Genomic DNA, 49,352 nt, shown 5'->3' with positions numbered 1-49,352 from the left:
CTATGCCTGCCATAGTGAACGTAGCTCGTTGCCAGGTTCTCCGGTTCCCTTTCTCTGGGAGCCTTTTTTTATTAAATCCTCGGTGCCTGATTCACGGAAACAAGCTTTGAATACACAAAGGTAATAATTAACAAATAAATAAAACACATTGACAACGCTTACATTGTTTGCGATAATAGAAATACATTATAGAAAGCACATTAGGATTGTTATTGTGTTAAACAAGCGAGACCTATTTGCACATCGTTGCGGATAGGTCTTTTCTGTATTTAAAAGGAGTGGTTTTATGAAAGTATTTGCTCCCGTCGCGGGGATCGCAGAAAGTTTAGACTTTGTTACTGATCCAGTTTTTTCAAAACGGATGCTTGGCGATGGGATTGCGATTCTGCCTGAGAATAATCAAATATTCAGTCCTGTTGCTGGAAAAATAGTCATGCTGTTTGAAACGAAACATGCTTTAGGTATTCAATCAGAGGAAGGTTCTGAATTTTTACTCCACATTGGAATCGATACCGTGGAACTGCAGGGTAAACCCTTTCACGAAGCAGTAAAGCTTGGCGATTTTGTGCAATGTGGAGATCTGTTAATGATCGTCGATTTTTCATATATTGAGGAAATGAATTATGATCCGACTTTGATGTTGATCGCAACCAATCGAAAGATCCAGCTGCTTTGCGATCAGGGTCCAGTTCAAACTAATGAACCTGTATTTTCAGTGTTATAGCGAAAGAGGTGAGGGATTATGATTGCGGTTAAAATATTTAACAACAATAGCATTCTTTCCAAAAATGATAAAGGTGAGGAAATCATTCTTGTCGGTGGTGGAATTGGTTTTGGCATTCGCAAAAATGACGTAATTGATGAACGAAAGATTGAAAAAGTATTCTGCCTGGAAAAAGAGACGAATTATAAGTTTCAATCTATTGTTAAAAATACGCCATTGCCGTACATTTTAGCTGCAGATCAGATTATTACCGAGATTAAGAAGAAATCGACAAAGAAAATCAACGACTTTATTTACGTCACATTGACGGATCATCTATATACCACAAGCGAACGTGTTAAAGCTGGCGTGGAGTTTGATCCTGCATTGCTTATCAATGTAAAAAATTTATATCGTGAAGAGTACAAGCTGGGTTTGGCTGCTGTTCATGCCTTGCGTATCCGGCTGCGGATCAAGATTCCGGATTCAGAAGCCAATTTCATCGCACTGCACATCATCAATGCTGAGATGAATTGTCAGATGCCACAAATTTATGAGATTACCACGATGATGACAGAGATTGCCCGTGGTGTTGCTCAGACGCTGAACATTGATCAAGATACTGTTGCTTTTGATCGGTTCATGACACACTGTCGGTTCTTAATACAGCGGGTATTCTGCAATGATGAAAGTGAGCCGTCCAGTTTGTTATTCGATAACGTTTTGGTGAATATGGAAAAATCTCATGAATCAGAACGACGTTGTGCAGAACAAATCATAACGATGATTGAAAATCGTTGCCAATATGAAATCAACGAAGACGAAAAAATGTATCTGATGATTCATTTAATCCGTCTCAACAACAGCAGGGATCAGAATAGACATTAGTTTATTTTTGATACATGGATCAGATTAGCGCGAATCGAATGGACAGCTGACTGCAGAAGGCTGTCTGAATCCAGCAGTTAGATAGTCGTAAAGGAGGAACTAAGATGTCAAAGTATACGGCACTATCTGAACAGCTTTTGGAAAACATCGGGGGCAGAAGGAACATCACGTATGTTACGCACTGTGCAACCCGGCTGCGCGTCAGTTATCAAAACAAAGATCTCATCCAAATGGAAAAGTTGGAAAACCTCCCAAATTCCTCAGGGCTGATTGTCCGGGCAGGAACAATTCAGGTGATCATTGGCCCAGATGTTCATGATGCGTACAATGAGTTTTTGGAGGTCAGTGGCTGGACCGGAACAGAGGAACCCGAAGACCAGTCAGATGAAGAGAGAACAGAAATTTCTGAGGAAAAACGTGATTTTCAATATTATCTGTTAAAATTCAGCAACTTTATCGCACCGATATTCATGCCGATCATTCCAGCTCTGATTACTGGTGGAATGATTCTGGCGATTAAAAATTTACTGGTCAATTATTTCGGCGTTTCCGTTGACAGCGGGACTGCTCAATGGATGCTGAATATCTTTGACGCCGCTTTTAAATTCCTGCCTGTCTATATCGGATATACGATGGCACAGCAGCTGAAAATGCAGCCGATCCTGGGTGCAATGCTTGGCGCTGTTTTAATCGCACCGACCTTTGAAGGCGGACTGATCCCCGATATTTTTGGAATCCCTGTTCCGCAGGTTAGCTACCGATCGACGATTTTGCCGGTGATTCTGGGCGTCGTTCTGATGTATTATGTCGATAAAGGCCTGAAGAAGATTCTGCCTAAGACTCTGTCCTATTTCTTAAAACCACTGTTAACGATGATCCTTGTCACGCCTGTCGTTTTAATTCTTTTGGCTCCGGCTGGAAATTTGTTAAGCGGGTATGTCGCGGATTTTGTCTTATGGGTATCCAATACGCTGGGAATGATCGCGCTGCCATTGTTGTCGATGATCTATCCCTATATGGTTATGTTCGGCCTGGATAAAGGACTGCATCCGATTGCTCTGGAACTGCTTGATAAACTCGGATACAATCCGGTGACGATTGTCATTGGCTTTATTTCCAATATCTGCGTTGGCGCTACAACGTTGGCGCTGGCTACGACCATGAAGGACAAAGCACAGAAAGCGACGGCTGTTTCTTCCGGAGTGACAGCCTTGTGTGGGGTTACAGAACCCGCATTCTATGGTCAGCTGATCTCGCATCCAAAATGTATGATCGGCCATGCCATAGGCGCAGCCTGCGCGGGACTTTTCGCAGGATTCTTCCAGCTGAAAACATTTGTTCACGGCGGGTGTCCGGGATGGCTGACCTTGTTGTTCTTCGTCGATCAAAATGGGAATATTAATTACGTTTTGATCGCAATCGTTACCGCATTGATCGGGATGGCCGTGTCTTTCCTTGCGACGCGGATCGTTCTGAAAAAGGAAAGCATGCCAAGAAATGGTACGACAGGAACAAGGTAACGGATTTTCGATAAGCGAAAGGCAATTCTTTAATCAAAATGGATTATGTTTAAAGCGATGGATCAATACAAAGGAGGATAATCAATGAAAAAGATGAAAGACGGCGATCAGATGTTGTGGGGATCAGCGACAGCGGCCTATCAATGCGAAGGCGCATGGCAGGAGGATGGCAAAGGTCCAAGTATTTGGGATGATTTTGTTCACAGCGATAAAAACACAAAGGGGATCACAGCGGATACAGCCTGCGATTTCTATCATCATTTCGAGGAAGATATCCGCATGCTGGCGGAAGGCGGGCAAAATACGTTTCGCTTTTCAATCAGCTGGGCGCGGATTTTTCCCCGGGATGATGGTATCGTTAATCAGGCGGGCGTCACTTTCTACCAACGCGTTCTGGATATCTGCGAGAAGTACCGGGTTGTGCCGAACGTGACTCTGCTTCACTATGATCTGCCAAGCTATATTGGGGCGGAAGGCTGGGAAAAACGGGAAACCATGGCGAAATTCGCAGCTTATTGCAAGCGGTGTTTCGAAATTTTCGGTGATCGGATTCCATATTATGCAACGATCAATGAACCGAACCATAATTCTTATTGTTCCTATCTGGTCGGGAATTACCCGCCGAATCATGTCGGGGATGTTCAGAATCTTGTTAAGGTCTGTTATCACAACATGGTTGCCAATGCAATGGCGGTCCGGGAATTCCGTAAACTGAATCTTAAAGCTAAAATTGGGATTGTAAATTCCGGAGCGAGCCGAGCCGATATCTTGAAAGATACGCCGGAATACCAGGAAGCGAAGCGGTATGCCAATATGTTGTTTCACGGCTGGCTGATTGGCGCTGCCGTCTTGGGGAAGTTTCCGGAAGGATTAGGCGAAACGCTGCGCAAGTTAGGGGTTGATCTGTCCTTTGTCAGGCAGGAAGACCTGGACTTAATCAAGGAATATACCGTTGACTGGATCGGCGATAATATCTACGCGAGAAAGCTGGTAAAACCGTATGAATTTGGCGAAACACAAATGGTTGTCAACAATGATCCACGGCAGAGTCAGGCCCTGGAAGGGGTGACGGTCAAAGGTTTATTTCAACCGGATATTGATCCGACAACCCGCAAAAATCCCTGGGGCCGCGAGATTTATCCAAAATGCGGATATGACGCATTAATTCGTTTACGCGATGAGTATAACAACGTTCCGGTTTTCGTTACGGAAAACGGTCATGGGATGTTTGAAGAACAAAGTGAATCAGGAGAAATCAATGATTCGGAACGGATTGCTTTCCTTGAAGAGTATCTCGATTATTTTGCCAGAGCGAAAGAAGAAGGCTGTAACCTTCAAGGTTATTATGTCTGGAGTACAATGGATCTTTACAGCTGGATCAACGGGTATGAGAAACGTTATGGATTAGTCCATGTTGACTATGCGAATCATTGCCAGCGTATACCGAAGAAGAGCTATTACTGGTATCGGGATTACATCGCATTCCAGAAGAAAAAATAAGGAGCGTTCGGAAATCAGAAAGGGAGATAGGAAGGATGAGAAGCCATGGGCTTCAGATTATCGTCAGAGTATTGTAAAGGACCTCGTTGAAAATTAAAAGTCGAATTGTACAACATCTTGTCCAATAAAGTCAGGTAAAAGAAATAAGTAAAGAAAGTCCATGCGCTCCTCCCTGTGCATGGACTTTTTGCTGATGTGCGAAAATTTTGAAATTGGACGCTTTGCATAGGGATTGTTAATTTAATGACAAAGGTCAGGAATTAGTAGTAATAAAGCGGAAAATTTCTTTCCTGATCGCAGCGACGTCAAGCTTGCGGCTCAATTTGTGAAGAAATATAATTGAAAATAAGGAGGATGAACAATGAGAACAAGAATCTACAATAAATGCACTGACGCAGAAATTACGGAATATTTGAAAAACGGCGGGGATACGCTGTTTATGAGCGTCGGGGTGACTGAACTTCACGGTCAGCTTCCGGTGGACTGTGAATCCATTCTGGCAGAAGCCGCCGCTATCATGATGGCGGAGAAGGCTGACGGTTTGGCGGTAATTAATCTTCCATTTTTTCATGCCGGGGCAACCGCGATCGGACAAAGTACGGTGAATATCTCCATTAAAGCGGGATATGATTACCTGAAAACTCTGGTTTATGCCTTTTATAAACTGGGATTCAAGCGGATCTTTTTCCTGAGCATGCATGGACCGGCCTATCTGACGATCAATTCCGTCTGCATGGATTTTTTTCATGAAACACAGAATCCAATATGTCATCTGGAGCTGGGCCACGTCATGGAAATCGCAAGGGAAAACGGTTGGGAATGCGGCGAGGATCGCATGGAAACATTCACAGATTTGATGTATGGTGCGTATAAAGCGATGAATCAGCTGGAATTCATTCCGGTTCTGCCTGACTTTGATCGGGAAGCCTTCCTGACTAAACGCCGGGAAGGAAATGCGAAACAATGGTTTAAGAAAGATTTGCATAAACTGAATTCCGGCACCGGCGGATTCGGCTCGTTCTATGCGGAATTAGAAGAACATGGCGGACTGGAGTATTCTGTTACAGAAGAAGAACGCGAACAGCGCGGAGAGAAAGGTTTAAAGCTGCTGCAGGACATGATCGAAAAATTTGATCCCCGGCATTTCAGCACGCTGCTTCAAGCTCTGGATCAGGCGGTGAATGAAGAGATTGTTCCCCGTTATCCGCACTTAAAGATGGATAAGCCGTATAAATAAGAAATACGGAATATTGGGATTCTCATAAAAAAACCTGTTGATTTTGCCTTGTTGAAGGACAGAATCAACAGGTTTTTTACAATGTGTTCAGATAAAGTGTTCCAGAACCGATCAAGCTGCGATGCGAAATCCCCGGTTTCAAAAGGGGAAAGTCGGAAAAAAGCGAACGCCCCACTGGCTGGGAGTGACCTCTTGCATTTTACTGAAAACTCTGCGAATGTGAGTTTGCGGCATCGAGTAATTCCTGCTGCTTTTGACGAAACACGCCGTTGACACCGTCAAAGATAAGCAAACCGGTGATTTTGGAAATCTCTTCCAATGAAGGCTCTGATTCATTCGCATCGAACCACTGCTGATAAACAGCGATCAAACCGGATGCGATGAATTCCAGCACATATTGCGGCAAAACCGTATCGTTGGGGAAGTATTTATCAAATTGAATCAGAAGATGATCTTTGATGACGCCTTTAATTTTATTTAACAAGTGACTATGCCCTGAGGATTGAAGCAGACAATGGAAAAACTCCGCGTCCTGATTGATCATCGCCGTTAATTTCTCGAACAGGGGATACGGATTCAGCCGTTCTGCGGAAAAATCCGTACTGTCCAGAATCTGAATCAGCGATTGGATGATTTCGTTTTCAATATCGTTAAGAACATCGTAAATCGAATCATAATGAGTATAAAAGGTCTTGCGGTTAATCAACGCGGTATCCGCTATTTCTTTAACAGTAATCTGTTCGATTCGTTTAACGCCCATAAGTTGAATGGTTGCGCCGATAATTGCTTTTCGTGTTTTGATCACGCGCTTGTCTTTTGCATTTAAGTTTTTTTCCATATCCTCACCTGATTTGAGCCTAGTATAATCCCCATGTGTTGCTTATGTCAATAAAGAAGCAGGTTTGTTGAATAAAAGCCTTTCTATTTCATTCCAGAGCAGAAAAATTTCTTAATAAAACAACAAATGCTGTGAAATAAGTCACATAAACCACGCTGCACAAGAATCTGACCGTTGTTTCAGATAACGATAGGGCTTATACTTCTATCATCCAATAAGTACCAGGTGTTGCTTATTCTCCAAAATGATAAAAAAACACCATGACTTGTAGTTTATAACGAGGAGGAAGTTCCTATGAGCGAATTTATTCTGATGACTGACAGCACGGCGGATATGCCGGAGTCTTTCTATCGCGAGAATCAGATTCCTGTTTTATCCCTGACTTATACACTTGACGATCATACCTATACGCTGGCGGACAGCCTGCCGATGACGCAATTTTATGACAAGCTCCGGCAGGGCGCAATGCCAGTCACTTCCCAGGTGAATCCTGAAGCGGCCTTGATGGGCTTTCGCGAAGCGGCGCGGCAGGATAAAGACATTCTGTGCGTGTGCTTCTCATCGGCGCTTAGCGGCACGTACAACAGCTGCCGGATCGCGGCACAGATGTTGAGTGAGGAAGGCTTCAGCCGCCGGATCGTCGTGATCGACTCGTTGTGCGCTTCAACGGGAATGGGATTGCTTCTTTATCAGGCCAATCAGATGAAAGTCAGCGGCGCTTCGCTGGATGAAACGGCGGCGTGGATTGAAGCGCATAAGCTGAACGTCTGCCATGTGTTTACCGTGGATGATCTGAATCATCTCTACCGCGGCGGACGGGTGTCGAAGACCGCCGCCATTGTTGGCTCAATGATCAGTATCAAACCGATCCTGCATGTCGACGACGCCGGCACGCTGCAGGTGATCGGAAAAGTCCACGGCCGCAATAAATCATTGAAGACGCTGGTAGATCTGATGGAAGAAAAAATGGGCAGCTGGAAAGACAAAGATGAGATTTTCATGATCTGCCAGGGCGATGTCCAGCCGGAAGCTGAACAGGTTGCGCAGATGGTGAAAGACCGCTTCGGTATTTCCCAGTCGCTGATCAGTTATACCGGACCGGTGATCGGCAGTCATACCGGCGCGGGCGTTATCGGCTTGTTTTTCATGGGTGATCACCGATAATCCTATTGAATAAACGGATAAAAAAGACACGTCTTCTCCTTTTTCAGGCAAGCAGCTGTCAAAGGAAGGGGTTCGTGTCTTTTTGATTTAAGAAAAATTTCCAAGATCAAACAAAGCTGAAAAGGATATCAAAAAAAACAGCTTTCCTGCGGTATTCCGCAGGTAAAGCCGTCTCCTTAAATAAAGATCGCCGATTTCACTTCAGGTATTGCAGCTGACGTGATCCCAGTCATTCTGTCCGTCGACGTCGATCAGCCAGTTCAGTCCCCAATGCCGTTCATAGACGACTTCGCTGTTCAAGCCGGCCGGAGCCGGTTCGCCTTTGATCCGCGCGTCGACGCACGCCCAGTCATAGCGGAAGATTAAATCCGCTTCGTCGAGAATGTCGTCGATCGGCCGCAGCTGCACGTCCTTCATGAATTCGTCAAACGTCGCTTTGGTGCTGACGACTTCGATTGCTTTCTGACAATCGCAGATCTGATCCGGGAAGGCCAGCGAATCGACCAGACCCAGCGCCCAGATCAGCGGCCAGTAGGCTTCGTATTTCCAAACCATGTTGACCCAGTCCTGTTCCGTTGCCGTATCGTTAAAGATCGCTTTTTCTTTCTCCGTCAGAAACAGCCGAACGCCGAAGCGGTCTAACAGTCCAGTCATAAACAATCGCGAGTCCTCAACGTCCTGTTGGTTCTGTAAATCGCAGGCCAGCTGGATCGTGATCAGGCAGCAGATCGCCCGGCGCGCGATTTCCTCGGCGCTGCGCAGGCGGACGTCGTCGGCGGTTTCAATGACTGGCAGATGTTCAATATAAGGCACGCCCTGCTCTTTCAGCAAAGCGATGGATTGTTGCTTTCTCTCTTCAGCGCTTTTCATGGCAGCCTCCTTTTTTTATCTCCTCTATTCTATCACGAACAGGTGATGAAAAGCTGACGTCTTTGTCAACGATTGTTGAAATTCATGAATTTAACTTGAATATCGTTCAAGAAAAGCTTGCGGCAGTCCCGCTCACCCTCTATAATAAGGAGGAAGTAGTCATTCCCAAGCATTTTTTTAAAGAATGATGTACAATAGAAGCACTCTTGGGAAAGCTATATGAAGCGAGGTGTAAGAACATGCAACATGATAAAATTGTGATTAAAGGCGCGCGTGAAAACAACCTTAAGAATATTGATCTGACGATCCCGCGGGATAAGCTGGTCATCATGACAGGTTTGTCCGGATCAGGGAAAACGTCGCTGGCGTTTGATACGATCTATGCGGAAGGACAGCGTCGGTATGTCGAGTCGTTAAGCGCCTATGCGCGGATGTTTTTGGGCGGTGTGGAGAAACCGGACGTCGATTTGATCGAAGGCTTGTCGCCGTCGATTTCGATTGATCAGAAGACCACGAGCAACAACCCGCGTTCGACTGTCGGCACGGTCACGGAAATCTACGATTACCTGCGGCTTTTGTATGCCCGCGTGGGCGTTCCGTATTGCCCGGTTCATAACGAACCGATCGTTTCCCAGACGATCACGCAGATGGTTGACCGGATTATGGAACAGCCGGAAAAGACGCGGCTGGAGATCCTGGCTCCGGTGGCGCATCGGGAAAAGGGAACATTTAAGGATGTCTTTGAGAAACTGTTGAAGGATGGTTATCTGCGGGCCCGCGTCGACGGACAGATGATTCTGCTGGAAGACGTCAAACCATTAGAGAAAAACAAAAAGCATTCGATCGACGTCGTTGTTGACCGGATTGTGAAGAATGACGGTATCCGCTCCCGGCTGCATGATTCACTGGAAACGGCAGTGAAGCTGGCCAATGGCATCGTCGTGGTGCTGGCAGGCGAAGACGAGCTGTTGTTCTCTCAGAATTATTCCTGTCCAAAGTGCGGCTTTTCAGTTCCGCGTCTGGAACCGCGGTTATTTTCGTTTAACTCGCCGCTGGGGGCGTGCGACGAATGCAAGGGTCTGGGCATCACCCAGCGAGTGGACATTGATTATCTGATTCCGGATCGGTCGAAGTCGATCCGCAAGGGCGGCATCGTGTATTACAAAAATATTGTCGACACGGAGAACATTGAATGGCAGACATTCAATACCTTGTGCCGGCATTACCATATCGACCTGGATAAGCCGATCCAGGATTTCACGCCGGAAGAACTGGAAATTGTTTTATACGGTTCCAAAGAACCGATTGCTTACAGCATCGCTTCCCGTTCCGGCAACCGCTTCAGCCGCAACGATTACATTGAAGGCGTCAAGACGTTGATCGAGCGGCGTTTTGTCGAAACGACCTCGACGATGTCGCGCGAATGGTACGCTTCGTTCATGGCGGAGTCGCCGTGTCCGAAGTGCGGCGGCAAGCGGCTGAACGAGATGGCGCTGAGCGTGCGCGTGGGCGGCAAGAACATCTATGAATGGACGACGATGTCGGTCATTCAGGCGCTGGACTTTATGAAAAACCTGCAGCTCGATCCGATGCGGGCGGAGATCGCAAGACTGGTCATCAAAGAAATCGTCAGCCGGCTGACGTTCTTGAAGGACGTGGGTCTGGAATATCTGACGCTGGACCGGCTGGCGGGCACGTTGTCCGGCGGCGAGGCGCAGCGGATCCGGCTGGCGACGCAGATCGGCTCACAGCTGACCGGCGTACTGTACGTGCTGGACGAGCCGTCGATCGGGCTGCATCAGCGTGATAACGCGAGACTGATCAAGACGTTGAAGAATATGCGCGATCTGGGCAACTCGCTGATCGTCGTCGAGCATGACGAGGAAACGATGATGGAATCCGACTGGATCGTCGATATCGGACCGGGTGCGGGCGTGCATGGGGGCGAAGTGATCGCCAGCGGAACGCCGCAGGAAGTCATGCAATGTGAAAACTCGATTACCGGCCAATATCTCAGCGGCCGCAAAAAGATCGACGTTCCGACCAAGCGCCGCAAGGGCAACGGTTTGTTTCTGGAAATCAAGGGCGCGCAGGAGAACAACCTGAAAAATGTGAACGTCAAGTTCCCGTTAGGCACCCTGACCGTCGTCACCGGCGTCAGCGGCAGCGGCAAATCCTCACTGGTCAATGAAATCCTGTGCAAAGCCGTGCAGCATTCGCTCGGCCGCACGCGCATCAAGCCGGGCAAGCACAAAGCGATCCTGGGCTTGGAAAACATCGACAAGGTGATTGAGATTTCGCAGGATCCGATCGGCCGCACCCCGCGTTCCAATCCGGTCACTTACACCGGGGTGTTCGATGATATCCGCGATCTGTTTACCCAGACGCCGGAAGCGAAGCTGCGCGGCTATGACAAGGGGCGCTTTTCCTTCAATGTCCGCGGCGGCCGCTGCGAAGCATGTCAGGGCGACGGTGTGAAGCGCATTTCGATGCACTTTCTGCCGGACGTCTACGTACCGTGCGAGGAATGCCATGGCAAGCGCTACAATGAGGAGACGCTCCAGGTCACCTATAAAGGGAAGAACATCTACGACGTGCTGGAGATGACGGTTGAGGAAGCGATCGAGTTCTTTTCCTCCATCCACCGCATTAAATCCAAGCTTCAGACGCTGCATGACGTCGGCCTGGATTACGTCAAGCTGGGCCAGCCGGCGACGACGTTGTCCGGCGGCGAAGCGCAGCGTGTCAAGCTGGCGAGCGAACTTCAGCGCAAGGCGACGGGCAAGACCGTCTTCATCCTGGATGAACCGACGACCGGCCTGCATACCCACGACGTTAAAAAATTACTTGCGGTCTTACAGCGAATCGTCGATAATGGAGATACGGTCATTGTCATCGAGCACAATCTCGATGTGATTAAATGCGCCGACTACATCATTGATATTGGCCCGGAAGGCGGCGACCAGGGCGGCACGATCATCGCCAAGGGCACGCCGGAACAGATCGTCAAGGTGGAAAAGAGCTATACCGGCCAATATCTGAAATCCATGCTTGAGAAAGGATGAGGCTATGGAATACGAAGGCAAGGTCATGATCAGCGAGCTGCAAAGTTATTTTAAATTTGAACAGCTCTCTGGCAATGAGGAATCATTAAACCGATGGGTGATTGTACCGGATGTCAATCGTCCGGGCTTAGAGCTGGCGGGCTTCTATAAGCATACCGAGCCGCGCCGGATCGTCATCATCGGCGATAAAGAACAAGCGTATATCGACACGCTCTCCGTGGAAATCCAGCGAGAGCGTTTTGAACAGCTGACCGACGGGTATACGCCGACGATCATTCTCACCCATCACCGCGAATGTCCGCCGGTGCTGCTGGAAGTCGCGGGGTACAAGAATTTCCCGATTTTCCGCACGGCGATGACGACCTCGCGGCTGATGGTCGATCTGATCAGCTTTCTGGACGAACGTCTGGCACCGTCCGACAGTATTCATGGTGTCCTGATCAGCGTCTATGGCAAGGGCGTGCTGATCTGCGGCGAAAGCGGCATGGGCAAGAGTGAAACCGCGCTGGAACTGATCCGTAAGGGTCACATTCTCGTCGCGGACGACCGCGTCGACGTGGTCCGCGTCCACAATAGCATCATCGGTCATTCCCCGGAGCTGCTTCAGGGAATGCTGGAAATCCGCGGCATCGGTATCATCGACGTTGCCAAGATGTTCGGCGCGAGCGCGTTATTGCCTTCGGCAACGATCGACCTGGTCGTGTCGCTGGAGAAGTTTGATTCCAGCGCAGAGTATGCGCGGGTGGGAATTGAAACGGAACAGTTCATGCACATTCTGGAGGTCGACGTACCGAAGATCGTGCTGCCGGTTAAAGAAGGCCGGACGATCGCGGTCCTGATCGAATCGGCGGTCACGAATTTCCGCCTGAAAGAAATGGGCTTTGACAGCGCGAAAGCGTTTGAAAACCGGGTGTACGACTACATCGAGCGGCAAAACGCCGCCAATGCCGTACCGCCGGAAACAGAAAAGGAGTAATCGACAATGCAGTTTTTTCCTGATCCGCAGACTTTTATCGCTATCGGAAGTCTGTCAATTAAATGGTACGCAGTGATCATCCTCTGCGGAGCGATCCTGGCGTATTCTTTCTGCGTCAAGGAAATTAAAAAGATGGGGTACAAAGCCGAAACCGCAGAGGACCTGTTCCTCGGCTGTCTGATCTGCGGTCTGATCGGCGCGCGGCTGTGGTACTGCGCGTTCTATAACCTGGAATATTACCTGGCCAATCCAATCCATATTCTCTATACGTTTGAGGGCGGTCTGGCGATCCAGGGCGGATTGTTCGGCGGGGTGCTGTTCGGTCTGTGGTATGCGCACAAGCATAAGATCAATTTCATGCGGATGGCTGACGCGATCGTGCCGAATGTGCTGTTGGCGCAGGGGATCGGCCGCTGGGGCAACTTCATCAATCAGGAGGCGTTCGGCCGCACGGTCAGCGAATCCTTCTACCGGTTTTTCCCGGAGTGGTTTAAAAACCAGATGTATATCCAGGGAGCCTACCGTGAACCGACGTTCTTCTATGAAAGTGTCGGCGATATTCTGGGCTTCATTCTGATCGTGTTTGTCTATAAGAAATATTCCAAACCCAAGCGCGGCGATATGGTCTACGCCTATCTGCTTTGGTATGGGGCGGTGCGGATCGTCGTCGAGGGTCTGCGTACAGACAGTCTGATGTTCGGCCGGCTGCGGATGGCGCAGGTGATCTCGGTCGTCTTCATCATCGTCGGTCTGCTGGGGATGCTCGGCGTCTTCCGCAAGGTCATGAAAAATCCGAAGCCGGTGATTCTGTTCGATCTGGATGGAACGCTGCTGAACACGGAACCGGCGATCTTAAAGAGCTACCGCGAACTGTTTAAAAAGTACAGAACAGAAGAAGAATTCACCCGCGATAAACAGCTGGCAGTGCTGGGGCCTTCGCTGCAGACGATGTTTGCGCAATATTTCCCAGAGCAGGATACCGAGCAGCTGGTCAAAGAATACCGCGAGCACAACCGCGCCGCGCACGCCGATCTGGTTAAGCCGATGGACGGAGCGGTCGAGCTGCTGGAAAGTCTGAAAGCGCAGGGCTATAAGCTGGGCATTGTGTCCACGAAGGTTAAGGAAATGGTTCTGCTGGGGCTGACGTTGAATCACATGGATCATTATTTCGATGTGATCGTCGGTCATGATGATGTGCAAAACGGCAAGCCGGATCCGGAAGGCATTCTGACGGCCTGCCGGCTGGTCAACGAGGGTCACGACAGCGTGATCTACATCGGCGACAGTCCGATGGATATTCAGGCCGCCCGTAATGCCGGCGTCTTCTCGGTCGGTTATCTGTTTAATCTGGAACGCCGGGAACAGCTGGAAAAGGAGAAACCGAACCGGATCATCGACGATCTGCGGCAGGTGGAAGCACTGGTGAAGGAGGATCTTGCATGGACTTACAATATGATGTAATCATCATCGGCGCCGGTCCCGCCGGCATGACCGCGGCGGTGTATGCCAGTCGTGCAGGTCTGAAAACGGCGATGTTGGAAAAAGCGGCGCCCGGCGGCAAGATGATTAAAACCTTTGAAATTCAGAACTGGCCGGGAATCAAGGAGATTAACGGCGCGGAGCTGGCGTATCAGATGTTCGAGCATTCCACCCATTTCGGCGCGGAATATCTCTATGGCGACGTCGAAAAAATCATCGACGGTCCGATCAAGCAGGTGGTCTGCGCGGATGGTCAGATCTATACCGCTCCGGCGGTGATCATCGCCACGGGAACGCGCGAGCGGCTGTTGGGCATTCCAAATGAGAAAGAGCTGACGGGCAAGGGTGTATCCTATTGCGCGGTGTGCGACGGCAGCTTCTTCCGCGATCAGCCGGTGACGGTCATCGGCGGCGGCAATTCCGCGCTTGAGGAATCGTTATATCTGACACAATTTGCCAGCGAGGTTCACATCGTGATCCGCCGGGACGTCTTCCGTGCGGAGCCGATCATCCAGCAGGCGATCGAACAGAATCCGAAAATCGACATCATCCGCAGCCATGTTCCGGTCGAAATTCTGGAACAGGAGGGGAAAGTCGGCGGCATCGTATTGAAAAACGTTCATGACGGGCAGCTGATGAAGCTGGAAACCAAAGCGGTGTTCCCGTACATCGGCGCAGATCCGTGCACGGAATTTGCGCAGGATTTGGGGATTCTGGACGAGCGTGGTTATATCCGGGTCAACAACAATATGGAAACTGCCCGGGCCGGCATTTACGGCGTCGGTGATGTGACGGCCAAGACGCTGCGGCAGGTGGTCACCGCGGCCAACGACGGCGCGATCGCCGCGCAGCAGGCATTCCATCAGATTAAGCAGTAAGCGCATCGACATAATCGTCAAAGCGTAGAGTAAGAAGGAACGCGCAGGGAAACCGGAAATGGAATCCTGCGGATTCATGAAGAAGTAAAAAGGAGGAACGAAAAAGATGACATCAAGAACAATTCGATTTGCCAACGGCTTCAACGGCGAGCTGCTGCTGGACGAGGGCAGCGTCAAGATCGGCCGCGGGGCGGGCGAGGCAGCGCCTTATGACATGCTTTACGGCGCGCTGGCGTCCTGTTTGTACGCGACGTTCTCAGGCATTCTGGAAAAGAAACGGATTGAAATTGAAGGCGCGGAAATCGTGGTCGCAGGCGAAAAGCGCACAGAGGTTCCGACAACCTTAAAAACGGTGCATCTGACCGTAACGATTCACGGAACGGATAAGGAAGACGCGGTCCGCAAATCCTTTGATCTGGCGACGAAATACTGCTCCGTCTACCAGACGATCAGCCACGTGGCGGAAATGAGCTACGAGCTGCATTTCGCCTAAGCGTGACGAATTGAACCTGAACCTTATCCGGTTCAGGTTTTTTTCAATCATCTGCGGTTTTTGATGAAGGGAAAACGGCACGAAGAAAAGAGGAAAATTATGATCTATACTGTCACCTTAAATCCGGCGCTGGATTATTACTGCACCATGGAAACGTTCAAGCTGGGAGCAACGAACCGCTGTGTCACCGAGAGTCTGATCGGCGGGGGCAAGGGTATCAACGTGTCGCTGATGTTGGCGCAGCTGGGCGTGCCAACCACGGCGCTGGGCTTCGCCGCCGGGTTTACCGGCGAGGAATTGATCCGCCAGCTGCGGGATCAGGCCGTCAATGCGGATTTTATCCGCTGTGCGAGGGGGCAGACGCGGATTAACGTCAAAATCAGTGCGGGAGTGGAAACGGAGATCAACGGCCGGGGACCCCAGGTCAGCGCATCGGAAAGAGAAGCGCTGTTAGACAGGATCCGCCGGATTCAGCCCGGGGATACGCTGGTGCTGTCCGGGAATGTGCCGCCCACGCTGCCCGGATCGATTTATCAACAAATTCTGGCACAGGCTGCGGATCCCGCCATTCGCGTCGTTGTGGACGCCGAAGGCGAACTCCTGCGGGATACCTTGCCCTTCCATCCGTTTCTGATCAAGCCCAATCTTGCGGAACTACGCCAGCTCGTTGCCAATCCTCAAGCGCCTATATCGGATCAGATTGAGGAGCTGCGGGATCAGGGCGCCGGGCATATCCTGGTGTCGATGGGGGCGGAAGGCTCAGTCCTCTTTGCGGCCGGGGGCGGCGTCTATCGCCAGCTGCCGCTGGCAGGCCCGACCGTCAGTACCGTCGGGGCCGGCGATTCTATGGTCGCAGGCTTTCTGGCAGCGCTTGAAAATCCTGCCTGCATGCTGGAAGACAGTCTGCGCTGGGCAGCCGCCTGCGGCACCGCGACGGCGTTCAGCCGCGGGATCGCCCGGCGGGAAAGGGTCGAAGCTTTGCGGGATCAGATTCAGATCGAATTCTGAAAAACCGTTTCTATCCTGATGAATTCCGTGCAGATGAGGAATAAGGCTCGTCCTGCGAACGATCCGGATGGGTTCTTCCCTGGTTTTGGTTTCCATTGAAACCCGAACTTTTTCTGATGGAAATTCAGGCGCTGCTTCTTTATAGTGAAATCAGAGCATTGCAGAAAGAAGGTACAAACGAATGAGAAAGCTACTATCCCGTCAGATCGTGACAGAACAGGGCATCGTTGAAGGCAGTTTGACGTTTCAGGGAGATACGATTACCGCCATTCAGCCGGAATCGCTGAATGAAGCGGAAGGAAGTGAAGCCTGGGCGATTTTGCCGGGCATCATCGACATTCACACCCATGGGGGCGGCGGATATCTCACAAATTATCTGGCCAATTCCGGCTCGATTGATGAAATCCGCAAGCTGTCCCGGTTCTATGCTTCCCGCGGCGTCACTTCGTTTATGGCGACGGTATCGCTGTGGTCCGAGGAGAAAATGGGCGCGATCATGTCTGGCATCGCGGATCTGGTCCATCATGAAAAAATGCCGGGCGCACAGATTCTGGGCATCAATCTGGAGGCGCCGTGTTTCAGCTTGAAGAAATCCGGCGCCGGGTTTATGACGCCGCAATGGATGCCGAATCCAAGCCGAGAACTGGCTGAGCGTTTCATCGAAGCCGGGCGCGGTCTGCTGAAATATGTAACGCTGGCCCCGGAGCTGCCGGGGGCGCAGGCGGCGATTGAAACGTATCGGAAAGCGGGAATTCAGGTGGCGGCCGGTCATACCGACGCTTCTTCGAGCCAGATGAAGCAGGGAATTGAATGGGGCGTGCGCAGCGTGAGTCATGCCGGCAACGCGATGTCGATGATCCATCAGCGGGACATCGGGGTGTTGGGCCAGCTGATGCTTCATCCGGAAGTGATGGCCGAGCTGATTTGTGATTTTATCCATCTCAGCCCGGAATTTATCCAGCTGATGCTTCAGGTCAAGGGCAGCGATCACTTGTGCATGATCGCCGACGCCTCGGAGCTGGCTGGCCTGGAGGAGGGCGTCTATGATACTCAGCCCCGGCCGGTGCGGCTGAAGCCGGATTGCCGGGTGGTTGTGGAGGGCAGCGACGTCCTGTGCGGAAGCAGTCTGTTCGTCATCGACGGTCTGCGCAATCTGACCTCCGCTCTGCACTTACCGTTGACGGAAGCGGTGAAAATGTCTTCGCTCAACGCCGCCCGGCATTTCCAGCTGGATTCTCGGATTGGCAGTCTCAAGCCGGGGAAACAGGCGGACTTGATCGTCATTGACAAGGAATTTCACGTCCTGGAGACCATTGTGCAGGGACGGACGGTCTATCGCCAGAATGATAAGATCGAACGCAATCCGGCGATTACAGATCTCAAAATCGGCTGAATGCCAAAATGGCAATAAAGGTCCGGAACACTCGGGGTTGACCGAGGAGTTTCAGATCTTTTTTTGATTTCCTGTCAGCGAAATTCCCTGCATAAACTCCGGGTTCATCCCGTTGTTTTTGTATTTGACAATCAGGCAGTCTTGAAAATGCAGGGAAAAGGAACCTTTTACGCAGGAAAAAAGCCTGGAGAAATTACCGGTTAAACACGAATTCTGTGCGATGGTATTTGCTTCCCAAGCTCTTTACAATGAAGTTATCAGAAGCGTACCGCAGGATCTCTTCACACGATCCCAAAAAGAAAGATGAATTTCTGGAAAGAGAAAGCGAGGTGAAAGTGAATGATTCAGTTATTGCGGATTGACGAACGTCTGATCCATGGGCAGGTCGCTACGGCCTGGACGCGCCAGCTGGGGATCACCGCCGTGGTGGTGGCCAACGATGAGGCGGCAGCCAACGAGCTGGTTACCATGACGCTGCGGATGGCAACACCGCCGGGGATAAAGGTCGCGGTAAAAACCGTCCGGGAAGCGGTCAGCCTGTTCCACGACAAGCGCACGGCAGGGTTAAAGATTCTGATCGTTGTGGACAAGCCGTGCGATGCGCTGAAGCTGGTTCGGCAGGTGCCCGGGATTCCCTGCGTCAATATCGGCAACTTCGGCCGCGTCGGCAACCGCCGGGGACGCCGGGCGCTGACTGACAATTTCTCAGCCAGTGAAGAAGAGCTGGAACAGCTGCGGGAAATCGCCCGATCCGTCCGCTGCGAGGTGCAGGTGCTGCCGTCGCTGCCCAAAAAAGACCTGAAACAATTTCTTTAAGAAAGAGGAGGAAAATCCATGTTACAAAGTGCCTTGATTCTGGCGTTTGTGTACTACATCGTCTACCTGCTGGACTGCAGCATGGCCTGGGACGCTACCTGGCGTCCGCTGTTCGTCGCATTTCTGACCGGACTTGCGTTAGGGGATATGAAAACCGGTCTGATCATGGGCGCTTCCCTGGAAGCGATCTACATGGGCATCTCCGCGATCGGCGGCGTAATTCCTTCCGATCCCTGTTCAGCTTCGATTCTGTCGGTGGCCTTCGTCGTGCTGACCGGCGCAGATCTCAATCTGGCGCTGGCGCTGGCGGTGCCGATCGGCACGGTCATGCAGTATGTCAGCACGCTGATCTCCCCGATTGATATTTCGTTAGTCGGCTTGTTTGAAAAATTTGCCCGCGAAGGCAAGGATAAATCTTATACACTGCTGCATTATGCAAGCCTGTTTATCATCCGTCCGCTGCCGAAAACTCTGGTGGTTTTCCTGGCCGCTGCGCTGGGCGTGGAAAATCTGCAGGCGGTTACCAACCTGCTTCCAGCCTTCGTCATGAACGGGCTGAGCGTCTCCGGCGGCATGTTAGTGGCCGTCGGCTTCGCGATCCTGACCTCGATGATCTGGTCGAAAGAGCTGGGGATTTACTTCTTCATCGGCTTCGCCTGCGTCAAGTTCCTCCATCTGCCGATCATCGGCGTCAGTATCTTTGCCCTCGCCGCAGCGATTCTGAACTACACCCGCCAAGGCCAGATTAAGAAAATGAAGGATGAAATCATCGCGCAGCTGCCTGAAAATCAGGAAGGGAAGGAGGACCTGTTCCAATGAAAAAGACGTATACACCGGAAGAAAAGAAAAACCTGAGACACCTGTTCTGGCGTTCCGGTCATTTCTGGGCGACCTTCAACATGGTGAAGATGATGGGCCAGACCTATGCGTTCTGCCTGTTCCCGATTCTTAACGAAGTCTACGCCGGAAAGGAAGACCTGCGCCGGGAAGCGATGCTGCGCAATACCGAGTTCTTTAACTGCAATGCCAGTATGTCCGGTCTGTGTCTGGGCGTCAGCTACGCGCTGGAAAAAGAGCGGGCGGCCAATCCGGATTCCGTCTCGCCGCAGATGATTACCAACATCAAGACGTCCCTGATGGGACCGCTGGCAGCGATCGGCGATTCCCTGTTCTTCAACTGCATCCGCGTCATTTCCGGCGGCATCGGCATCGCGCTGGCCTCGCAAGGCAATCCATTAGGCGTCGTGTTGTTCGTGGCGATTTACGGCGGTCTGTTTCTGGCGCTGAAATGGACGCTGATCAAGCTCGGCTATGGCTTGGGTACCAACGTTATCACCGAAGCCTTCCATTCCGGCATCATCGGCATGATCACCCAGTCGGCGTGCATCATGGGCTTAATGATGGTCGGCGCGCTGGTGGCGCAGATGGTTTCCGTGCAGATTCCGCTGGTTGTCCCGATGGGCGGCGGCGCGGAGATGGTCGTCCAGACAATCTTCGACGAGATCATGCCGGGCTTGCTGGAACTGGGATTGTTGTTCGGCATCGTTGCCCTGCTTAAACGCAAATGGAAGCCGATCACCGTGATCGCGCTGATTCTGGTCATGGCGATCACCGGCTCATTCTTCGGCATTTTCTGATCGGCTCGCAAAAAAGGAAGTCCCCTTCCTTTTTTGTGTTGATTCAAGCTGAGAAGACAGGAATTCCCAAGAAAAGGAAAAATTTGGCATAGGATTGCTGACCTGAAAGAAAGCGGCGCAATGCTATAATGAGGAGGAAACAGGCATGAAAAGCAAAGGATGTTGGGCATGAACGCAAATTACCGGCAGCTGTCCCTGCTCTACGAATTTCTTAATCATACGGGACAATATCTGACTTATTCGATGCTGTGCGAACAGATGAACGTCTCCGAGAAAACAATCCATAACGATATTCAGGTGATCAACGATACCATCCGCAAGAATAACCTTCAGATCTGTCTGCGCAAGAACCGGGGATTTCTTCTGCAGGCGCAGGATCCGCGGGTGATCCGGGAGCTGAAAAACCAGTTCCGCTACCGGTTCTACAATGTCTACGATCTTCAGGAGAACTTCAAGCTGCGCATCAACACCATTTTGAAACAGCTGCTGATCAGCGAGGAGTATATCAAGCTGGAGACGATCGCCGATCGGATGTGGCTGAATCCGCAGTCGATTTCCCGGGAGATGAAGGAAGTCCGGAAAATGCTGGGCGATTACAATCTGGAACTGATCAGCCGCCCTTACCGGGGGATGAAGATCGAAGGCAACGAAATCAACTACCGGTTCTGCTACATGGATTCAATTTGTTACTACAACCACAAGGTAAAGATGATGGACGTGTTTCTGGACGTCGATCACAAGGATCAGATGGAAGGCGAGGAACGCGAGGCGATCGCGAAAATGGTTTCCGATTTGATCTGCACGCGGGAAATGGGGATCAGCGACCTGGAAACCCGGAAATGGATCGTCATGATCATGTTGTCGGAAAAACGCCGGAAGGCCGGCCATTTTGTGAGCTTTTCTGAGGAACAGGCGCAGCTGCTCGATCAATTCCGGCCGCTGTTTCCGTTGGATGATCTGGGTTCGCAGCTGGCAGCGTATTATGGAGAACCACTGCCGCCGCAGGAACAGCGCTTTCAGCTGTTGTTTCTCTTATGCAATCTGGACCTGTCCGATACGGCGATCGAAGAAACCCGATTCGGGCCTTTTTATGATTTGGCAGTCGTCCTGTTTGATAAAATCCGCAGAAAATTCGCCTCTTTAGACATTTTAAACCTCACGGCGATGGAGGCGATGAAGACGGAATTTCTGCGTTTTCTGATCCCGATCGTCGTGCGGATGTCGTTTAAAATCCCGGAAAACAACACGACCTCCGAGCTGGTGCGGATTGCCAAGCAGACGCCGGTTTCCTGTCAGATCGCGATCATCATTCACGATATCATTCAGAACTGGTTCGACTGCGATATCGGCGAGGTCTCGCAATGTCTGATTTCACTGTTTATCTATCGTCAGATCAAGAAGATCGAGAATAAGCGGATGCAGCTGCGGCTGGCTCTGTATCCGGTCGCGAATGTGTTTGTCGGGGAGGCGCTAAAGGAAGCGCTGCTGGAACGGCTGCATTATTATGTCAAATCCGTGGATATTCTAAGAGAGCGGGAACTGGCGGACATTTCTTCGGAAACCGTGGACTTCTTAATCTGCTTTGACGAAAGCGTGCCGGTTTCCGTGTCCTCTTCCATCCCGGTTTTAAAAATTGACTACTATCTCAACAACGATGACTACCAGTCGCTGTATCAGAATATGATTCAGCCGTCGCTGAAATATGAAACGCCGTTCTCGCCGCTGAGCCGGGAGGACGTTTATCTGGACGCCCGTTTTTCCAGTATGGAGGAACTGAAGCAGACGCTGATCAGTTTTTATCTGGAAGAGCTTGACCAGCAGTGGCTGGCTTATTTATTGTATCGGAAATTTCTGCATCTGGACTGGCTGGTATGGGATGAGACGCTGAATATCATTCTGTTTACCTCGGAAAAAAGACGGATGATGACCAAGCTGTTCGATCTTGCGAAACCCTTGCCGGTCAAAAACAAGAAGATCAAACGCATCTATTTTTTCGTGATTCAGACCGGCGGCGACCCGATCCGGTTAAATACGGCGGAAACATTGATCCGGCGGATGACGGAGGGACAGCCCCGGATTCTGAGGGATGAGGCGGGAAGTCTGTTAGATCCGTATGCCTATTATATTCATCACCGCAAGGTTAAAATCAGCTGATCGGGAAGTCGGCCGGGCGTTTCGGAATAAGAAAGCGATAAGGTTACAAGGTTTGATAAGCCGCCGCCATCTTATTGACAAGGAGCCGCCGGATTTTGACTTCTCTTTTTTTGTGAAACAGATGCGCTCCTCAGGAATCTTTTCCGGACTAAACGCTGAAGCTGAAGAAGAAAGTTCTCCGAATAAAAATCGGCATGTTCCCGATTGAGAACCGCCAGGGGCTGTGGTAAAATACAGCTAACAAAACAAGAGGTGATCGAGATGAAGAAAAAGCGTGTAATCCTGGTCAGCGGAATGTCCGGCGCAGGCAAGACGAGCGCGACCAGCGTTTTGGAAGATATGGGTTATCACTGCATCGACCAGTTTCCCGTTCAGCTGTTAAGCCTGTTGGTGGATCTAATTGAAAGCAGTACCGATCCGCGCTATTCCTATCTGGCGCTGGCAACGTCGGCCAAGGATTTCCCGGAGTTCCTGAATGCTTTTGAGGGTGAGGATATGGATGTGCGCGTACTGTTTCTGGACGCATCCAATGATGTGCTGCTGCACCGCTACAAATCCACGCGGCGCACGCATCCGCTGCTGATCTCCAACGTCTGCAATACGCTGGAGGAAGCGATCAGCGTCGAGCGGCAGATGTTTCAGAATTACAAAGACACCGCGTTTCTTTCCGTCGACACGACGTTTTTAAAAGCGTCGGAACTGAAGCAGAAAATCGAGAAGTATTTCTCACTGAGCAGCGCGCCGGTCTTTTCGATCAGCTTCATCTCGTTTGGCTATAAGCACGGCGTCCCGCTGGATGCCGATCTGATGATCGACGTGCGCTTTCTCCCCAATCCCTATTGGGAAGTCGAACTGCGTCCCTACTCCGGCGACGATCCGCAGGTCTACCATTACGTCATGGACAAACCGGAAACCCGGGAATTTATCAAGCGGCTGCTGGAATTTCTCGATTACGCGTTTACCGAATATGTCAAGGAAGGCAAGAATCACTTCACCGTAGCGATTGGCTGTACCGGCGGCCAGCACCGCTCCGTCGCGATCACGAATTTCCTGTATGATCACTATAAGATCCAGTATAACTGCTATAAAGAACATCGCGATAAGCGGGGGCTGGATGAACAATAACCCGTTGAAGGTCGTCGTTATCGGCGGCGGGCATGGCCAGTCGGTCATCCTGCGCGGCATTAAATTCATTCAGGATATTCAAATCTCGGCGATCGTCACCGTGGCGGATGACGGCGGCAGCACCGGACGGCTGCGGCGTCAGTTTCATATCCCCGCGATGGGCGATATCCGCGCGGTGCTGATCGCGCTGGCGGAGTCGGAAACCTTGCTTAAAAATCTGATGGAGTATCGCTTTGAAGGCGATCCGGATCCTGATCAGGAAGATCAGGGCGTCATGGGCCACAACCTCGGCAATCTGATTCTGACCGCCCTGACGCAGAGCTGCGGCAGCTTTCTGGAAAGCATCGGAATTCTTTCCAAGATCCTCAATGTGCGCGGCGATATCATTCCCGCTACTACTCAGGTGATCACGCTGTTCGCCCGGATGGCCGACGGCACGATCGTGCGCGGGGAGTCCAACATTCCCAATATCAATAACCGGATCGACACGGTGTTTTATCAGGAAACCGTCAAGGCCTCCGAGAAGGCAGTTCGGGCGATCCGCGAAGCGGATGTGATCATTTACGGCATCGGCAGCATCTTCACCAGTATCCTGCCGAATCTGATCATTCCGGAGATCGCCGAAGCGATCCGCCAGTCGGACGCTTACGGCGTGTATTTGTGCAACGCGATGAGCCAGCCGGGTGAAACCGACGATTTTACAATGGAGGATCATGTCGACGCACTGGTCCGTCACGGTGCGAAGATCGACGAGGTGCTGGTCGCTCAGGATCCGATCCCGGATGCGGTCCTGAACCGCTATGCGTTAGAAGGCGGAAAGCCTGTCAGCATCCTGCAGCAAGAGCATCCCTATCAGGTTACCCCGGCGCCGCTGCTGGATTTCAGCGACGATTTGGTCCGCCACGACGCCGATAAGATCCGCCGCTGCATGCAGCAGCTGTTAGCGAAAATAAAGGAGTAAGTATGTCGTTTACCACTGAAGTCAAATCCGAAATCGCTCAGAATGAGCTGAAACCCTGCTGCCAGAAGGCGGAGCTTTCCGCTTTGGTGCAGCTGTGTTCGTCGTTAACGATCAACGCTCAGGGCATGTCGTTGATGATCAAGACGGAAAACGCGGCGACGGCAAAACGAATCCTTAAGCTGCTGAAGGAAAATTACGCCGTGGAAACCGATCTGTCGGTCATCAAGAAGATGAATCTGAAAAAAAACAACATCTACCGGCTGCAGGTGCTGAACAAGACGACCGAGATTCTCAACGATCTGGGCCTGTTCACCGATCACGGGCTGCAGAACCATCCGACCCGCAAGCTCGTTCAGAAAGAATGCTGCGCACGGGCCTATCTGGCCGGGGCGTTCATGGCGATGGGTTCAGTCAATTCCCCGCAGAAGACCAATTATCATCTCGAAATTGTAACCAACGACGAAGCTCACGCGCTGTTCATTCAGAAGCTGATGCATAAATTTGATCTGCCGGCCAAGGTGATCGCCCGCCGCACGTCCTTCGTCGTGTATTTGAAAGCGGCCGATAAGATCGCTGATTTCCTGCGCTGCGCCGGTGCGTATGAAGCGCTGATGAAGTTTGAGGATATCCGCATCCACCGCGATTTCCGCAACAACCTGACGCGGCTGGACAACTGCGAGGTCGCCAACGAAATGAAAAGTCAGGCGGCGGCCAAGAAGCAGCTGGAGGATATCGCCCGGATCGAGAAAGCCGGCCGGCTGCGGTTTCTCGATGAAAAGCTGAAAGCTGTGGCCCAGCTGCGCGTGCAGTTCCCGGAGGCCAGTCTGAACGAACTGAGCGCGGAATATGAAAAACAGACGGGGGTTGCCATGTCCAAATCCGGCATGAAGCACCGCTTCGGCAAGCTCCACGAGATCGCGGAGCAGCTTCCCCCAATTTCGGAAATCCAGAATGAATCCTGAAGAATCCGCATAAAAAAAGCCAGGATGTTCCATACTTCTAAGGAGGTGAGGACATTGGCTTTTTTTCTTTTATTGATCCAGCTGGCCGGTTTATCCTGGAATTTAACGTACACCGCGGAAGAATGGAACTGCGATCAGGGGCAGATTACCGTCGTGCTCCACGAACAATCGCTGCCGATTTCCCTGTTTGATGTCGAGCTGACAGACGCCGGGAAAACCCGGGCTTGCGAAATTGTGAGTCAGGCGGAAACACTGACGTTGGAAATCGACGATCATGTCGCCCAGACCTCGCCGCTGCCGGTATGGCTGTTTGCGGATGGGGAGCTGGTGCAGCGCTTGTTGATTGAGGAAGGGCTGGCTTCGGTTTCGATCTCCAACCCGGAATACACCTATGCCGCCCAGCTGCAGGCCGCCCAATCTCAGCCGGTAATCGCCCACGGCTCTGTCAATTCAGTCACGGAGTACAGCCGCCGGCGGGGCGAGGTGGGACTGGCGGTGCTGTGCTTTATGACGTCCGGCTTTCTTGTCCTGTGGATTCTTGGCGTCCGTCATGCCCGCCGCCGTCATCCGCAGAGAAGCTGAAGAAATTCTTAAATTTGAGGTTCGGGTTGCAAAACTTTTCTCTTTTGCGGTCAATTAGGATATAATGAAACCGGTGATAAACATGAGATTTCTAACGATGATTTTTACAATCCTGCTGATCATCGCCTTTCTCAGCATGGCCTGGCCGTTTATTCTGGCGATGCTGGCAGTCATGGCGGTCTTGGGGATCTTCGGCATGTTCAAGATCAGAAAGATGACCAAGACGATGAACGACCAGTGGTCGTCGATGGATCAGAATCAGGATTCAGTTTGGATTGATGAACAAACTCAGGACAGCCCGTTTGAACAGCGGGTAGCTCAGCCTGAGGTTTTTGAGGCGGAATATACTGAAAGAAGGACGGATGAGGATGGAAGCCAGTCAGATACAAAGGGACTTTGATCCCGTTACCGTAGACGATTATCCGCTGATCCAGCGTTATTTATCGTTGGCGCAGTATGAAGAAAGCAACCACAACTTGGTCAACATGATCCTGTGGATCGATTCCTATCCGCTGTTTAAGTGTCAGAATGAAAACTGGCTGCTTTTGCTGGGCGTGCACGAAGGCACGTTGTTTATTTACATGCCCTTATGCCGGCCGGAATATTTCAAGGAAGCAATTCTGGCAGCCAGAGGCATCTTTGAGCATTATCGGCTGCCATTTGTGCTGAGCTGCTTCACAAAGGAAGCGGCGCAGTGGTTTGCAGATACGTTTCCCAACACCTGTCTGGAGGAAAACCGCGACAGCGCGGATTATGTTTACCTGTGCGAGAAGCTGAAAACCTTCGCAGGCAAGAAGCTGCAGAAGAAGCGCAATCATCTCAACGCATTCTATAAGGAGTATGCGGGACGCTGGGAATATGAGTCGTTCAACGCGGATAATGTGAAGGAATGTGAAGCGTTTCTGCGGCAGTGGCATGCCGAGGATCCGGATGAATTTCTGCAGACGGAACGGCGCGGCGTTTTCCGGATTCTGGAATTATTCGGGCAGATTCCTTACCGCGGCGGTCTGATCCGCATCGACGGGGAAGTGAAGGCGTTTGCGGTCGGCTCCTGGCTGAGCGCGCGGATGTGTCAGGAAAACATTGAAAAAGCTGACGACGAGATTCGGGGATTATATCAGGCGATCATGAAGGAATGGCTGACGCATGAGTTTGATGAAGCCGAGTACGTCAACCGTGAAGACGACATGGGCCATGAGAATATCCGTCAGGCTAAACTGGCGTACCATCCGGAGTTTTTGATCGAGAAGTACCGGATTTGCGGAAAGGAGAATCAGCTATGATCAGCAAGGCGCTGCCGCAGGAAAAAAAGATTGTGTACGGCATCTGGAAGCAGGTGTTTGCCGGCGATGACGGTGGTTATACGGATTATTTCTTCCGCACGCTGTATAAGCCGGAGAATACGCTGGTGCTGAAAGATTCGGGGAATATCGTATCGACGCTGATGCGGATTCCGCATTCGATCATGTTAGCCGGGCATGTTCTGGAAACGTCGATGATTTTAGGCGTGGCGACGATTCCGTCTTACCGCAAGCGGGGCTGCATGCACGAGCTGATGAACGACGTGCTGGACGAGGTGGAGCACAGGGAGCTGGTGACCTTGATTCAGGCTTACAATCCGTCGATGTATACGCAGTTTGGCTTTGAAATGGTGTATTACCGCCGGCGGTATTCCATCCATCGCTCCCAGATTCCCCTTTGCAGCAACGAGGGCCTGACCTACAAGGTGCAGTCGCAGGATCTGCTCGATGTGTATACGGCGTATGTGCGGCGCTTCGATGGTTTCTATCTGCGGACGAAAGAGGACTTCGATCATCTGCAGGAGGAGTGCAATGCCGAGGGCGGCAAGCTGATCGCCTACTATGATCAGAACAAACAGATTCAGGGCTACGCGTCATTATATCAGACCGCGCAGGGCATCGAGGTGCGCGAGTGTATTTATCTCAACAGCGTCGCGTTGTTCAAATTGTTGAATCTGGCGCTGCAGCTGAAACCGGAGATTATCCTGCATACCACGCAGGATGAGCATCTGGAAAAGATTATTCAGGGCCTCACATGGCAGGACTATGGCTTCACGATGGCGCGGATTAACGATTACGATCTGTTCAACCGGCTGTACGGGAGCGCGGTGACTTCGCCGAAGGAAGCGTTTGCGCTGAGCGGCAAGCCGTTGTTTATGCACGAATACGCGTAAAAGAGAATGAAGTACCAAGCTTTAATGATAAGGGTTATCTCGCGGTTCTGTCAGGACAGGAAGCAGTCTGCTGAAAAGAGTTATGCCGCGCATGCTGGTGATCCAGCGCTTGAAAAGTCTTGTGGACAGAGATCGTAATCAGAAAGAAGCGAAGGAGGATCCTGCCGATGATTATGGTATTGATCATTGCGTTTTGTTTCTGGTATGGCGGATATGCTTTTAAAAATCCTGAGAAAGTCTGGGAGTACCAGCATTTCCTCACGGTTAAAGATGGAACACCGACTCTATTTTCCATCTATTTTATCAAAGCTTGCGGTATTTTATTGATCATGACTGCCATCGTCATGGTATTCCCTTTTATTGAGGTGATATTGGATAAAACAATATTCAAATGATATTTTTAAGAGTCATTATAAAAATCAGGAACAATGTAAAAACAAAGGCATTGGGTTAAGTCATCGAAACAACTTAACGTAATGCCTTTATTTTACAGTTTACAAACTTTTCAGGGATTCTTCTATATTCCAATCTTGGACTTCGCCAACCTGCGAAGTGAAACCAGAAACGCCCGGAGTACAACGGCGGGTGATTCTATGTTAAGATAGAAATGATCATCATGAAATCAACAAAGAAGGCAGGTGAACGGCGGTGCTTTCGGGGAAGCATCCGCAGAAATATGGTCACAAGCAAGAAGTTTTGCGCTATTTCAGGGATTACCCTGGAGACGCTGCGGCATTATATCGACCTTGAGCTTTTAAAACCAGCGAAAGTGCTGGCGAACGGCTATCGGGAATTTTCCATTGATAATGCGGTCGAGGTCTTCTATCTAAGACATGAACGGGGACTGGGAGCGAGTCTGAATCAATTCCATCCCGAAAACGAGGCCGAAAATCTGGCGGATCAGGATGGGCGCTATCAGGAAAATCTGCTTCAGCTGCAAAAACAAAAAGCATTGCTGGAACGGCAGATTGAGCGTAATATCTATTATCGGAATTTAATTCAGCGCGCGATCCATCAGAAGGGGCAGCCCTTGTATTTGAATGTGCAGCAGCTGTTCAGCCTGAGCTTCCTGGAGTTTTCTCCCGCCAATCTGGATCGCCAGAACGTCTTGAAAATGATTGAAAAATGGATGCAGTTTCCTGAACTGCTGCATCTGGCTTTCCGGATCGATCCAAAGCAGCTGACATCTGATTCTGATATCTTGGAACCGCGTGTCGGATTAGGGATCCGAACCGATTTTGCCAGACAAAACGAACTTCCGTATGCGGAAGCCGAGACCAGCTGCGGCAGCGGAAAAATGGTAATGATTGTTTCGCGCAGTGAAAGCTTAACGCAAATCCCGAAAACGGCGCTGGCCTCTTTGCTGGAATGCACCGATCAACCCATCCGCAAGGAGCTGGTCGGTCGGCTGATCACACGGGTTCAGGAAGACGGCAAACTCTGGTATTATTTCAGCTGCAGTCTGGATTTGGGATCTTGACCCCGTGGTAACCACGGGGTTTATAGTAAGGTCAGATCGATTGTGAAAATATCGACGAGGGAGGAAAATATGAAAAGACTTGGCCTTATCTTGATTTCTCTTTTCATGGTGCTTTCCTGCGCTGCCTGCGGGCAAACGAAGGAAGAAACGAAGAAAGCAGAACTCAAATTCACGGCTGGAAGCTATACGGCTTCAGCACAGGGCTACAACGGGGAAGTGTCGATTGAAGCGACTTTCTCAGAAAACGCAATTACGGACATTCAGATTCAAGAACAGAAGGAAACGGCGCATGTCGGCGATGTCGCTTATCCCATTTTGATTGAGGATATCCTGGCAGCCAACGGCACGGGGGTTGACGTTGTCAGCGGGGCGACCTTTACGAGCATCGCTTTGAAGAACGCGGTCAACGCAGCGGCGGAAGCGGCGGGCGCTTCTGATCTGGACGCCTTTAAGAAGAACACCGTAGAACATGCGGCGCAGGAAGAAATTACAGGGACCTGGGACGTCGTCATCGTCGGCGCCGGCGGAGCAGGCATGATGGCCGCCGCGCAGGCAGCCCAAAACGGGGACACGGTTCTGGTATTGGAAAAGAACGCGGAAATGGGCGGAAATACGTTAGTTTCCGGCGGCGCTTATCAGTCGACCTTTGACGCTGTTGTCTGGGATCCGGCCAATCCGGATGCGACGACCGGCGAATACAATGGCGAAACCTACGAAAAAGTTAAAAATGACGCGGGACGGATTGACACGCTGAAAACGATTCTGAACTGGTCGGAAGAACCGTTTGACGGAACGATCGACGACGAACATCCGTTTGTCGCGGGCGATATTGCGCTGAATGCGGTGCGCGGCGTCCATGAGGAATACCTGCCGACGCTGAAAGCGCTGAAAGAAGAAATCCGGGCTTATCTGGATTGGGCCCAGCCGCAGCTGGATGCGGGCGTCCATGAAACAAAGCTGACGTTGTTCTCCACGATCAACCTGCATATCTTCCAGACATATTATGGCGGCTTGCGTCCTAACCGGGAGAATACGGAATGGATTTACGGCGATGAAAAGCTGGTGCGTCAGTTTGTCGAAGGTGGTCAGGAAATTAAAGACTGGCTGGAAGCTCAGGGAGCTTCGATTGATCAAAGCCGTGCCTTTACGTTAATCGGATGCTTGTGGCAGCGTGAAAACGCAGTCAATGGCGGCACGGTTGACGGCGAATTCTATGAAGGCAAGTGGGGCGGATATTTCGCGGTCCCGGCCAATACGGTTTTAAAAGCGAACGAAGCGAATAAAATTATGACCCGCACGACGGCGAACGAATTGATCACGGATGAATCCGGGCGCGTTACCGGCGTGAAGGCGACGCAGTTTGACGGAACTCCGGTCACAGTCATGGCCAACAAAGGCGTCATTCTGGCGACCGGCGGCTATGGCGCGAATATTGAGATGGTCCAGAAGACAAATGATTACTGGAAAGATGAATTTATTGCCAACAATATCGGGACAACCAATCGTTCCAGTCTGAAGGGCGACGGCACGACGATGGGTCAGGCTGTTGGTGCAGCGACAATCGGCGAAGGCTGGACACAGATGATGCCGTTAGGCTGGGTTGATAATGGAAATCTGGCTGGCGGCGCCGGCGAGAACGTCATTTACGTCAATCCGGAAACGGGCAAGCGGTATGTCGATGAATCCGCGGAACGCGACGTTCTGTCAGAAGGCGGCTTTGAAAACGGAATGAGCGAAGCAAAAGCAAAGGAACTGGGATTAAAATATGTACCGGGGATCTACGTTGAAATTTCCAATGTGGGAACAACGGCCGGCACCGGCGGTTTCAACAACATTCCTGAAGATGTTGAAGGCCGGATGATTTTCAGAACGGTGGAAGAAACCGCGGAATTGATCGGCTGCGACGCGGAAACGCTGCGGCAGACAATTCTGGATTACGATAACTACGTCATGGGCGTTGCCGATACGCTGGACGTGGAGAAGCTTTCGTATCGCGGAACTGTCGGTCAGGTCGAAATGGACGACGAAGGCAATTATCTGCCGGATACGTACAAGCTGGACATGATCCGGGTTCGTTTCCTGGCTCCTTCCACGCATCACACGATGGGCGGATTGAGGGTCGATACCGATCGCCGCGTCCTGAATGAAAACGGCGAAGCGATCAAGGGATTGTATGCGGCAGGCGAAGTCACCGGCGGCTTCCATTCAGGAAATCGTCTGGGCGGCAACGCAATCACGGAGATCATCGTTTCCGGACGCATTGCCGGAAACAGCGCTTCCAACGAGAAATAAAGAACATCAGGCAAACATGGTGAATCCTCTTATCGAGGGCTCGCCATGTTTTTGTTTTCAGAGGTGATTGTATCCTTCCTTTCTCGCAGGACATGCGGCGGTCTTGACAAACGAAGGCAAAGAAATTTTTTCTATTAAAAAGCATTGAAGTCCCACCTTGTTCCATAGACTACAAGAAAGGAAGGTGGAATGATTTATGAAAAGTATTCACAGTCATCACATCGTCACGGAAACTGAAGTCGTCGACGGATGGCTGACGATTGACGACGAAGGCCGAACTGCGGCGATCGGCGATACACCCGTGGGCACACGGATAGAGGAGGTCCAGGACGACTGGCTTTTACCCGGTTTGATCGATCCTCATCTGCATGGCTTTATGGGCTGGAACGCCTCGAAAACAACCGATGAAACGCAGATCCTCCACATGGCCGATGCACTGTTGTGGGCGGGAGTGACAGCCTTTGTACCTTCCTGCATTTCCTCCCCGGTGATGCTGGAAAACGTCCGCGCGCTGCATGAGGCGAGAATCCATCAGCGGCAGGGGGCTGAAATTTTGGGCCTATATATGGAAGGGCCGTTTTACAACCCGGAGTATAACGGCGGGACGCCCGTGCAGTATTTCCAGAAGCCTTCGGTTGATCAGGCCCTGCGGTTTTATGAAGCCGCTGGCGGCGATTTAATCAGTCTGGGTCTGGCTCCGGAACTGCCGGGAGCGATGGAGGTCATCACGGTTTTAAATCAGAAAGGCGTGCGGGTCGGCATTGCGCATACCGGGGCCGACTATGATCAGACGATGGCCGCGATTGACGCCGGCTGTCAGATGGCGACGCATTCTTTCAACGCGATGCGCGGATTACATCATCGGGAAGTTGGCGTGACCGGCGCGATTCTTCTGGATCCGCGGATATACAATGAAATCAACTGCGATTTCATCCACGTCTGTCCGCAGATGATTGAAATTCTGCTGAAGATGAAACCGTGGGATAAGATTTTGATGATGACTGACAGCGACAGTCTGACCGGCATGCCGCCGGGCACGTATCAGATCGGTGAGACCCCGGAAACGCTGGAATCGAACGGGAAAATTCATTTGCCGGACGGCACGATCTACGGCAGCGGACGGCTGCTTCTGCAGGACGTGTTCAACCTGATCGACACTCTGAAAATTCCAGTGCCGGAAGCGGTGGCCATGGCGTCGCTGAACGCTGCGCGGTTCCTGAACGTCGACGACCGGCTGGGTTCGCTCAAGGTGGGAAAGCAGGCCGACTTCATCATCGTCGACCCATTGCACCAATGCCGCGCGACATTTAAAAAAGGGGTGCAGGTTTGCGGCCGCGATCAGCGCAATACGCTGGTCAATCCGGAGTTTATGAATCTGAAAATCGCATAGAAAAAAAGAGAACGTTTTGGTTGGAAAGCAGGGCGTTCTCTTTCTATCTGGTTTGAATGCGGAGTAAGAAAGATCGGCCATTCCTCTCTTTCACCTCTGAAAATCAAATTATTCCCAATTCTTATTGAATAACGTGCGGAAATCACCCACCGGCATCGGCTTGCCATAGAAATACCCTTGCCCCAGACTGCATCCCAGCTGCCGCAGTTTATCCCGCTGCGCTTCAGTTTCGACCCCTTCGGCGATGACGCTGACCCCCAGCTGATGACACATGGAAATAATGCTGGCAACGATGATCTGATTCTGCGCGGAATCGACCAGTCCCTGAATCAGACTGCGGTCCAGTTTCAGGACGTCGAAATCCGCAACCGTCAACATGCTTAAATTGGTGTATTTTGTCCCGAAATCATCCAGGGAAATTCGCAGATGCAACCGTTTCAACGATTGAATGACCGTGCGCAGCGTTTCCTTTTCAATTTCACCGACTGTTTCAGTGATTTCAATTTCAATTAACGAAGGATCGAAATCATAGCGCGATAAAATTTTCTCCACCTCCAGCGCCATGTTTTCTTCCAACAAGGTCAGGCGTGAGAAATTTAACGACAACACCGCGGCATTCCGGCTCTGCCGCTGCCGGCGCTGCTGCATCTGGCAGACCTCGTCGAGGACAAACAAATCAATGACCCGAATCAGATGTTCGTTTTCCAGCACCGGGACAAAGCGCGCGGGCGGAATCACACCCATCTGCGGATGCAGATAGCGGATCAAGGCTTCCCCACCCAGGATCCGTCCGCTTTCCAAGTCGGCTTTTGGCTGGATATAGACGGTGAACCGGTTTTCTTTGAGCGCCTCCATCAGCTGTTGATAGGTCTCCGGCCGGTAATGCTTGGACAGATTGTAAGTCGTTTTATAATAATTCTGCTTGGCGATATACATCAGCTGATCGGCATGATTCATTAAGGCGCTGACGTCCGGCTCGTCCCCGCTCCAGCTGCTGCCCATTGACACGCCGTTGACAATGATCGTAAACGCGTTTTTCAGCCGGGCCAGCCGCTGCTGGAATTCCGCGTGCGAAATATTCTCGTAGACAGCAATGAATTCGTCGCCGCCTAAGCGGAATAACTGCTCCGGCCGGGCATGCAGATTCAGAATCCGCGCCAGTTCGATCAGGACCTGATCGCCATAGTGATGCCCATACAGCTCGTTGAGCTGCTTCAGCCCGTTGACGTCGCAGACCAGAACGCCCGCCTGCGATAAGGGATGCCGCTGCCAATGCTGGAGCTGCTCGACATACCGGTTGCGGTTGCCCAGCCCCGTCAGCGGATCGTGATAGCTCATAAACCGCAGCTGTTCCACCGCCTGATATTTAAGCAGTTCACTGACCAAAAAGGCGATCAGCGATTCCGCAAAGCTTAAATCCTGTCCCTGCGCCGACGGATTGACGATGGCGCAGCAGCCGATAATCTTCTCCTGGGAAAGCAGCGGCACCGCAAGCAGCGACCGCACACCCAGCCGTAAAAACGTGCGCACCAGTTCGGCGTTCTGACTCTTCAAGGCGTCGATATCCACTAAGACATAGGCGTCGTGCGCATGAAAATAGGTGTACCCCGGTTCCAGCAGCACTTCCGCCAGATTGTTCCAGACTTCCTTGAACGAAGGCAGCGGCGTCTTCATCCACTCGTAAACCGGAGGCGTTTCCTGCAAAAAGCTGAGCACGACCCGCTCCGCCGCGTAATAGCGGCCGATACCGGTCAGGCTTTCCTCTATCGCCAGACTGACGGAATCCGCGTCGACGATCTGGCGCACATGTTCAAGCAGCGCGTTGCCGCGCTCCAGCTGCAATGACAGTTCCTTGCTTAAATGATTGTGTTCAGCGATATCCATCGCAAATTCCATCCGCGCAGTCCGGCCCTGCCACTGGATCAATTTATCTTTGACGATGAAATCCCGGTTCATCAGCTCGTTGGTATGCTCCCAGACATAATATTCGTTGAATTTCAGCTTGTCGTTGGTGCAGAACGGACACGGCGTATCGCGGCCCTGCAGCACCTTATAACATTTCTTGCCGATGTAGTCGTCGATGATATTGAGATCTTCTTTGATCGTCCGGTTGATGAATAACAATTCGTAAGTCTTTGGATCGCTGACATAGATCACGTCGTTTAATTCCTCAAGCAGCTGCGAGGTCAGATGTTCTTCCAGCCCCGGCGCTGCTGCGATCACCGGCATTTCCGTGCGCAGCTCGTCGATTTCGGTACTGTTGACCGTCCAGCTTTCCTGCTTCATCGAAGGCAGGTAAAACTGCACCTGATTCTTGCCCTGACGTTTGGATTGATAGAGCGCGATGTCTGCGTTCTGGTAGAGCTGATAGAAATAAGTTCCGTCCTTGGCATAGAAAGAAACGCCGATGCTGCAGGAAACGCTGTCGTCAAACAACGCCGCCAGCTTTTGACACAGCTGTCCTGCTTTTTCCCGTACGATCTGTTCCGTCTTGCAGTTTTTCATCAGAATCGCGAATTCATCGCCGCCGATCCGGCCCAAAACATCATCGCCGCGGAAAACCTCGCGGATCTGCCGGGCAATTCGGGAAAGCACCTGATCACCATAGAGATGGCCGAAGGTATCGTTAATTTTTTTAAACTCGTCGATATCCAGAACCAACAGCGCGTGCATTGCCTGGGGATCGTTTTCCAGCACCGACTGAATCTGAGCTTCAGAGGAGCCTTTGTTCAATAAGCCGGTCAGCGAATCCCGCTGGGATTGATATTGCAGGATCAGCTCATGTTTCTTTTCTTTATCAATATCGCGGATAAAAAACAACACCTTCAGATGCTGGGTCGCCGGATCCTGAATGATATGCGCAGTCGTTTCCACCCATACCATCTGGCGTTTTTCCGACAACCGGCGATATTGCAGCGTGATTTCCCGCTGTTCCTGATTAAACGCGGCTTTCAAAGCGTCCCGGCTGAACGTCGAAAGAAACGTCGGACGGTCGTCGGGATGGATCTGCTGCCGGGCGATGCGGCGCTGGAACTGATCGTAAGGCGTCCGCAGCGCGTCGTCGATCAAAAAGCCCCAGTCGCCGCTGATTTTTTCCACAAGATTGTCGCACAGATTGATCTCAATCATCAGACAGGCGCCGGCCGCGATGGCCTTGCGGTACTGCTGCTCCTTGGCGTAAGCCAGTTCGGCATCTTTCTGCAGCGTGATGTCTTCAATGATGCCGACGGCCTGTTCCGTCTGCCCAAACTCGTCGGGCAGCGTGACCAGCGTTAGCTGCGACCAGTGCACGATGTTGTCCTGATTGCGGTTTTTAATAATGCAGCTTACGCGTTCCTCTCCCTGACGCAGCCGGTGAATCATCGCGAGGAAAGATTCCCCGAAGGGCGGCAGGATCAGTCCGCGGTCGATAAAATATTCCGGATTGACGGCGGTGTCTGGAAAATTGTAGCGGGCGCAGGCTTGCGGCGTACCGAGAATCTGATTGGTTTTAAAGTCATAATCAAACAGCACGCAGCCGACCTGTTCAAGAGCTTTCGTCATCCTCTGCTCGTTGATCGCGATATTCATTTCCCGCTGCTTGCCCTCGGTGATGTCGAGCACAACGCAGTTGATCGTCTGGACGCTGCCGGTCAGCGCGAAAGAAGCATAGACCATCAGAAATAAAATGCCGGTTTTTGTCGGAACCCGCAGCTGATAGTGCAAGCCGGGCAAGCCGGCGGTGAAGGCTTCTTTGATCTGGGCTAAAACGGCGTTTCGGTCATCGGGATGAACCATCCGGATCCATTCGTTTTGATAACGCTGACGGATTTCATCTTCCGAAGTCTGAAGCAGCTGATAAAACCGGCGGTTGCCGTAAAGCAGGGTCTGCGCGTCGTCGAGCTGAAGCAGGCAGATTCCACCCGGCAGATTGTCCGTTAACATCGCCATCTCATCGTTGCGTTGGCGCAGCTGACGAATCTGCGTCTCCAATTCAGCCTGACGTTCTTTCACAGCGTGGATATCGGCAAATCGAAGCAGGATCGCAATGCGGCCCTGATCTGTCAGAAAGCGGTAGCCCTGACATTGCCGCCACAAAGCCGTTCTGTCCCTGCGCACAAACCGCAGAGGCATCTGAAATTCATCGCCATGCTGAAACGCGTCTTCACATTGGGTTTTCATCGTTCCGACATCGTCGGGAACCAGGATCAGATCAAGCTGATTCCGACAATGAGCATAGAATTCTTCGTAGGTGAATCCGAGTTGCTTCAGCAGCGGGGAACTGATATAAAACAACGGCATGTTGGCTTCCAGATACACACCGGCCATCTCCGCCTGCAGCGCCGGTTCCGCCATTGTGAACAGCCGCGGATGGGCAGTGAAAAGTTGCGGCTGCGGCGAGAAGACCCGCGAGGCAGGCAGATCGAGGTCCAGCCGCACATAGACGGGCCGGGGTAGTTCTTCCAACGTTGCCCGCAGCTGCAGACAGGCGGTCTTCCCGTCGGGATAGTCCAGCTCAAAGGCGGCGAACAGGGCGCAGAGATGGGGCTGTTCGCGCAGGACTTCCAGACTGATCCAGCGGATCTGCACAGGCGGGAGGGTCTGTTTATAGTAGCGGTTTAACGACAAAAGCAGATCGTCGCGGCCGGCAATCATGTCCGGATAGAGCCCGCGGCAGATCAGCGCTTCGCTCAACGCTTCCTTCAATGCCGGCCAATCCCGGCAAAGAAAGACGGCGTCCACTAATTGTTCAAAGGCTTCGCGTAATTTAACTGTATTTTTTTCCATGATCGGTTTGCCTCATTTTCGATATCCGTGCGAGTTTGATTCTCATTTAATAATATAAGGATAGCATAACCCCGGGGCAAAAACCAGCGCGGGGTCAGCGCGGACAGCGAATTTTCGGGAGCGGCAGGGGGCGGATAAAAAAACGGGCAGACTGAGGGTGGGCAAACCGGTCTTGAGCGGCAAAGTTTCACTTCACTCGCCTTGAATTCAAACGATGGGAAAACAGGCGGAAATCAGTCGGATTGAAGGAAGCGGCAAGAACCGGCCATAACATAAAAAAAACGTCCGCAGAGAACCTGCGGGCGATTTAAGAGCTCGGTGGATGGGAAACGGGGATTGGAAATTCGTGCAATCTTCGCAGCGCTATTTTTGTTTATGCACCAGATCGTCGATCAAACCGTAATTCTTTGCCTCTTCGGCGCTGAAGTAGCGGTCGCGGTCGCTGTCTTCGCTGATTTCCCGCAGACTGCGGCCGGTGTCGCCGGCTAACAGTGTATTTAAGCGCTGGCGGATCTGCAGGATATGCTCGGCGGCAATCTTGACGTCGGCGGCCTGTCCCTGGACGCCGCCCAGGGGGGCTGGTGAATCATGATCTCACTGTTGGGCAGGGCATAGCGCTTGCCGCGGGTTCCTCCGGCTAACAGGACGGCGGCCATACTGGCAGCCATGCCCATGCAGATCGTCGATACGTCGCAGCGGATCAGCCGCATCGTATCGTAAATCGCCAGCCCGGCGCTGACGCTGCCGCCGGGGGAATTAATATACAGCTGGATATCCTGAGACGAACGCGAGGCCAGGTATAACAGCTGCGCGCACAGGCTGCCGGATACCGTGTCGTCAATCGGCGAGGTCAATAAAATGATCCGCTCCTTCAACAGACAGGAGATCAGATCGTAAGCCCGTTCGCTGCGGGCGGACTGTTCAATAATCGTAGGAATTAAGGTCATGGAGAAGACTCCTTTCCTTTTACAGTATGCCAGAATTCAGCGGATCAATACCTCGATGAAAAAAAATTGTAAAACCGTCAAGTGAAGTCATTCACAATTGACATTTTATGCCTTAAACACTATAATTAAGTCGTGTCATAAGGAGGTCTATAAAATGACAGTAAAAGTTGCGATTAATGGTTTTGGACGTATCGGACGTCTTGCTTTCCGCCAGATGTTTGTAGCCGAAGGTTATGAAGTTGTAGCCATCAACGATCTGACAAGCCCTAGAATGTTAGCTCATCTGTTGAAATATGATTCAGCTCAGGGCCCTTTCACAGGACATACAGTTGAAGCGAAGGAATCTTCGATCGTTGTCGACGGACACGAAATCGAAATCTATGCGAAGGCTGACGCGAAAGAACTGCCTTGGGGAGAACTGGGCGTTGACGTCGTTCTGGAATGCACAGGCTTCTATACATCGAAGGCAAAGGCTTCCGCTCATATCGAAGCCGGCGCGAAGAAAGTCGTCATTTCCGCTCCTGCCGGAAACGATCTGCCGACGGTTGTCTTCGGCGTTAACGAAGGCGTTCTGACAAAGGAAGACACCGTAATTTCCGCGGCTTCCTGCACCACGAACTGCTTAGCTCCAATGGCGAACACATTGAACAAATACGCTCCGATCGTCAGCGGCATCATGACGACAGTTCATGCTTACACAGGCGATCAGATGACTCTGGACGGCCCTCAGCGTAAAGGTGATCTGCGTCGTGCTCGCGCGGCTGCGATCAACATCGTTCCAAACAGCACCGGCGCTGCCAAAGCAATCGGTCTGGTTATCCCGGAACTGAACGGCAAGCTGATCGGCTCTGCTCAGCGTGTACCGGTTCCGACAGGCTCCACAACGCTGCTGGTTGCGGTTGTTAAGGGCAAAGATGTTACGAAAGAAGGCATCAACGCTGCGATGAAGGCTGCTTCCAACCCGTCTTTCGGATATACGGAAGAAGAACTGGTTTCCAGCGATATCATCGGTATCACTTATGGTTCTCTGTTCGATGCAACACAGACCATGGTTACCAAGATTGACGACGATACTTATCAGGTTCAGGTTGTTTCCTGGTACGATAACGAGAACAGCTACACAAGCCAGATGGTTCGTACAATCAAATACTTCGCTGAACTGTAAGAGCGAAAGTCAAAGGCATAAAGAAAGCGGCTTTTCCAAAGTCGCTTTTTTTTGCGCTTTTTTGTGGAAAAAAATAAAAATTTGACAGGAAATCCCCGGTAAAAACGGACTTTGCGGTCCACAGCGGTTGACAATCGGAGTGAAAACAGGGATGATATTAATGGATTTTTATGGCCCTTTTTATATCACAACAGAGGAAAGGAGTGCTGGACATGAATAAGCTGCCTGAAAAATTAACACAGCTAAGAAAATATAACGGGTTTTCACAACAGACTGTCGCCGAGAAAGCGCAGGTTTCGGTTCTGGATTATATGGCATGGGAGAACGGAAGAGCGATTCCGGATGTGGATCATCTGATCTTATTAGCGGAATGCTTCAATGTCAGTCTGGATGAGATGGTCCGCAACGAAGCGGTGAAGCTTCCGGAAAAGGATCTGCATGAAACACTGGATATTCCATTTATGAAGAAGCCGGAGGAGGAAGTGCCTGCCCCCCCGCTGATCAATGAGCCGATTCCGCCGCAGGAAAAGCTGGGTCAGACGCGCGTCATTCCGGCTGTGAAAGATCTGGAGAAGACCAAACCGCTGAACGTTGTTAAAGAATCCCCGGTATCGCCGCATGCCGCCGGTACAGCCCGGCCGAAACCCGGACCGGCCAGCGTCAAAAAGAAGAAACAGACTCAACTGATCGGCGCGGCTGTGGGGATCGGATTAGGCGTGCTGCTTCTGATTCTGGCGCTGAACAGCTTGAGTGGCGGAAAAAAGGAGAACGTCACCAACATCATGACCGCGGAAAATCGGATTGCGGCGGGCGAGGAGTTCACGCTAGTGCTGAATACCGACGGGACGGTGAAAGGCCAGGGCAGCAACGACGAAGGTCAGCTTGACGTCGGCAGCTGGGCGAACATCACCTCCATCAAGGCGGGAGCACGGCACAGCGTCGGCTTGAAGAAAAACGGCATGGTCGTCGCGGCCGGCAGTTCCCGGCAGCATCAGACCGAAGTCGGCGAATGGAGCGGGATCACGGCCATTGCGGCAGGTGAAAATCACACGCTGGGATTAAAAAAAGACGGGACTGTTGTCTGCACTGGCGACAACAGCGCTAAACAATGTGAAGTTTCTGAATGGAAGGACGTTGCGAAAATCGCCGCGGGCGGAGATATCAGCGTCGGCATTACCCGGGAAGGAAAAGTTCTGACCGCCGGCAGCAGCGCGGATGTATCCTCCCTCACCGACGTGCAGAATGTCGTGATCAGCGGCGATACGTTGTTGATTATAAACAAGTCCGGAGGCCTTGACTGCATCCCGGGCAAAACCGGCGTCTGTCCGGCGAAGACGCCGTCGAACATCACGATGGCCGCTGCTTCCGCAGAGCACGTCCTGCTGCTTGGCAGCGATGGCACGGTGAGCGCCGAAGGCGATAAGGAATACGGCCGGCTGGAAGTTGAAGCATGGAAAGATGTGATCGCGGTTGCCGCGGGAGACAAGCATTCCGTCGGTTTGCTGAAAAATGGCAGTCTGGTTGCATCCGGAGATAACAGCCGCGGTCAGAGCGAAATGAACGATAACCACGAAGAAGAAAAACAGCTGGAGGCGGTTAAAAATATCACGATCAGTCAGACTGGCGATCAGATCAAAATCAGCTGGGATAAAGTGGAAAACGCGGATTACTATGAAGTCAGCGCCGCTTTGAAAAAGGAATATTCGGCCAAGATCGACGGAACTTCCGTTTCCTTAAATGGAAATTTGTTCGAGGATGGCAAGCAGGTGACTTTCAGCATCGTCGCGTATTCGCGGCAGGATGGTTTCAAGCCGTCGGAAGCGGCAACGCAGGTTTTCAATTATTTCGCTCCGACCGCTACGCCGTCGCAGACGCTTGCTTCCGTCGCTAACGTCAAGATCAGTCAGGACGCCAACAATGTCCGAATCAGCTGGGATGCGGTGGAGAATGCCGATTACTATGAAGTCAGCGTTACCAATCAAAACGGCTATCATGAGAAAGTCAGCGGGAACTCGGTTACGCTGCCCAACAGTTCCTTTGAGGATGGCAGACAGGTAACGATCACGATCATCGCCGGATCCAACAGCACGCTGTATGAGAATTCGGTGGAATCCGTTACCAATTACAATTATATCGCGCCGACCCCAACCCCAACGCCGACCCCGACGCCAACGCCAACCCCAACGCCAACACCAACGGTGCTTCCGTCACCGTCAGAATCATCAGAGCCGACGCCGACTCCGGAGGATGGGGGCCAAGGCGCAGATCAGGAAAGCGAGGATAATCATGGAAACGAATAATCGCTGGTATGTGCGCAGAAAAGATGGAAAGAAAGATGGCAGTTTCTCTGACGCGGAGCTGGCTGCTTTGATCAGTAAGGGGATCGTCGAGCCGGAGGATGAAATCTGGACGATGAAGATGACCGACTGGATGGCATTGAAAGATTCCATTTACAGTTTCTATCTGCCGCGTGAAGAAATGCCGTTCGTCCTGGAAGACACCGAAGTAGCGTTACAAACGGAAGTTCAATCCGCAGCTGACGAACAAGTTTAAGAAGCATAAAGAAAAACCGATTTCTGGATAAAGGAACCGGTTTTTTTCTATGGAGTGAGAAAAGAGAGACGAGCGTTAAACGCTACAGCTCTGTGTGGAGAACCGGCGTTACATGTCAGGGTCGTTGTTCCGCTGATCCTTTAAAATGAATAGACAGTTCAACAGGCTTAACGTATCAGTGTCGGCCAGATCCAGTCCCCAATCTTCCCGGAGTTTTCCAATTTGGTAGAAAGCCGCAAAGCGGTCAGGCTGGAACCGGAGCTGCCTGGCCGTTCTTTCAAGCCGCTGCGTATGGACTGTTGCCCCGGAGTATAGAATTTGTTTAACACAAACAGTTCCTGATGATTTCCACATTCCACGATGTCGCCGTCACGCATAATCAGGATCTGATCGGTGCTTTGAAGGGGGAACATCAGGGCCTGTTCGCCCGGGATTGGAGTTCAAACAACGGTCAGGAGAATAAGAATTGTCCAAAACGGGTTGAATCTTGACCAAATTAGTTGCTTTTCTATACTTCTTTAAGGAATGATGTTAAAATGAAAACGATAACAATTTACTTGCCGAAAGAGGGTAAGATGACGATGGGGACGCTTTTGATAAAGCTTGAGCCAGCCTTGATGCTGGGATTATTTTTTCTTGCGGAGCTGCTGGCTGCGCTTTTTCTGTTGTCTGTATGGCAGCGCTTACAGGTAAAGCAAAAGCAGGACAAGATCGAAAACTCAGCCCGGAATCAGGGCGACGCTCTGCTCTTAAAACAAACGAAAGCGGCGCTGCTGACGCTGCGTTTAAGCGACAAGATGCCGCTGGCGGCGTCCAGCGGTCTCAGCGCGCTTACGGGACTTTCATTTTCAGAGCTGAAGAGCGATATTCGAAAGCTGATGGACATTGGCGATCCTGCGGAAAGCCGGGCTTTTTTAAAACGTTACCAGAACTGGGACGGGACTGCGCTGCTCCATCAGCAATTTCAGACAGTAAATTCCAATCGGTGGCTGCGGTTGACGGTACAGCGCAGCGAGGATCAGACGGCTGACATCTTTCTGTTTGAAGACTGGACGGAAAATCATGAAACGATGCGGGCATTGGAAGTTCAGCTGGAAGAAGCCGAGGCCGCCAGCCAGTCGAAAACGACGTTCCTGTCCAAGATGAGTCATGAGATCCGCACGCCGATGAACGGCATTGTCGGCATGCTGACGCTGGCTCACCATGCGCTCGACGAAAATGCGCCGGCCATCGTTTATCTGCACAAAGCGGAAGAATTAGTTCAGTATATGCTTTCCCTGATCAACGATATTCTCGACATGTCGCGCATTGAAGCCGGGCGGATCGAGCTGGAAGAAAAAGAATTCGACATTCAGGATTTAGCGGAAAAACTGCGCAGTCTGTTTCAGAAAAATGTGGAGAACAAAGGCGTGCAGTTTATTGTCGAGCTGCTGGATTTTGACGTGCATAATTTAATCGGCGATGAACTGCGAATTTCACAGGTGGTAATCAATTTTATCTCCAATGCCGTAAAATTTACCGAGCAGGGGGAAATCCGCGTAACCTTTCGTCAGATGCAGCGCTTAAACGGCCGGCTGGATCTTTTAATCCGCGTCCATGATACGGGAATCGGCATGGATCCGGAGTTTATCAGCCATCTGTTTCATCCATTTGAACAGGAAAGCACGGAAGTTACGAAAAAATACGGCGGCTCGGGTCTGGGGATGGCGATTACTGATCAGCTTGTACAGCTGATGGGCGGCGAAATTGTCGTTGATACGACGCCGGGACAGGGTACGGATTTTACAGTCCTGCTGAACCTGCCGATCGCCGCGGATCAGACCGTGAAAACCAGACGTGCGCCATCGCCGGCAGCCGCTTCCGGAACCACCTCGCTGCAGGGGCGGCACTTCCTGATGGCTGAAGATAATGAAATCAATGCGGAAATTGCCGAAAGCATGCTTGAAATGGCAGGAGCATCGCTGGATATTGCCCGGGACGGCGCGCAGGCGGTCGCGATGTTTGAAAGTCATGAACCGCATACGTACGACGCAATTTTAATGGATATCCAGATGCCGGTGATGGATGGAAGAACGGCGGCCCGGACCATCCGCGCTTTACCCCGCGAGGATGCCCGCCAGATTTTGATTTACGCTCTTTCCGCCGACGCTTTTGTCGAGGATCAGCGCGCTTCGCTGGAAGCCGGGATGAATGGACATTTTTCCAAGCCGATCAATTTTGAAGAAATGCAGAAAACACTGGCTGATGCGCTGAAAACGAGGGATTACCTATGAACGATAAAAAACAAATAAGATTGCGAATCGGGCTGACGGTTGTCGGCATCGCGGCGGGGATCATCGCCGGTTTGGCACTGTGGAAAATCTATCAGGCCGGCAGCCTGTTTGATCCTTCCCGGATTTCGCTGAACGAACAATTTCAGGAGAACCCAATTCAGTTCTCCGATCAGGAACAGCTTGGCACACAGGCAGGCGGTGAAAATGATAACGATCTTTTAAAGCAGGATCCGGACGCTGAGAATACGCAGAAACCAAAACAGAATCCCGGGGTCGCAGATACGCTGCAGAAAACGGAAGCGAACGACGCTCATCAGCTGGTCATCGGCGGGGAAGGGCAAGGCGCGCAGGTCGTGATCGATCCGGACAGCGAGCATGTAATCGTTAAGCCCGATGGCGGTCATCAAGGCGGAAGTGTGCCTGACCATAAACCGGAACCTGAGCCGGTTGTCGATCCCGATCCGGTGCCTGAGCTGCCGCCGGACATCTTTGAACTCTGGGGTACAAAGCCGTTTCCGGAAGAGGGAATTTCGCAGGGAAGCGATCAGAAACTCGAAGTCAACGTCTATGAAGGAGATCTCAGCCTGATTTATTATGGCGCGGTATTGGACGACTGGAAATTGTTATGTGCTGCGAATTTTTATATTTTTGAGGGCGGCGAGATCTACCGGATTGAAGCTTATGGCGAAAATTTTGAAATTGGCGATTATCCGCCGGTCGCGCTTGAGGACTTTACAGTAGCGTTCCGGATCCGGCGGAATCCGCAAAGTCCCTGGCAGACGATCACGGTCGACTATACGATCCAGTCCTATAAGATTTTTGTTCAAAACTGGCAGGCGGGCGATTATCTGACTACCTACAGTCCGGGCCAGAAGATCAATCTGATTCATTATTATCACTCCATGCTGCCGCAGGAAGGCCCGCTGAAGACCTTATTCTTAGGCTGGTCGCTGGATGGGAAAACTGCGGTCAATCCGTTGTTTGTCCCGGATCATGCCGGCCGGCAGGTGCTTGTTCCGCTGCCGCTGGCAGAGTTGGACGCCAATCAGGAAATATCTTGGCAGCAGGATTTTGATGAAAATTCTTTTGCCTATTTGGAATATGTGCAAACGCTGACCGGACTTGTCCAACCGGCAGAACAGCTGAGCGTGTCAGAAGGCGTGCAGTGGGTTGATCTTTCGGCTTCCGTCGATACGGTTTCATTGCCGAAGTCCGTGTATAAAATCAGCAATCAGAAACTGACGCCGCGCTTTGCCTGGAGCGTGGATGCGGGAAATCCGTATCTGAGTTCAGAAGATGGTCTGCTTTACAACAAAGCGAAAACCCGCCTGCTTCAGATCCCGTTATCCCGCACGGAAATAACGCTGGACGAGCAAGTCGAGGCGGTAGAACTTACGACGGGAAATCATATTCAGCGGCTGATTCTGACCTCTGATCAGCCGGTGGAAATGGATCTGAGCCAGCTTCACGGCGCGGAAATTGTAGTGCCTTCGGGAACGGAGTGGCGGTATTTGTCCCGCTGGGGCAGTCAGCTTGCCGATAATCAGCTGGTCCGCGACGATGGTCAGGCGATTCGGTATCGTGTTGAAGGTGAAGCGCTGCTTTCGGAAGACGGTACGCAGCTGTTAAGCATGCTTGCCAGCGCTGAGGGGATTGTAAGAATTCCTGAGGGCGTCGTTGAAATTCTGCCAGGCGCCTTGGAAAATCTGGAAAACGTAGAACTGCTTCTGCTGCCCGCAAGTGTAAGCCAGTTGGATTCCGCGAGTATAACCGCGAATATTCCGCAGATCGTGTGTCTGGGCGAAGCGCCGGAAATTCAGCCGGACAGCTTTACGGATCTGACCGCGGTCAGCGCCTGGGTCAGCGAAGCTCAGGCGGAGAGCTATCGCAGCCGCTGGGCAGCACTGCTGGAGAAGCAGCCGCAGATGTTGCGGACCGCCGCAGAACTGAGCGTCAAAGCGGAAGGCAACTTTGAAATTCTGACGCTGGACCAGGAACGGATTCTGTTAAGCGCGGAAATGTGTCCGACATTCTTAAGCGCCGGGGACTGGCCGCAGGGAATTACCCGAATTGGCAGCCGGGCCTTTGCCGGCAACGCTGCGCTGTTTGCGGCGGAGATTCCGGAAAGCGTGGAAGCGATCGGCAGGCATGCTTTTGCCGACTGTCTTAAGCTGGAAGGACTGGTCAGCTTGAATCCGACCGCAATCACCGTGCAGGATCAGGCGCTGGAAGGCGCACCCAAACTGCATTTTGCGGCATTCAATGCCGGTCATGCGGAATTTGTCAATGACTATCAGCCTTCAATACCGGGGTTCGCGCCGGAAGATACCTATTTCAACTATGAATATCCCTATAGTTTCCATTACGCAAATCATCATTATTCTCTGGAACAGGTCGGGGAGACGGGCTTGTTGTATGGCTGGGGCGAAGATCTGGATCCCCAGGCACTGGCAGTTCTGCAGTCTACTTGGAATGCGGCTGGCGAAATTCCGCTGCTTCCGCATACGCGGGGGATCGACGAGGCGGCGTTTAAAGACTGCGCCAATCCGTTTACCTTAACAAATGGAGAAGAACTGACCTGGATCATGGATTCCGCGTTTGAAAATTCAGGGTACTCCGGAACGTTCATCTTGCCGGAAGGTCTGGAGTATATTGGAATCCGTTCCTTTTCGAATTGTGTGAATCTGGAAGCTGTCCGCTTTACCGGCAGTTCTCTGACGCAGATAGAAGATTCTGCATTTGAAGGATGCGTCTCGCTGGCGACAGTTGAATTTGCACAGGACAGCGCGATCGACATGATCAGCACAGCGGCTTTTGCCAATACGGCGTTGAAAACCATTGATCTGCCCGCCAGTCTGACGGCGTTGGGAACTGAAGTTTTCTATGGATGCACTCAACTGAGTGAAGCGATTTTTCACAATCCGCAGCCGCCGACGCTGGTCGTGCCGAGCTACGCAATGCCATTTTATTTCGGCGACGCGCTGCCGGAAGATTTCCATGTCACATTGACCGATCCAGCCTGGACGCAAGCGTATGTCGACCAGTGGAAAACACAATTAATGGGCTATGGAAGTCCGGATGAAATGACTGCCGGGGAACTGGATGAGGGCGAGCGGCGAGCCTGGCAGCTGTTTGGGGGACAACGGTCTGCGACCTCTCTGATGGAGCCCGCGGCGTCCCTCAGTCCCGAACCTTCTCCGGAAATAGAATCTGCGCCAGAATGGGATCCGGCAATTCCGACTCCCGAGGCAACAGCGCCCATTCCGGAATCAACGGCCGCACCGGATTCGATTCCGCCCAAAGCAATAGAGAACAATGACCCGGCGGTCATCCCGCCGTCGATTGAAGCAACGCCGCCATCAGAGGCAATACCGCAGACACAGGAGGGACAGTCATGATTATTGAACAATCGGAACAAATTATCCGCGAAGTTTCCAAAGCGTTTACCGGGAAAGATGAAATCATCCGCAAGGTGCTGATGACGATCTATGCCGGCGGCCATATCCTGTTGGAAGATTGCCCGGGCGTGGGAAAAACAACGCTGGCCCTGGCTTTTTCCAAAGCGCTGGGGCTGGATTATCAACGAGTTCAGTTTACGCCGGACACGCTGCCCTCCGATATCACCGGTTTCAGCATGTTCAACCGCCAGACGAATCAATTTGAATACCGTGAAGGCGCGGCTGCCTGCAACCTTTTGTTAGCAGACGAAATCAACCGGACGTCGCCGAAGACACAATCCGCGCTGTTGGAAGCCATGGAGGAACATCGCGTCACCGTCGATGGTGCGACACATCGGCTGCCTGATCCGTTTATCTGCATCGCAACGCAGAATCCGTTGGGAACGACCGGCACGCAGCCGCTGCCGGAATCGCAGATGGACCGTTTCATGGTACGGCTTTCGATCGGTTATCCGGCAACGGAGGATCAGGTGCGGATTCTCAAAGCCCGCCGTTATGTGAACCCGCTCGATGAGATCCAGAAAATCGCATCCCGCGAGAATATCCGCGAAGTGCAGAATTATCTGACTTCCGAGATCGGAAGA

Annotated in this window: 40 protein-coding genes; 34 read left to right on the top strand and 6 right to left on the bottom strand. The window is 51.6% G+C overall.

Going from position 1 to position 49,352, the window contains the following annotated elements:
* Positions 1–286: 286 nt before the first annotated feature.
* The 5 genes from AC5OW4_RS03565 to AC5OW4_RS03545 all read left to right on the top strand — a co-directional run bounded on the left by AC5OW4_RS03565 (position 287) and on the right by AC5OW4_RS03545 (position 5,848).
* The gene (locus AC5OW4_RS03565) at positions 287–724 is read left to right on the top strand and encodes a PTS sugar transporter subunit IIA (RefSeq protein WP_493676653.1); all 438 of its coding nucleotides are present in this window, start codon (positions 287–289) and stop codon (positions 722–724) included.
* Positions 725–742: 18 nt separating this feature from the next.
* The gene (locus AC5OW4_RS03560) at positions 743–1,591 is read left to right on the top strand and encodes a PRD domain-containing protein (protein ID WP_493676652.1); all 849 of its coding nucleotides are present in this window, start codon (positions 743–745) and stop codon (positions 1,589–1,591) included.
* 104 nt (positions 1,592–1,695) lie between these two features.
* The gene (locus AC5OW4_RS03555; RefSeq protein WP_493676651.1) at positions 1,696–3,111 is read left to right on the top strand and encodes a PTS transporter subunit EIIC; all 1,416 of its coding nucleotides are present in this window, start codon (positions 1,696–1,698) and stop codon (positions 3,109–3,111) included.
* An 84-nt stretch (positions 3,112–3,195) separates the two neighbouring features.
* Positions 3,196–4,611 carry a glycoside hydrolase family 1 protein gene (locus AC5OW4_RS03550; RefSeq protein WP_493676650.1) on the top strand — a complete coding sequence of 472 codons (1,416 nt, stop codon included), beginning with the start codon at positions 3,196–3,198 and terminating at the stop codon, positions 4,609–4,611.
* Positions 4,612–4,972: 361 nt separating this feature from the next.
* Positions 4,973–5,848, top strand: coding sequence for a creatininase family protein (locus AC5OW4_RS03545; RefSeq protein WP_195397078.1), 876 nt, complete (start codon positions 4,973–4,975; stop codon positions 5,846–5,848).
* Between the two features lie 199 nt (positions 5,849–6,047).
* On the opposite strand, the gene AC5OW4_RS03540 is transcribed toward AC5OW4_RS03545, so the two are convergent.
* The gene (locus AC5OW4_RS03540) at positions 6,048–6,686 is read right to left on the bottom strand and encodes a TetR/AcrR family transcriptional regulator (protein WP_072682957.1); all 639 of its coding nucleotides are present in this window, start codon (positions 6,684–6,686) and stop codon (positions 6,048–6,050) included.
* 294 nt (positions 6,687–6,980) lie between these two features.
* Between AC5OW4_RS03540 and AC5OW4_RS03535 the strand changes: the two genes are divergently transcribed.
* Positions 6,981–7,850, top strand: coding sequence for a DegV family protein (locus AC5OW4_RS03535; protein ID WP_072682958.1), 870 nt, complete (start codon positions 6,981–6,983; stop codon positions 7,848–7,850).
* Between the two features lie 201 nt (positions 7,851–8,051).
* Here the strand turns inward: AC5OW4_RS03535 and AC5OW4_RS03530 are convergent, their stop codons facing one another.
* On the bottom strand, positions 8,052–8,720 hold the full coding sequence (locus tag AC5OW4_RS03530) for a DUF4272 domain-containing protein (protein ID WP_195548299.1): 669 nt from the start codon (positions 8,718–8,720) through the stop codon (positions 8,052–8,054).
* A 239-nt stretch (positions 8,721–8,959) separates the two neighbouring features.
* Here AC5OW4_RS03530 and uvrA point away from each other — a divergent pair, with 239 nt between their 5' ends.
* The 22 genes from uvrA to nagA (AC5OW4_RS03420) all read left to right on the top strand — a co-directional run bounded on the left by uvrA (position 8,960) and on the right by nagA (AC5OW4_RS03420) (position 33,605).
* Entirely contained in the window at positions 8,960–11,785 is a 2,826-nt protein-coding gene (gene uvrA, locus AC5OW4_RS03525; RefSeq protein ID WP_308560259.1) for an excinuclease ABC subunit UvrA, read from the top strand.
* Positions 11,786–11,789: 4 nt separating this feature from the next.
* Positions 11,790–12,761 carry an HPr(Ser) kinase/phosphatase gene (gene hprK, locus AC5OW4_RS03520; RefSeq protein ID WP_072682961.1) on the top strand — a complete coding sequence of 324 codons (972 nt, stop codon included), beginning with the start codon at positions 11,790–11,792 and terminating at the stop codon, positions 12,759–12,761.
* A gap of 6 nt (positions 12,762–12,767) precedes the next feature.
* Positions 12,768–14,222, top strand: a complete 1,455-nt coding sequence (lgt, locus tag AC5OW4_RS03515; protein ID WP_308560257.1) for a prolipoprotein diacylglyceryl transferase — start codon at positions 12,768–12,770, stop codon at positions 14,220–14,222.
* Positions 14,201–15,118 carry a thioredoxin-disulfide reductase gene (gene trxB / locus AC5OW4_RS03510; protein WP_195548296.1) on the top strand — a complete coding sequence of 306 codons (918 nt, stop codon included), beginning with the start codon at positions 14,201–14,203 and terminating at the stop codon, positions 15,116–15,118. The genes lgt and trxB overlap by 22 nt, the downstream gene beginning before the upstream one ends.
* A 106-nt stretch (positions 15,119–15,224) precedes the next feature.
* On the top strand, positions 15,225–15,611 hold the full coding sequence (locus tag AC5OW4_RS03505) for an OsmC family protein (protein WP_072683278.1): 387 nt from the start codon (positions 15,225–15,227) through the stop codon (positions 15,609–15,611).
* A gap of 99 nt (positions 15,612–15,710) precedes the next feature.
* Positions 15,711–16,619 carry a 1-phosphofructokinase gene (gene pfkB / locus AC5OW4_RS03500; RefSeq protein ID WP_195548295.1) on the top strand — a complete coding sequence of 303 codons (909 nt, stop codon included), beginning with the start codon at positions 15,711–15,713 and terminating at the stop codon, positions 16,617–16,619.
* A gap of 181 nt (positions 16,620–16,800) precedes the next feature.
* Positions 16,801–18,012 carry an N-acetylglucosamine-6-phosphate deacetylase gene (gene nagA / locus AC5OW4_RS03495; RefSeq protein WP_493676649.1) on the top strand — a complete coding sequence of 404 codons (1,212 nt, stop codon included), beginning with the start codon at positions 16,801–16,803 and terminating at the stop codon, positions 18,010–18,012.
* Between the two features lie 339 nt (positions 18,013–18,351).
* Positions 18,352–18,828, top strand: a complete 477-nt coding sequence (locus tag AC5OW4_RS03490) for a PTS sugar transporter subunit IIB (protein WP_195548293.1) — start codon at positions 18,352–18,354, stop codon at positions 18,826–18,828.
* Positions 18,829–18,846: 18 nt separating this feature from the next.
* Positions 18,847–19,647 (top strand): PTS mannose/fructose/sorbose/N-acetylgalactosamine transporter subunit IIC, encoded by an 801-nt coding sequence (locus AC5OW4_RS03485; protein WP_195397085.1) that lies wholly within the window; start codon positions 18,847–18,849, stop codon positions 19,645–19,647.
* On the top strand, positions 19,644–20,465 hold the full coding sequence (locus AC5OW4_RS03480) for a PTS system mannose/fructose/sorbose family transporter subunit IID (protein WP_195397086.1): 822 nt from the start codon (positions 19,644–19,646) through the stop codon (positions 20,463–20,465). Before AC5OW4_RS03485 ends, AC5OW4_RS03480 begins: the two co-directional genes overlap by 4 nt.
* 168 nt (positions 20,466–20,633) lie before the next feature.
* Positions 20,634–22,619, top strand: a complete 1,986-nt coding sequence (locus AC5OW4_RS03475; RefSeq protein WP_308560251.1) for a BglG family transcription antiterminator — start codon at positions 20,634–20,636, stop codon at positions 22,617–22,619.
* 261 nt (positions 22,620–22,880) lie between these two features.
* Positions 22,881–23,744 carry an RNase adapter RapZ gene (gene rapZ / locus AC5OW4_RS03470; protein WP_072682970.1) on the top strand — a complete coding sequence of 288 codons (864 nt, stop codon included), beginning with the start codon at positions 22,881–22,883 and terminating at the stop codon, positions 23,742–23,744.
* Positions 23,734–24,705, top strand: a complete 972-nt coding sequence (locus AC5OW4_RS03465; protein ID WP_072682971.1) for a gluconeogenesis factor YvcK family protein — start codon at positions 23,734–23,736, stop codon at positions 24,703–24,705. Before rapZ ends, AC5OW4_RS03465 begins: the two co-directional genes overlap by 11 nt.
* 2 nt (positions 24,706–24,707) lie before the next feature.
* Entirely contained in the window at positions 24,708–25,667 is a 960-nt protein-coding gene (whiA, locus tag AC5OW4_RS03460; protein ID WP_195397088.1) for a DNA-binding protein WhiA, read from the top strand.
* 54 nt (positions 25,668–25,721) lie between these two features.
* Positions 25,722–26,249: a hypothetical protein gene (locus AC5OW4_RS03455; RefSeq protein ID WP_072682973.1), complete on the top strand. Its 528-nt coding sequence runs from the start codon at positions 25,722–25,724 to the stop codon at positions 26,247–26,249.
* 97 nt (positions 26,250–26,346) lie between these two features.
* The gene (locus AC5OW4_RS03450; protein ID WP_493676648.1) at positions 26,347–26,649 is read left to right on the top strand and encodes an HMG-box domain-containing protein; all 303 of its coding nucleotides are present in this window, start codon (positions 26,347–26,349) and stop codon (positions 26,647–26,649) included.
* Positions 26,618–27,532 (top strand): DUF2156 domain-containing protein, encoded by a 915-nt coding sequence (locus tag AC5OW4_RS03445; RefSeq protein WP_493676647.1) that lies wholly within the window; start codon positions 26,618–26,620, stop codon positions 27,530–27,532. Before AC5OW4_RS03450 ends, AC5OW4_RS03445 begins: the two co-directional genes overlap by 32 nt.
* Complete coding sequence (locus AC5OW4_RS03440; protein WP_195397091.1) at positions 27,529–28,443, top strand: GNAT family N-acetyltransferase; 915 nt, start codon at positions 27,529–27,531, stop codon at positions 28,441–28,443. The genes AC5OW4_RS03445 and AC5OW4_RS03440 overlap by 4 nt, the downstream gene beginning before the upstream one ends.
* Positions 28,444–28,610: 167 nt before the next feature.
* Entirely contained in the window at positions 28,611–28,838 is a 228-nt protein-coding gene (locus AC5OW4_RS03435) for a hypothetical protein (protein WP_072682977.1), read from the top strand.
* A gap of 221 nt (positions 28,839–29,059) precedes the next feature.
* Positions 29,060–29,923, top strand: a complete 864-nt coding sequence (locus tag AC5OW4_RS03430) for a helix-turn-helix domain-containing protein (RefSeq protein ID WP_195397092.1) — start codon at positions 29,060–29,062, stop codon at positions 29,921–29,923.
* A 69-nt stretch (positions 29,924–29,992) separates the two neighbouring features.
* A complete protein-coding gene (locus AC5OW4_RS03425; RefSeq protein WP_072682979.1) occupies positions 29,993–32,215 on the top strand; it encodes an FAD-dependent oxidoreductase in 2,223 nt (740 codons plus the stop codon).
* A 196-nt stretch (positions 32,216–32,411) separates the two neighbouring features.
* Complete coding sequence (nagA, locus tag AC5OW4_RS03420; RefSeq protein WP_493676646.1) at positions 32,412–33,605, top strand: N-acetylglucosamine-6-phosphate deacetylase; 1,194 nt, start codon at positions 32,412–32,414, stop codon at positions 33,603–33,605.
* Between the two features lie 108 nt (positions 33,606–33,713).
* Here the strand turns inward: nagA (AC5OW4_RS03420) and AC5OW4_RS03415 are convergent, their stop codons facing one another.
* The 3 genes from AC5OW4_RS03415 to AC5OW4_RS03405 all read right to left on the bottom strand — a co-directional run bounded on the left by AC5OW4_RS03415 (position 33,714) and on the right by AC5OW4_RS03405 (position 39,319).
* Positions 33,714–38,372 carry a GGDEF and EAL domain-containing protein gene (locus tag AC5OW4_RS03415; protein ID WP_072682981.1) on the bottom strand — a complete coding sequence of 1,553 codons (4,659 nt, stop codon included), beginning with the start codon at positions 38,370–38,372 and terminating at the stop codon, positions 33,714–33,716.
* Between the two features lie 363 nt (positions 38,373–38,735).
* Positions 38,736–38,891 carry an ATP-dependent Clp protease proteolytic subunit gene (locus tag AC5OW4_RS03410; RefSeq protein WP_493676654.1) on the bottom strand — a complete coding sequence of 52 codons (156 nt, stop codon included), beginning with the start codon at positions 38,889–38,891 and terminating at the stop codon, positions 38,736–38,738.
* Complete coding sequence (locus tag AC5OW4_RS03405) at positions 38,870–39,319, bottom strand: ATP-dependent Clp protease proteolytic subunit (protein WP_493676645.1); 450 nt, start codon at positions 39,317–39,319, stop codon at positions 38,870–38,872. Before AC5OW4_RS03405 ends, AC5OW4_RS03410 begins: the two co-directional genes overlap by 22 nt.
* Positions 39,320–39,473: 154 nt before the next feature.
* Here AC5OW4_RS03405 and gap point away from each other — a divergent pair, with 154 nt between their 5' ends.
* The 3 genes from gap (at position 39,474) to AC5OW4_RS03390 (ending at position 43,037) form a co-directional block, all read left to right on the top strand.
* On the top strand, positions 39,474–40,484 hold the full coding sequence (gene gap / locus AC5OW4_RS03400) for a type I glyceraldehyde-3-phosphate dehydrogenase (protein ID WP_072682983.1): 1,011 nt from the start codon (positions 39,474–39,476) through the stop codon (positions 40,482–40,484).
* Between the two features lie 212 nt (positions 40,485–40,696).
* Positions 40,697–42,784, top strand: coding sequence for a helix-turn-helix domain-containing protein (locus tag AC5OW4_RS03395; RefSeq protein WP_493676644.1), 2,088 nt, complete (start codon positions 40,697–40,699; stop codon positions 42,782–42,784).
* On the top strand, positions 42,771–43,037 hold the full coding sequence (locus AC5OW4_RS03390) for a DUF4339 domain-containing protein (RefSeq protein ID WP_072682985.1): 267 nt from the start codon (positions 42,771–42,773) through the stop codon (positions 43,035–43,037). Before AC5OW4_RS03395 ends, AC5OW4_RS03390 begins: the two co-directional genes overlap by 14 nt.
* Before the next feature lie 167 nt (positions 43,038–43,204).
* Here AC5OW4_RS03390 and AC5OW4_RS03385 read toward each other — a convergent pair whose 3' ends face one another.
* The gene (locus AC5OW4_RS03385; protein WP_493676643.1) at positions 43,205–43,450 is read right to left on the bottom strand and encodes a hypothetical protein; all 246 of its coding nucleotides are present in this window, start codon (positions 43,448–43,450) and stop codon (positions 43,205–43,207) included.
* 123 nt (positions 43,451–43,573) lie between these two features.
* Between AC5OW4_RS03385 and AC5OW4_RS03380 the strand changes: the two genes are divergently transcribed.
* The 3 genes from AC5OW4_RS03380 to AC5OW4_RS03370 form a co-directional block, all read left to right on the top strand.
* Positions 43,574–45,310 carry an ATP-binding protein gene (locus tag AC5OW4_RS03380; RefSeq protein WP_493676642.1) on the top strand — a complete coding sequence of 579 codons (1,737 nt, stop codon included), beginning with the start codon at positions 43,574–43,576 and terminating at the stop codon, positions 45,308–45,310.
* Positions 45,307–48,708 carry a leucine-rich repeat domain-containing protein gene (locus tag AC5OW4_RS03375; RefSeq protein ID WP_195397110.1) on the top strand — a complete coding sequence of 1,134 codons (3,402 nt, stop codon included), beginning with the start codon at positions 45,307–45,309 and terminating at the stop codon, positions 48,706–48,708. The genes AC5OW4_RS03380 and AC5OW4_RS03375 overlap by 4 nt, the downstream gene beginning before the upstream one ends.
* A partial coding sequence (locus AC5OW4_RS03370; protein ID WP_493676641.1) for an AAA family ATPase occupies positions 48,705–49,352 on the top strand: 648 nt, incomplete at its 3' end. The genes AC5OW4_RS03375 and AC5OW4_RS03370, both read left to right, overlap by 4 nt.

It is taken from the genome of Holdemania sp. (genome assembly GCF_986127675.1).
The sequence above is the reverse complement of the archived record's forward strand: the minus strand, read 5'-3'. Positions and strand labels throughout refer to the sequence as shown.

What these genes read in the sequence shown, in the direction of transcription:
- AC5OW4_RS03565 (WP_493676653.1), top strand. Translation starts at nt 287, where the DNA reads ATGAAAGTATTTGCTCCCGTCGCGGGGATCGCAGAAAGTTTAGACTTT.
- AC5OW4_RS03560 (WP_493676652.1), top strand. Translation starts at nt 743, where the DNA reads ATGATTGCGGTTAAAATATTTAACAACAATAGCATTCTTTCCAAAAAT.
- AC5OW4_RS03555 (WP_493676651.1), top strand. Translation starts at nt 1,696, where the DNA reads ATGTCAAAGTATACGGCACTATCTGAACAGCTTTTGGAAAACATCGGG.
- AC5OW4_RS03550 (WP_493676650.1), top strand. Translation starts at nt 3,196, where the DNA reads ATGAAAAAGATGAAAGACGGCGATCAGATGTTGTGGGGATCAGCGACA.
- AC5OW4_RS03545 (WP_195397078.1), top strand. Translation starts at nt 4,973, where the DNA reads ATGAGAACAAGAATCTACAATAAATGCACTGACGCAGAAATTACGGAA.
- AC5OW4_RS03540 (WP_072682957.1), bottom strand. Translation starts at nt 6,686, where the DNA reads ATGGAAAAAAACTTAAATGCAAAAGACAAGCGCGTGATCAAAACACGA.
- AC5OW4_RS03535 (WP_072682958.1), top strand. Translation starts at nt 6,981, where the DNA reads ATGAGCGAATTTATTCTGATGACTGACAGCACGGCGGATATGCCGGAG.
- AC5OW4_RS03530 (WP_195548299.1), bottom strand. Translation starts at nt 8,720, where the DNA reads ATGAAAAGCGCTGAAGAGAGAAAGCAACAATCCATCGCTTTGCTGAAA.
- uvrA (WP_308560259.1), top strand. Translation starts at nt 8,960, where the DNA reads ATGCAACATGATAAAATTGTGATTAAAGGCGCGCGTGAAAACAACCTT.
- hprK (WP_072682961.1), top strand. Translation starts at nt 11,790, where the DNA reads ATGGAATACGAAGGCAAGGTCATGATCAGCGAGCTGCAAAGTTATTTT.
- lgt (WP_308560257.1), top strand. Translation starts at nt 12,768, where the DNA reads ATGCAGTTTTTTCCTGATCCGCAGACTTTTATCGCTATCGGAAGTCTG.
- trxB (WP_195548296.1), top strand. Translation starts at nt 14,201, where the DNA reads ATGGACTTACAATATGATGTAATCATCATCGGCGCCGGTCCCGCCGGC.
- AC5OW4_RS03505 (WP_072683278.1), top strand. Translation starts at nt 15,225, where the DNA reads ATGACATCAAGAACAATTCGATTTGCCAACGGCTTCAACGGCGAGCTG.
- pfkB (WP_195548295.1), top strand. Translation starts at nt 15,711, where the DNA reads ATGATCTATACTGTCACCTTAAATCCGGCGCTGGATTATTACTGCACC.
- nagA (WP_493676649.1), top strand. Translation starts at nt 16,801, where the DNA reads ATGAGAAAGCTACTATCCCGTCAGATCGTGACAGAACAGGGCATCGTT.
- AC5OW4_RS03490 (WP_195548293.1), top strand. Translation starts at nt 18,352, where the DNA reads ATGATTCAGTTATTGCGGATTGACGAACGTCTGATCCATGGGCAGGTC.
- AC5OW4_RS03485 (WP_195397085.1), top strand. Translation starts at nt 18,847, where the DNA reads ATGTTACAAAGTGCCTTGATTCTGGCGTTTGTGTACTACATCGTCTAC.
- AC5OW4_RS03480 (WP_195397086.1), top strand. Translation starts at nt 19,644, where the DNA reads ATGAAAAAGACGTATACACCGGAAGAAAAGAAAAACCTGAGACACCTG.
- AC5OW4_RS03475 (WP_308560251.1), top strand. Translation starts at nt 20,634, where the DNA reads ATGAACGCAAATTACCGGCAGCTGTCCCTGCTCTACGAATTTCTTAAT.
- rapZ (WP_072682970.1), top strand. Translation starts at nt 22,881, where the DNA reads ATGAAGAAAAAGCGTGTAATCCTGGTCAGCGGAATGTCCGGCGCAGGC.
- AC5OW4_RS03465 (WP_072682971.1), top strand. Translation starts at nt 23,734, where the DNA reads ATGAACAATAACCCGTTGAAGGTCGTCGTTATCGGCGGCGGGCATGGC.
- whiA (WP_195397088.1), top strand. Translation starts at nt 24,708, where the DNA reads ATGTCGTTTACCACTGAAGTCAAATCCGAAATCGCTCAGAATGAGCTG.
- AC5OW4_RS03450 (WP_493676648.1), top strand. Translation starts at nt 26,347, where the DNA reads ATGATTTTTACAATCCTGCTGATCATCGCCTTTCTCAGCATGGCCTGG.
- AC5OW4_RS03445 (WP_493676647.1), top strand. Translation starts at nt 26,618, where the DNA reads ATGGAAGCCAGTCAGATACAAAGGGACTTTGATCCCGTTACCGTAGAC.
- AC5OW4_RS03440 (WP_195397091.1), top strand. Translation starts at nt 27,529, where the DNA reads ATGATCAGCAAGGCGCTGCCGCAGGAAAAAAAGATTGTGTACGGCATC.
- AC5OW4_RS03435 (WP_072682977.1), top strand. Translation starts at nt 28,611, where the DNA reads ATGATTATGGTATTGATCATTGCGTTTTGTTTCTGGTATGGCGGATAT.
- AC5OW4_RS03430 (WP_195397092.1), top strand. Translation starts at nt 29,060, where the DNA reads ATGAAATCAACAAAGAAGGCAGGTGAACGGCGGTGCTTTCGGGGAAGC.
- AC5OW4_RS03425 (WP_072682979.1), top strand. Translation starts at nt 29,993, where the DNA reads ATGAAAAGACTTGGCCTTATCTTGATTTCTCTTTTCATGGTGCTTTCC.
- nagA (WP_493676646.1), top strand. Translation starts at nt 32,412, where the DNA reads ATGAAAAGTATTCACAGTCATCACATCGTCACGGAAACTGAAGTCGTC.
- AC5OW4_RS03415 (WP_072682981.1), bottom strand. Translation starts at nt 38,372, where the DNA reads ATGGAAAAAAATACAGTTAAATTACGCGAAGCCTTTGAACAATTAGTG.
- AC5OW4_RS03405 (WP_493676645.1), bottom strand. Translation starts at nt 39,319, where the DNA reads ATGACCTTAATTCCTACGATTATTGAACAGTCCGCCCGCAGCGAACGG.
- gap (WP_072682983.1), top strand. Translation starts at nt 39,474, where the DNA reads ATGACAGTAAAAGTTGCGATTAATGGTTTTGGACGTATCGGACGTCTT.
- AC5OW4_RS03395 (WP_493676644.1), top strand. Translation starts at nt 40,697, where the DNA reads ATGAATAAGCTGCCTGAAAAATTAACACAGCTAAGAAAATATAACGGG.
- AC5OW4_RS03390 (WP_072682985.1), top strand. Translation starts at nt 42,771, where the DNA reads ATGGAAACGAATAATCGCTGGTATGTGCGCAGAAAAGATGGAAAGAAA.
- AC5OW4_RS03385 (WP_493676643.1), bottom strand. Translation starts at nt 43,450, where the DNA reads ATGTTCCCCCTTCAAAGCACCGATCAGATCCTGATTATGCGTGACGGC.
- AC5OW4_RS03380 (WP_493676642.1), top strand. Translation starts at nt 43,574, where the DNA reads ATGAAAACGATAACAATTTACTTGCCGAAAGAGGGTAAGATGACGATG.
- AC5OW4_RS03375 (WP_195397110.1), top strand. Translation starts at nt 45,307, where the DNA reads ATGAACGATAAAAAACAAATAAGATTGCGAATCGGGCTGACGGTTGTC.